The following is a 57,671-nucleotide window of genomic DNA, read 5'->3' as shown; positions in this document are numbered from 1 at the left end:
AGCCTGCTTTTCAGCAATATCACTTTTCTCATTATTAAGAATTACCGTGGCTGCTTCTTTAATTAAATCAATTTGTTTATTGCCGTCAGTTTCTTTTGTTAAACCTGCATTTACATAATTTAATAAATCTTGCATGCTGCCTGATAAAGCTGTAGCTGCATTAAGGAGGTTTGGATTCACTTGTTGCGACTGTGGCATCTGTGTAGTTTGAGTAGGCGTAGGCGTTTCAATAGATGACTGTAATCCTTGATTTAGATTTATTGTAGGTTCGTTTGTTTCTAGTGCCTTACTTTGCCCTTGTCCTATTATAAGATCTTCGGCTTGTGATAAGTCAACGCTCTGCCCTTGGTTTAGTTCTACCTCTTTCACCATTTCTTTATATTTACCGCGTGTTACCGCAAGTGTATAAATTTCTCCACCATGCTCTATATAAGCTATTGCGTCATCTCCGGTTCCAGCAAATTTTAAAGGTTTCGGTGAGCTTATTTCTTTAAGTTGAGGTTTACCGTTTGGTCCTTCTTCGTAGTGGGCAGTGAAATATACGGCTTTATCTTTGGAGGGCTTTGTGCCATCAGCTTTTAATGCTACCATCGATAAATGCATTGACCCATCGGCTTTATCAAGTTTTATAGGAAAATCTATTTCTCTATATGAGCTGATCTGAACCTGAGTACCGTCTTGTTTAGCTACAGTAAAAGGCTTAGTTTTAACAGTTGTTTCATTTAAGGTACAGAGTTCATCACCTGCATCATTTTTAACTACTGTTGCTCTAAGATCGCTTGCACTTACTTGATTTTTCCACTGTACCGGCTTAAATCCACCAGGGTATCCACTAGCGGCACTAAATGTATTATGAACATTTTTATAGCCGGCTATTTCTATTAATTCTAATTTCTTTTTAAGCTCAGGATTTTCTAAAGCCTTATCAATAAATTTTCTATTAGCCGGATTACCGAAAAAAGCATTTAATGTTTTATCTTTTTCTTCTTCTATTTCTTTTCTTTTTTGTTCAGCTAAATCACGGTCTGCAAAGGCTGCCAGGTCCTTTAATATTTGTTCTATTAAATTATCTTTTTGCGGTTGTATAATTGTTTCTCTTACAACCTTGGTTATTGGGTCTGATGTCTGACCGTCAGGAGAGATATTGTCCAATAAAGCACTAATTGAAGGGGTAGATTGAGCAGAAGATGCAGAAGTAACGATAAAACCATCGTCAGCTGCATCTAGTGTAGGTTGAGCGGGAGCAGCTTGTTCTTGTTTTTTTTCATCTATATCGGATTCATATCTTTCATCATTTTCATATCCAGTATTATCTTTACTCATAAAACCTCTAATTTAACCAAAAATTAATTAGCACAAATTTTCCGCTGTCACCCCGTGACTTGACCACGGGGTGACACCAAAAAGACCGATCCATGCAAGTACTACATCTTTTTCACAGTTTGTGTTATACTGTCAAAGATAGTATATAGAGATTTTAGTAATATCAAGAAAAAACTTGATATTATTATTGAGAAAATTTAATAGAATTTTTATATTCTTTATTGAGTTCTTTAGTTGCCCAAAGCCAAGTTAAGCAAGTAATTATAAATATAATCATTAAACAGATGGAAATAGATTGATAACTAGCGGAAGGTAATATTATAAATACCAATGATTGTAAAAATGCACTACCGGATTTACCGAGTTTTGTACCTATCACGTCGGCAGCAGCTTTACCTTTTATTTTTATTTCCGGATCTAAAGGAACATAGGCCATTTCTTTTGTTGAATCAAATAAGGTATATTTGCTTGATTTACTAAGCACATTTTGAATAGCACCTATTGTTATAGCAATTAAAGCAGGATCGGTTAGGATAAAATTTGCTATTATTAAGCCGGCAAATCCTTCAAAATTATTAACGGCAAAAAATAATATACCGGTAATAAAAACTATTAAAGGTGTGATAACAGCTGCCGTAAACCAGCCAAGTCTTCTAACTATATTTGAACCAAGTACGACAAATAAAATAGTAAATACTCCGGTATAGCTCAAATAACTTCCTATAAAAGCTGCATATTCGGTTGGAGTTTTATAAATTTTAGTAGCTGCTGCTTTCCAAGGACCTTCTACTAAATTAATGGCAATGCCATAGCAGATAAGCAAAGTTGCAATTAATCTAATATGTCTTGACGATAGAATCATTTGAAAACTTTCGGCAATAGTCATAGATTTTTTCTTTGCTTTAAACCTGAGTAACGCCATATGCTCTTTGTCTAGTACTTTATGATTAAGCAGCCAAAAAGTTTTAATAGCTATTATACCTAAAATTAATACTATAGTTAGTATAATTTGTATAGAAAGTGTATGAAAAGACGATTGCAATGCAAATTTATTAGTTACGTAATCATTAATATTACTTAGATTTTCTAAAAACTGCCCTGCTAAATAAATACCTGTTTGACTAAGTAAACCGAATAACGGATAAAATCTTTTAGATTCTTCCACTGTAGTAATATTATTAACAAACTGCCAAAAAAGTAATGCAAAAACTACGTTTGGCCATAATTCGGCTATTATATAAAATAGTGAAAAACTCCATTTTGATAAAAGCAGTATAAACCATTTTAAATTAGGTAAACTTGCCGTTAAATTTTGAATGTTTACAGGGCTTAAATGCAGCATTTCATGATTTGGAAAAATAACGTAGGCAAATAAAGCAAAGAATGTTAAAAAAATTGATATAATAAGATAAAATATATTTTCTGCTTTCATCCTATTAACAAGCTTTACATAGATAGCAGTCATTAAGAAAGCTGACGGCATCACTCCCCAAAACTTCAAAAACGAGATAGTCTCGGCGCCTATCATAGTAGTAACAATACTATCTTTTAAAGCTCTAATTAGATTTTGGATAAATAAAATACAGAACATTAATAAGGTGATGAATAAAAATTTAGAAACTTCGTGGCGTTTTATAGGCCAGATATAATCGGTAAGTTTAGAAAGACAGGTATTGATTTTAGAGGAAGAATTTTCTATATTATTGGGGTTAATCGTCATTATTTGGTCTAACCTATCATGTAATTGGAGCTTTGTTGTATGAACTGCATGTCATTCCCGCGAAAGCGGGAATCCAGTACTTTAAAGCTTTTTAAAGGATTTTTTGAAAAGCTCGATTTATCTTGCTTTACCCTAGATCCCCGCCTACGCGGGAATGACATCTAGAGCTTTTCCTGATCTATACAACAATACTAATTGGCTAGAGTTATATATTAAAGATTTTCTAAATTTAAGTCAAATTAAAATGAGTAATTATTGGTTAAATATTTATAAGCCAAGAGGCATAAGTTCTGCTAAACTTGTTAGTATAGTAAAAAAAATACTCGGTAAAGTTAAGATAGGGCATGCAGGTACTCTAGACGTAGAAGCGGAAGGAGTATTACCACTTGCCGTAGGTGAAGCTACAAAACTAATACAGCTACTAATTAATGCTAGAAAAGCCTATATTTTTACCGTAAAATTTGGAACACAAACAGATAGCGGCGATTATGCCGGTAAAGTAATAGCAACGAAAGATTATATCCCTTCTCAAGAAGAGGCTTATGCCGTATGTTCTAAATTTATCGGTAACGTAACACAAATACCGCCGGCTTTTTCAGCTCTTAAAGTTAACGGCGTAAGAGCTTATAAATTGGCAAGAGAGGGGAAAGAAGTAGAATTAAAGCCACGAAATATAACTATTTATGATCTAAAATGTTTAAATTTTGATGAGAAAAATGCTACCGCTATATACTATACGGAATGCTCAAAAGGTACTTATATAAGGACTTTAGCAGAAGATTTGGCATTGTCCTTGCAAAGTTTAGGATTTGTGATAGAATTACGCCGTACTCAGGTTGGAATATTTAAAGAAGAAAATGCTATCCGAATTAAATCGCCTGACGAAATTACCAAAAATTCCCTAGAGGAAAAAAGCATAAAGATAGAAGCAATACTGGACGACATCCTGGTTCTTGATGCAACTGACAGCCAAGCACAGCAAATTAAATACGGACAGAAATGTTTATTTAATTATGAAAAAGACGTTAATCTTTTATGGGTTCGCTATAAAGGTGTTTTGCTTGCAATAGGTAGCTTAAACAAGAGTTGCTTTAATTCTTTACGAGTATTTAATTTAACACAAGACTTCTTTTAAAACTAGAAGTCTATATATTTAAGGAGAAATTATCGATGTCGATTACTACAGAACGTAAACAACAATTAATTAAAGAATATGCTATAACGGAAAATGATACAGGTTCAAGTGCGGTGCAATGTGCTATCTTAACTGAAAGAATCAATAATTTAACCGAGCATTTTAAATCTAACCATAAAGATCATACTTCAAGACGCGGATTATTAATTTTAGTCGGACGTCGCCGCAGATTACTTAACTATATTAAAAAGAATAATGTTAGCGAATATTTAGATTTAATAAGTAAGCTAGGAATTAGAAAGATTAAGTAGTACAAATATCATACCGCAACTTGACCTAGTGTCATACCCGTGGTCAAGCCACGGTATGACAACCTTGAATAAAATATAAATTATGAAATTGAGATAAATAGATGTTTAACGAAATAACTAAGAGTGTTACATGGGACGGGAAAATTCTTGAGCTTAGTACAGGTAAAATAGCAAGGCAAGCTGACGGAGCAGTTACGGTAAAAATGGGTAATTCCGTTTTATTATGTACAGCAGTAGTAGCTAAAAAAGCAAAAGAAGGTATCAGCTTTTTTCCTTTAACGATTAATTATAGAGAAATGGCGTATGCTGCCGGTAAAATCCCCGGAGGATTTTTTAAACGTGAAGGGAAAGCATCAGATAGAGAAGTTTTAGTATCTCGTTTAATAGATAGACCGATTAGACCGTTATTTCATCCGGCTTTTGTGAATGAAACGCATGTAACTTGCAGTGTTCTTTCATATGATCCTGAAACTCCGGTAGATATACTTGCAATTATCGGCGCATCGGCTGCACTTAGCCTATCCCCTGCTCCTTATCTAGAAATAGTTGCTGCAAGTAAAGTCGGTTTAATCAACGGTGAATTTGTTTTAAATCCGGCACTTGAATTATTAAAAACAAGTCAGCTTGATTTAGTAGTTGCAGGAACATCAGATTCAGTAATGATGGTTGAATCGGAAGCTCATTTACTCTCTGAAGAACAAATGTTAGAAGCCGTAAAATTTGGATTTGAAAGCTTCCAGCCGGTAATAAAGATAATTAAAGAACTAGCAGAAGAAGCTAAAAAACCAAAGCTTGAAATGCAAGATTTATATCCTGCCTCATTAAAGAAAGAAATTGAGAAGTTATTTGTAAAAGAAATTGAACAAGCTTTTGCGATTAAATCTAAACAAGAACGTAGCACTAATTTAGATTTAATACCTGAAAAAGTTCTTACACATTTTGTAAGCGACATAGAAAATAAAAAATATAGTAATTATCAAATCGAATCGGCTTTAAAATCTATTGAATCAGATATATTACGTAACGAGATTTTAGAAAAAAATAGACGTATCGATGGAAGAAGTACCACGGATATAAGACAAATTGCTTGTGAAATAGGTTTACTACCTTCCGCACACGGTTCAGCTTTATTTACTAGAGGCGAAACGCAAAGCTTAGTTAGCACTACATTCGGTACTAGTTTAGATGAGCAGATAGTTGACAGTTTAGAGGGTGAGTATAAAGAGCGTTTTATGCTTAATTATATCTTTCCGCCCTACTCTGTAAATGAAGCAATGCCGATGAAAGCACCTAGTCGTCGTGAAGTCGGACACGGTAAACTCGCATGGCGTGCTATCAATCCAATATTACCTAATAAAGTACAATTTCCTTATTCTATTAGAGTAGTTGCCGAAACTACGGAGTCTAACGGTTCTTCTTCAATGGCAACTGTTTGCAGTAGTTCTCTTGCTTTAATGTATGCCGGCGTACCGATAAAAGCACCGGTTGCGGGTATTGCTATGGGACTTATTAAGGAAGGCAAAAAATTTGCCGTATTATCGGATATTCTCGGTGATGAAGATTATTTCGGTGATATGGACTTTAAGGTTGCAGGAACTAGTGAAGGGATTACTGCATTACAAATGGATATCAAAATATCCGGAGTAGATTTTAAAATAATGAAAGTAGCTTTAGAGCAAGCACGACTCGGTCGTTTGCATATACTGGAGCAAATGAATAAAGTTATCAGTAAACCAAATAGCGAACTAAGTAAAAATGCTCCTTCTACTACTACTATAAAAATAGATAAGGATAAAATTAGAGATATTATAGGACCGGGCGGTAAAGTAATAAAGGAAATTTGTGAAACTAGCGGTGCTAAAATAGATATAAGCGATGACGGCAGCGTTTCTGTTTATGCTTCAGATAGAGATAAGTTAAAAGTTGCCTTAGATAAAATTAAAGCTATTGCCGTTGAACCTGAAATCGGTGAAATATTTAACGGTACGGTAATGAAAGTCTTAGATTCCGGTGCTTTTATTAATTATTTAGGTAATAAAGACGGCTTTGTTCATATTAGTGAAATTTCAGAAGAAAGAATAGAAACGGTTAGTAGTGTTTTAAAACAAGGCGATATAGTAAAAGTTAAGCTAATAGGTTTTGATAATAAAGGCAAAGCAAAATTAACTATTAAAAATACCGATAAGGATAAATCTTCAAATAATCCAAAACCAAAAAATAATGTTAATAATGCTAAGGAAAATTCAGAACCTGAGCAGCGACGTGATTCTAGTAAAAAACGAGCTTGGAATGAAGATAATAATACTGAAACGGCTGAAGTAATTACAGAACGTAAGTATTTTAATTGATCTTGTCATACCGTGGACAAGCCACGGTATGACAATGAGTAAATAAATGACCAACACAAATAATTACCGCATTATCGCAAAGAGGGTTATTTCTAGTGAAGCAAGTGCTTTAGAAAAATTATCCGAAAATATCCCTGAAGATTTTAACAGAATTATAGAATTTTTACTATCTTTCAAAGGACGGGTAATTTTAACGGGTATAGGTAAAAGCGGTTATATTGCAAAAAAAATAGCAGCTAGCTTTTCCTCAACCGGTATGCCTGCTTTTTATTTACATCCGGCAGAAGCAAGTCACGGCGATTTAGGTATGGTGACGAGAAATGATCTAGTAATTATGCTATCTAATTCCGGTGAAACTAAAGAGCTATTTAATATAATTGAATATTGCAAGAACTCTTCCATAAAAATTGCTGCGATGACAATGAATAAAAATTCCACTTTAGCTAAAAGAAGCGATTTTTTATTAATAGTACCTGAATACCCGGAAGCTTCTGTAATTGGAGCTCCTACTATATCATCTTTAATAATGTTATCACTCGGTGATGCTTTAATGACTGTTATACATGAAAAACGAGGCTTTACTAAAGATGATTTTAAAATTTATCATCCGGGAGGTACAATCGGTGCTAATTTAACAAAAGTTAAAAACCTAATGCGTAGCGGTGATGAAATACCTTTAGTATATGAAGATACTTCCTTTGCCGAAACTATAATTGTTATGAATAAAAAACGTTTAGGTTGTACACTTGTAACAGATAAAAACCAAAATTTGGTGGGAATTATAACCGATGGGGATTTACGTCGTCATATTAACGATCAAATCTACTTAAAAACAGCATCAAGCATTATGACCAAAAACCCTATTCATATCTCATCGGAAATATTTGCAAAAGAGACTTTAAATTTAATGAAAGCCAAGAATATCACTAATATACCGATTGTTGATGATAATGTTATTATAGGCATTATCCATATTCATGATTTACTACGCATAGGAGTTAGCTAAAATCTATGCCCTCTTCTTATAAACGGCGAAAAAAAATTTGGAAATCTGTATATCTTTTAATAATAGTTGGAATTTTGTATATAGGGTATATATTAATTAAAAGTGGTTATATTAATGAAGAAAACGATATTAACGTTACAAAAAAAAGTTTAAAAGATACTAAAAATTTTGATTTAAAATATAATATTATATTGAAAGATTCAATTTTTGAGGGAGTAAATAAAAATTTAAATGCGTATAAGATTAAAACTGAGCGAGCTACAAAAGAGTCAGATAACAAATATAAACTAGATATAATAAATGCTATTTATAACGTAAATCAAGACCAAACTCTTATTATCAATGCGAAAGAAGGCTTTTTAGATGAAGAATCAAACATATTAGATTTAAAAAACGATGTAAAACTTTTTTTTGATGAGATCATATTTAACACTAACTATGCAAGGATTGATTTAGTAAATAAGAATATAACCGGTCATTCCCCTACTAAGTTACTTTACAAAAACTCTTCAATTACTTCGGATAGTTTTAATACGAAGGATGAAAATAATATTATAATTTTTAAAAGCAATGTCTCTACAATCATCGATTTATCGGATTAGACATCTTTCTAGACCAACTTATAGAGAGGAATTTAAAGGAGACACGGAGCGCAGCACCGCAGCGTATATAGACATACGTGAGGATGCGAGTACCGGATCGACGTCTAAATTACCTCTAGAAGCGAAGTTTAGAAAGATGTCTATTATTAAACTTGTTTTACTTCTTATAATTAGTACCGTAATATATGCTAATGATAAAAATATTTCAAATTTACATATAACATCTGATACTTTAATTATTGATAGAACCAAACAAAAGGCAGAATATCTTGGAAATGTTGTTGTTTACTTCGATAATGCGATACTTAGAACGAAAGAATTATATATTTTTTATAAAACAATAGCTGAAAAGCAAACTATTGATCATGTAGTTGTCCCTACTAAATTGACTGTAGAAAGAAAAATAAATAATGAATTATTACTTGCAGATAGTGCTAAATATTTTTTCGATAATAAACAACTTATTCTACTTGGTAATGTAATATTACAGCGTGACGATAATGTTTTAAAAACTAATAAACTAATCTACTATGTAGATATTATTAAGAAATAGAGCTATTTATCGTTGGTACGTCATTGTGAGCGACTGCAAGGAGTGTTGCAATCCAGAAAATAATTAAAAAAATGCTAAAGATTAGCATTTTTAAACTGGATTGCTTCGTCAATTACTTACGTAATTTTCTCGCAATGACGTTGAAAATTAATCCACGCAACAAAATCTTAACAAATAAAAAAGATGGACAGCTTACAAGTTAAAAATATATCAAAATCCTACAAAAAAAGGAATATATTAACTGATATATCTCTGAATATAAAACAAGGAGAGATAGTTGGTTTATTCGGTCCGAACGGAGCCGGTAAAACAACTTGCTTTAACATTATTATCGGTTTAATGAAACCGGGCTCAGGGCAATTACTTTTAAATGATATAAATATTACCAACTTGCCTATTTATTTACGAGCAAGACTTGGAATCGGTTATCTTCTTCAAGAACCTTCGATATTTCGGGGATTATCAGTTGAGGATAATATTAAAGCTGTAGTTGAGATATCTGAAAATGATAAAGAAGTAATTGAACAAAAAACCCATAATTTGCTAGAGAAATTTTCGATAGTTCATTTAAAAGATTCATCCGCTGCTAACTTATCAGGCGGTGAAAGGCGTAGGCTTGAGATTGCACGTTCACTTGCAATAGAGCCTAAATTTATCATGCTTGATGAACCGCTTGCCGGTATTGACCCGCTTGCTATTTCCGATATCAAAAATCTAATTACTTATTTACGTGAATTTAATATAGGCATATTAATTACCGACCATAACGTACGTGATACTCTAGATATAGTCGACCGTGCTTATGTTATTTTTGAAGGTAAAGTATTATTAGAAGGAAGTGCTAAGGAAATAGCAAATAGCAAGAAAGTTAAGGAAGTGTATTTGGGAGAAAGCTTTAGCTTCTAGATTCCGATGTCATCCCTAGCTAAAAGCGGGGATCCAATCCTTTTCGATGTCATCCCGTGGCTTGACCACGGGATCCAGTAGAATTGACTACTATAAATTGTTTTTATGGCGTGGTCAAGCCACGGCATGACATTGAATACGTTTTCCGAACCATGTAATAACATTCAAAACAGTTTTTTATGCAAATTAACAAAGAAATTTTTAGGGCTTATGACATACGAGGTAATAGCCTTAAGGATTTAACGGAAGAAGTAGCTTATAAAATCGGCTTTTGTTTCGCCGAGATGACTATAACGAAAGATAACGATAAAATCTGTATAGGTTTAGACGGTCGGCTCAGCTCCCCTACCCTTTGTAAAGCTTTAGAACTAGGATTAACTGATGCAGGAGCTAAAATCATAAATATTGGCGTAGTTTCAACGCCGGTTTTATATTTTGCCAATAAACACTTTATGCCTGTCGGTAGTATTATGGTCACGGGATCACATAACCCTCGTGACGATAACGGTTTTAAAATGTTGCAAAACGGCAAATCTTTTTTCGGTCCTCAAATCCAGGATTTACTAGCAAAGATTAATGTCATACCGTGGCTTGACCACGGTATCCATAGTGATATTAACTGGATCCCGCAGTCAAGCCGCGGTATGACAATAACTCCTTACGACATCCAATCTAAATACCTAAAACGTATTTTAGATGGAATAAATATTAATCCAAAATTAAAAGTAGCTTGGGATTGCGGTAACGGAGCAACCAGCAATATTATTGAAGAACTAAAAAAACATTTAGCTAACAAGAATATAATCATAAATAGTAAGATTGACGGGAATTTTCCAAGCCATCACCCCGACCCTACTAACCCTGCTAATTTACAAGAGCTAATTAAATTAGTTAAAGAACAAAATTGTGACCTTGGTATAGCTTTTGACGGTGACGGTGATAGAATCGGTATTATCAGCTCAAGCGGGAAGATATTATTCGGTGATCAAATTTTATGTATATTTGCTGAGGATATCTTAAAGGAAAACCCAAATGCCACTATAATAGTCGATGTAAAAGCCAGCCGGTTCATCGTTGATAAAATAAAATTATTCGGTGGAAATCCTATAATATGGCGAACAGGCCATCCTTTTATTAAAAGCAAAATGCTTGAGACAAAGGCTTTACTCGCCGGTGAAATGAGCGGGCATATATTCTTTGCCGATAAATATTTTGGCTTTGATGATGCAATTTATGCAGCTCTTAGACTTTTAGATTTACTTAGCAAATCGGATAAAACTCTAGATGAGATAATAGACGAGTTACCCAAAAGCTATAGTACACCGGAAATTAAAATATTTGTTTCTTCAGAGTTAAAACTAAAAATTATAGAAGAAATAAAGCAAAAGTTACTTGATGATAAAATAGAATTTAACGATATTGACGGTGTACGGGTAAATACTGAGCATGGTTGGTGGCTCTTGCGTAGCTCTAATACCGAATCTATTATAGTTGCAAGGGCTGAATCAGCTAATAAGGATGGTTTAGAAAAAATAATAACTATAATTAATAAATATCTTGAAAAATACGGGCTATTAATTAATTATTAAAAAATTATTGCTTTCTAAAGTATTATTTTATATATTTTTCTTACATTAAATTAATATACAACAGACCTAATCGATACATCATCTGTTGATGCTAAATTAGTTACAATAACAGCAACAGGTGCAAATACATTAAATATTAACATTACCAACAAGGCACCATTGGTAATAAAAAATAAAGACCTTGAGCCTACTAATAATCCTCTTATTTTTAAACTTAACAGTGATGTAGCAGCATCTAACGGTCTAAATAGTTTAGTTCTTGACTACAATGACGCAGGCTTATTTAGTGGTCCAACTATTAGTTATGACAACAAATTTGGTACAATAACATTTAGTGGACCAGCAGATAGTAATGCTAATACTAAGACTTTAGGAAATACTATTAATACTGATGAAATCGTTTAAGGGTATTAATGTCATTCCTAGCTAAAAGCGGGAATCCAGTACTTTTTGTTGTCATACCGTGGCTTGACCACGGTATCTAGAAAAAATTAAAAACATTAAATTTTCGATTCTAATTCCGTAAGACTGGATACCGTGGTCAGCCACGGTATGACACCGAATACATAAAATAGTTTAAACAAGTGACAAAGAAAGAAATATATTCAAATGATTTGAAGAATTGGAATGTAAAACAAGGAGCGAGCACGCACAGCCTATACTTAATAGGTGAGCATGCGAGTCCTCCGAAGTTTTGCAGAAACAATTCTTCAAATCATTTGAATATAATTATATTATGCGGGCCGACTGCTAGCGGGAAGTCTTATTTAGGGCATGAATTGGCTAAAGCTTATAACGGCGAAATCATTAATATCGACTCAATGCAGGTTTATAAGGAAATTCCTATTATTACCGCCTCCCCTCCGAAAAGCTATAAAACTGAAGTTACTTACTATTTATATAATTTTCTATCAATTACAGAAGATTTCTCGGTAATAAAATATCTAAAACTTGCGACAGAAAAAATAAAAGAAATAACCGGCAGGGGTAAACTACCCATATTAATAGGAGGAACGGGCTTATATATCAATTCTCTAGTTTTTGGCTATAATAATATTCCTGATATAATGGAGGATTTACGCAAAGAAGTTAGAGAATTGCATAGTAAAATAGGCAATATAGAATTATGGAATAAATTAGAGAAGCTTGACCCACTTACTGCTTCTAAAATAAACCAAAATGATACTCAACGTTTAATTAGAGCTTATGAAGTATTCATGCAAACCGGTAAATCTATTTTTTCCTTTCAAACCTTGCTAAAAGAACAAATCTTATCTGATTTTAATTTCAAAATTATCTTCTTAAATCCTGAGCGAAAATTTTTGTATAAAACATGTGATGAGCGTTTAGATAAGATATTTAAAGAAGGGGCAATTGACGAAATTGCTTTAATAAAAAGACAATTCACCCCACAACATTATTCGAATTTAAAAGCAATAGGGATAAAAGAAATTTTAGCTTATTTAAACGGCAATCTCACTTTAGATGAGGCTTTAAATGCAGCTCAAATACGAACCCGTCAGTATACTAAAAGACAAGTTACTTGGTTTAAAAATCAGATACAAGATAAAACCACATTAGAATATTCTAACCAAGAAGAGTTTGCACAAATATTAAGAAATTTTACGTACTATAGCTAGGGTTAAATAAAAATGGTATGCTATTAATTTGTCATCCCGTGGCTTGACCATGGGATCCAAAACTTTTTAAGGTTTTCTGGATACCGGGAACAACCCGGTATGACAGTTTTTATATCTTTTTTATCTCGCTTTAGCCATAATTAATGCGTTATAGCTAGACCATAGTAAATAGGTACAGTTAAATAAACTTTAGTACGTGTTCTACAGCCATACTGATATCTTTGAATTGCCCCGTAACTTTTCTTATTTCGTTCTTAATCTTAAACCAATAATGTTCTATAGGATTTAAGTCTGGGCTATATGTAGGTAAGAATAAAATTCTGCACCCAACCGACTCGATTAATTCTCTTATTATATTATTCTTATGGAAGTTGATATTATCCATAATTACTGTTTGTCCAGGATGTAATTCTTTAGTTAATATAGTCTCTACATAGGTTGTAAATATTTCTTTATTACAATTTCCTTCAAATATTACTGGCGCTATAATTTGATTATTACGAAGCCCCGCTATCATACTGATCCTGGATTTATGTTGATACACTTTGTTTCCATAACATCTAGTACCTTTTATACTCCATCCATATTCTCTACAAGCATTATCTTCTATTCCTGACTCATCAATGAATACTAGAGTTTCTTTAGAAATTTGCTGTATCTTTTCTATAAATTCATTCCTTAAACCAATATCCCTTCTGGGATGAAGATGACTTTTTTTTATAAGTGTACCCTAGTAGTTTTCTATAGTAATTTATTCTAGTTCTTTGTAATCTATTACCTAGTATAATACTTAATTCTTTAGCTGTTTTATCATGATTATTGATAATTAATTCTTCAAATTCTTTGAGATTTATTTTTGCATTATAACCCTTTGCTGGACCATAAGGTTTTGCTTTTATATCTCCTGTTTCCCATTTAAGAGTTTTCCATCTATATATAGTGTTACGACCTATATTGAATATTTTACATGCTTTAACAATTGAGAGCCCATCATCTAGAGCTTTGAATAGTTTCATTCTTAAATCGTAACTGTAACTGCTTGCCATAATTTATTTATTATCATTTATAACATATATATTAGCATAGTATGTACCTATTTACTATGGTCTAGCTATACCAAGCTATTTAACGGCACTTTAAGAGTTATAGGGGTAGCCTCAAGCCTTGACGCTATAGGAACTTCCAAAGCTGATTTATTAGTTCAATCCGATCTTATTATCAATCCAAATTTACCTTTATTTGTAGCTCCGAATGATGAATTTACAGTACCGGTAACAATATTTAATAACCTAAAAGATTCAGGAAACGCTCAGGTTTTTCTAAATATTGAAACAAGCGAAGGACTTAAAATATTAGATTATCCTAAAGAGATACCGATAGACGAAAATAAGGAAGCTACTATTAATGTTAAATTAAAAGCGACTGATAAACTCGGTTCGGCAGATTTAAAGGTTGTGGCTTCTATAAATCACCTAAACCGGGTATAATATCTATGGCAGTAGTACATAGCTCCGAATTAACTAGTACTACGAGCATTCGCCCTGCTAGCCCTAACGTTACAACAGTTGATACAGGCTTCATTACCGGCAATAAAGCTAATTTAAAAATCTTGCGGGATTTATATCCTGAATTTGCTAAACTGCAAATTTCCGCTTCTAAATCGCCGCTTGCTATTATTTCCGGTTTTAAAGATTTCCTAGATAATTATCCTTATGGCTGTACTGAACAATTAATAAGCCAAAATTTTGCCAATATTTTATTATATAATGAACAAGAGCTAGTTCAGATTCTTAAAACTAATCGTAAAAAAATGGATGAATCATTATCGAAAATATTTCAAACTTTATCGGAACGTCAAAATTACGACGGTGGATTTAGATATTGGAACAATTTTAACGACGATTCCGATCCATTTATTTCCGTTTATGCTATGCATTTCTTAAGCGAGGGAGCAACTAGATATTTAGCCGTTCCAAGTGATATATTTAATCAAGGTATTTACTATTTAGAGAATATGGCTAACAGATCAATAAACTCCTTAGATGAAGCAAGAGAAAAGGCATATGCGGTTTATATCCTGACGAAAAATAGTGTTATTACTACAAGCTATATTGCAAATATTTTAAAATATTTAGACGAGTACCATAAAAATACATGACAGGATGATTTGACTAGCGTTTATTTAGCAGCTAGCTATAAAATGCTGCAAATGAATGAAGAAGCGGATAAATTATTAGATAGATTTACTCTAAACAAACCGATATCAAAAACAGATTATCAATACTATAATCCTCTAATAAAATATAGTCAGTATTTATACCTAATTTCTCTGCATTTCCCTGAAAGATTAAAAAACTTTGACCCAAAAATTGTACAGGATATAGCTCTTTTTGCTAAAGACAACTATAATAGTCTATCAGCAAGCTATGCAATTATGGCAAGTCTTGCCTATGCCGATAAAATAAATAATGTAGATGAGGCGAGTATTAAGGTAGATTATACAATAAATAACCAAACCCAAGAAGTTATAAAGCATCAAAAAACATCTTTAGCAGGTAGCAAAATAATGCTGGATGAGATTCCTGCAAACGGTGTTCAAGAAATCAACTTAACTTCCTCAAGTAACGGCTTTTTCTATCAGCTTTTAACTTCAGGCTATGATAAGCAATTAACAGAAAATAAAGAGATAGTTAAAGGCATAGAAATAACCAAAAAATATCTCGATGAAAATAATAAAGAGGTTAGTAAAGTAAAATTAGGTGATAATATTACGGTGGAAATCACCATGCGTTCAGGTAGTAATAAAACCTTGAACAATATGGTAATACTTGACTTATTACCGGCAGGCTTCGAGCTTTTACCGGATAACAACAACGTAAATATATTAGAACGCACGCAGGAAGTAATGATATGGAAACCGATATATATAAATAATCGTGATGATAGAGTTATGATTTTCGGTACTATTTCTGATCAAAAAATGACGTATCAATATAAAATCAAAGCAGTTAATAAGGGCATATTCGCAACTCCTGCTATTTACAGCGAAGCTATGTATGACCCTCAGACTTACTATCGTGGTACTATAGGTAGTATTATTGTGGAGTAGCGTTGTTGCATGGTTCGTTTTATGTCATTCCCGCGAAAGCGGGGATCCACTCCTTTTCTGTGTCATCCCGTGGCTTGACCACGGGATCTTGTATCACAGACTGTATCCTGAGATCCCGCAATCAAATTGCGGGATGACATTAAAGATTACTGGATTCCCGCTTCTGCAGGAATGACATCGATTAATAATCCTTACCTTGATTATATTAAAGGAGATTGTTACGCCTCAAACAGTCTTATACTAAAAGCACAAGAGTCTTATTATACAGCTTTAGACCTCAGCGAAGATTCTGAGTTTAAACTTGGTATATATTACAAAGTGACCAATTTATAAGAGCAGAACCATAACGAATTTGATCTCATTTATATATATAATGCTATTTATGCGTTGTATAACATGAATTATCCTTATCATTATGAATTAGATTATTTTTAGCAATCTCAAACGAAATCTAAATTCGCCTTTAAAAATTCCGGAGCAAAATCTGCACCGTTAGACCAACTAATAGTTTGCAATTCTTCATCTATCGTCACTTTATTTTTTATCTTGAAGCGGCTCAAAAATTGAGCCTTTAAGATGTGGATATAGGTTTATAATACCTTTTGTTCCATCATCAAAAACTAATTCTAAATAATAATCATCAATATAACTTACAGATATTACATGCAACATTTGAATTTTAATCCATTTTTTATATTATTTTAAGATCTCATAACCACAATAAAGAATTCAGAATATCTTAATAATCCTTCACCCCACAATCACTTTCAGCTTCTCTATAGTTTTTGAATCTTTTGCGAGTTCTAAAAATATTTCCCGCTCATAGGCAAGTAGCTCTTCTTCATTCGTTTCATTTCAGTTGCTAAATTTATTTTAGGCAAAGTAATTTTATGAGGAGCAGGCAATATCTTTTTAGGTAGGTTTAATTTTAAAGCTTCATCTAAAATATAATGCTTGTTCATATTTACGTGCATATTCTCTACATCATAATCTGCTTTAAAGTAATCTGCCGAGCTTGTTTTATTCTGCTCTATAATATTTCTGATATTTTTAATTAGTTTAGTTTTATCTCCTCTAGTTCGAGCAAACATTTCGGTAACACCGACCCATCCTGGTATTAAACCGACACCAAGTTCTACAAGTCCTGCGTTAAGTTCTTGATTTCCTATAATAAAGCTTGAGTGTAGTAATAGCTCACATCCACCTCCAAGGGCCACACCAAGACCACAGCTAATAACATGTGTAGAGGAATATTTTAAGTGGAGCATGGTTTGCTGTACAAACTCTTCTAATGCTTTGGTATCTATTTTTGCTTGCCTTTCTTTTTCAAGCAAGTCTTTCTTATTTTCATAATTTCCTATTGATGTTTTTAAACTATTTATTTTATCTTTGTGTCGCTCCATACGCACTAAATTAGTATCTCCTTCACCTATTACATTAGCTCCTCTCTCTCCCCCCTGGCTATCAAACCGCCTATAATACCACCTACAGAGCTTGCTTGTGCTACTAAAGATACCGTCTCTAAGGTAGTATCTCGTATTACTTTTAAAATCTCTTTAGTTCTAGTTGTATTTAATTTTTCAGGTTCAACTTTTTCTTGGTAAATTTTAGGTAATTGAGTATCCAAGAAATTTTTAAGTTCAGGGCTATCTTTTGCTTTATCTATTGAGTAGTAACTACTAACTCTGCTTGCTTCACATAATTAGCTTTAATATTTTCTAAAGTTTTTTTCTTTCTATCTAAACGCTTATCTTCTTTTACTTCTAAAGTTTCTTTTCCAACATTGTAAGCAACAGCTGATAAAGAAAGTGCAGCAAGCCCAACCCCGACGGGAGTGGGATTAAGGACTAACGACACTGCGACGCCGCCAATTCTAGCCGCACGTCTTACTGCTTTACTACCTAATGTTTTATATGTTTTCTCTAGAACATTTGCTGCAGTTTCACCACCGGGTAGTGTCCTGATTTTTAATGCCTTATCGGCTAAACCGGGACTTGGGGAACCTTTTTCTTTAATTTTTGCACCTTGCTGAAGTTTATCAACCGGATCATAAGCTTTTTCTCCGACATTAACTACTCCGTCTGCTATATGAGTAAGATCATGGGTAATGGCAACTTTACTAACTCCCTTTACTACTTCTACAGCTACCCCAACCTACAGCAATTCCGGCACGAGCAACTCTAGCACCGTAAAGTGCCGTATCCTCTTTCAGCGTTCTTTTTCCTGCTGGCTTATTTTGCGATTGCCGTTCCTGTGGAGACTCAGAAGCTTTTGTTTGTGCTGCTTCTAAAGGCTCTACTCTTTCAGGGGTATTTATTGAAGATTTAAGCTTATTATCTTCTGCTACATTTTTTATTCCTTCTTCAGGAGTATTAATAGATGATTTACTACTTAAATTTTCTTTACTCATGAATGCTCTCTAACTTTTTTAGGTATTAACACTCCTATGTAATACAGTGGCTTGACCACGGTATCCAGTAAAAACGTCAAAGAATACACGCTATAAGTTGTTTTTCTAGATACCGTGGTCAAGCCACTGTATGACAACAAAAACTAACATCTTATCGTCTTCCCATCGCATAGCTAGTAATCAAGTTTTTTATAGGTTTAAAATTACTTATCACCTTAAACCCTATTTGTCTTATACATCTTAAATTTTTGGAATAATTTGAGAAAATATTATTTAACTCATCAGTCAACTTATACATAATAAAATTATCGTCTTGCCTTAGCTTTTGATATTCTTGTAATGTACCATTATTACTAACGATTATGCTCAAAGTCTCTATATCTTTTATACCTTGATTAAGCCCTTGTCCGGCGAGCGGATGTACTGTGTGGGCAGTATCTGCAATAAGAACTATACGGTTATGAAAATATCTATTTGCTATACGGGCTTTTAACGGGAAGCTACTAATCTCGCTATCAATAGTAATTTTACCTAAGGAATTACCGGCATTTCTTTGAGTTAAAAACCTGACTTCTTCTATAGGCAAATTAACAATTAAAGCAGCTTGACTAGCAGAAGTTGACCATATTACGGAAGAGCTATATTGATCTTTTAAAGGTAACAAAGCAAAAGGACCAAGCGGCAAAAAATGCTCCATAGCACAATTTTCATGCGGCTTTTCATGCTTAATATTAAATGTAAGAGCTGTTTGATAAGGTTTTTCAATTTCATTAGCGAAATAATGAGATCTTACTTTTGAATTTACTCCGTCACATATAATTAATAAATTACATTTAATTTGTTTATCATCAAATTTTATAATTGAATAATCACTATGACTTATAACTTCTTGATATTCATTATTATCAATTAAGGTTATCAACGGATTATTAGTTACTTTTGACAATAATATTTTTTTAAAATCGCTATTCTTAACCACATATCCAAGTACAGCATCATCATTTCGTAAGTCTAATATCTCTGAAGCCTTATTATCTACTACATATACGTCTTGCATTTCTGCCACAAACTTCTTAAGCTCTTCCCATATATCAATAGAGAATAAGAAATTTTTAGAATGCGGCGTTAAAGCAGTAGTTCTTATATCTTTAAAAAACTCCGGGCTTTTTACCGATTTACTCTCGAATATAGTAGTTTTTATACCCTTTTGTGCAAAAGAAAGTGCCGTTAGCATGCCGCTCAAACCACATCCTAAGATTATCGTATCAATCTGCTTTGTTTTCATTCGATTCATTTATGAAATATTTTAAATAACCGTTTGTGGCTATAAAGCTTAAAAGAAAATAAATAATTGCTATATCTAAATATGAACTATTTCCTGAGTATAAACCTAAACAGCAAATAAATAAACTCGCTAAAGTCGTGAAGCTATTTAAAATCAATAAATTTGTAAAAATATCCGTTTTTCTGATAAATAGGTAGGTTATTAAGCAAATAAATAATGAAATAATAATTAAAAAGATGTTAAGCATAATTTTTTAAATCGGTTTTTCCGTCATTACGAGGAAAAACTGTAAGTTTTGACGAAGCAATCCAGTAAAATGATTTTACTGGATTGCCACGCTCCCTACGGTCGCTCGCAATGACGATTTCGGTATCAACACACCACTCATTATATATAATCATTTATAACACTACAAACTGCAAATAAAATTAATTAAAATTCCTTAAATAATTTTAATATTATGTAATCTTAGCCAACCTTTACACTAAAATAGCTATTGTGACAAAAATGTTATAAAAAAATGTTGCTTTCTTTTACATTCGGCATTAACGTATATATTTAGGTTTTGATTAATATTTTTAAGGTAAATTGTAATGTCACAACTAGATGTTTTAATAGTAGACGATGAAGAGAGTATACGAAATCTCATTGCTGCAAATTTGAAAGATGAAGGTTTTAACCCTAAGGTTGCCGCTAATAGTACTCAAGCCCTTAAAATACTTTCCGAAAAACCGGTCTCTGCAGTTATACTTGATATTTGGCTTCAAGGAAGCGAAATTGATGGGCTTGGGATTTTAGAGATAATTAAAAAACGCTATCCTTTAATGCCGGTAATAATTATTAGCGGTCATGGCACTATAGAAACAGCTGTAAATGCTATAAAAATGGGGGCTTACGATTATATAGAAAAACCGTTTAATAATGATAAATTAGTTATTTTACTTAAAAGAGCTTGTGAAGTAACGAAATTAAAACGTGAAAATATAGATTTAAAATCAAAGGTTATAGATAAAACTGAATTAGTAGGCGGCTGTTCGGTAACTTTAAAATATAAAATGGAAATAGAAAAGGCAGCTAGCTCTAGCAGTCGTATAATGATTCACGGTAAAGTCGGTAGCGGTAAAGAACTTGCCGCAAGGTTAATTCATAAACAATCTAAAAGGGTTAATAATCCGTTCATTATTTTCAGCCCTACCTGTATGACTACAGAAAAAATTAATCAAGAATTATTCGGCGAATCGGAAAAGCAGGAAAATAATAATAAACGCCCTACTATCTTAGAATTCGCCAATAACGGTACTTTATATATAGATGAGGTCAGTAATATTCCTATTCCTATCCAGGTAAAATTATTAAAATTCCTTAAAGATCAAACTATTACAAAACCTTGCGGAAAAAATATTAAAGTTGATATAAAAATTATTACCGGCACTTCTAAAAATATCCAAGATGAAGTTAATAACGGCAAATTCCTAGAAGATCTATATTATCGTCTTAATGTATCCTCTCTAAAAGTACCTTCATTATATGAAAGGAAAGAAGACATACCGCTACTCGTTAAATATTTTGTTAAGCAACTTTCAAAATTTTCAGGTTTAAAAGAGCGTAGCTTTGCAGATGAAACTATTGCAGCTCTTCAATCCTATGAATGGCCAGGCAATATTAGACAATTACGTAACGTTGTTGAATGGACTTTAATTATGAATCCGTTAACTACAAGCAATAATGAAATTATCAAACCTTATATGATACCTTCGGAAATATTAGCCAATAGTGCTAATCTCACAAAACTTGAAGATAGCTTTGATATGTTATCTATGCCACTTAGAGAAGCTAGGGAAGTTTTTGAACGTCAATATCTATCGGCACAAATGAGTCGTTTTAATAATAATATTTCAAAAACATCCTCATTTGTCGGTATGGAAAGATCGGCTTTGCATCGTAAATTAAAATTATTAAGCTTACATATACCTCCTACAAATAGAATAAATGAAGAAGAATATGAGGAAGCAAATGCTTAAAGTCGTATCGATAATTACTATTTATTTGTTATTAAGCAGCTGTTCCGAATCTACTCGTGATGCAAATGGATTACTTACAGATAGCCAAAGCACGGTAATTCGAAATTATATAATATCGCAAAATTCTAAAAACCTTAAAGTGAACCTTAAAGAGAAGTTCGGTTCAAATTTAAAAGGAGTAAAATTAATAGGAATAAAGCTAATAAATGAAGATTTATCAGGAATAGATTTAACTTCCTGCGAAATATTACGTGCTGATTTTGCGGGTAGTAATTTAGAAAAAGCTATACTTACAAATGCTATAATTCAAGAAAGTAATTTTGCAGATTCGGTAATAAAAAATATTTCCGGATATAATTCCGACTTTCAAGGTTCAATTTTTAACAATATAACATTACAAAATACAAATTTCGTTCAATCAAATTTTAGTGATACTGCTTTTAATAAAACTACTATAATAAATGTCAACTTTGAAAATTCTAAATTTAGTCATGTATTATGGAGCAATAATACTATCGACGGTGTTAATTTTCAAAAAGCTAACCTAAAGAATAATAGCTTTAAAAATACTAATATAACAAATTCAATATTTTACGGTACGGACTTAGAAAAAAGTGTAATAAATAATACCAATTTTACTAATAATTATTTTGAATCTAGCGACCTAAGTCAAACTAAATTAACAGCAGTAATAATTAAGGATTCCAACTTCACACAAAGTATTTTTAATGAAGTAAACTTTAATAACGTACAAAGTAATAACTCTTTCTTTTCATACGCTTCCTTTAAAGATTCAACATTACAAAATATTAGCCTTACTAAATGTGATTTACAAAATAGCACAATTAGTAGTTCAGTTTTAAATCATTTTAAAATCGATAATGCTATATTAAATAATATGAGTCTAAACGATAATAAATTTAATAATTTATCAATAAAAAATAGTAATGCTAATTTTGTAAGGATTAATAAAACTAAAGGCTCAAATATTACTTTAGATAATATTAGTTATACTAATATTATTTTTAGCAATAATGATTTTAAACAATTTATAGTGATTAATACTGACTTAAACAGCAGTGAAATAATAAACTCAAATATAACTAATGGGCAATTTAATAATGTAAATTTTTCTAAATCTTTAATACAAAACGTAAATTTTTCAGATGTTAAAATTACTTTAGGTAATTTAAACCAAGTAGCTCTAATAAATTCTAATCTAACAAATACTACGGTTATTAACTCCGTCCTTTCTAATTCACAAATAAATAATATTAACTACCAAGCATATTCCGGTTTTATTAATACTAACGTTTTTAATAATATTATTTTAAATAGCGATAATTCGAGTAAAATTCCACCAAATAATATAGTAATAAGTTCGGTAAAAGATTTGCAAAAAATAACTAACTTAACAAATATAAATTTAACAAATCTTGACTTAAGTAGTTTAGTATTTAATGGAGTAGATTTTTCAAATAATATCTTTAAAAATACTAATTTAACAAATACGGTAATAAAAAACTCTATTCTAAAAGAAGCTAATTTTTCTTCTGCAATACTTACTAAAACAGATTTCTCAAACTCAATATTAACAGATAGCATATTTAAATCAGCTAAAATTGATCAGGCGGGCTTTAGTAACTCTGACCTAACAAATGCCGATTTTACCGAAGCAACAATTAAAGATACTTCATTTGATAAAGCTAAGACAAGCGGAATGAAAGGGGTGGATATCTTTAAATACCTTGATCCCTATACGAACATTCAGTATGTCATTCCCGCATGGATCAATTCCACCGCTGTTCATTCCGCGACTTGATCGCAGAATCCAGTTAAAAATACTAATAATTTTAGTATTTTTTATTGTTTTTGGATACCGTGGTCAAGCCACGGTATGACACCGAATCCATTTTTTGATCCACACGAACAATACCCCGCAGGAATGACATAGAATTTACCTTTGGTTGCTCTTTGAAGATTTTTCTTTATTAGTAGGTGTATTAGAGGGTGTAAATGAATTATTATTTATAAAAGCAGTAGGACTTTGCTTCTTCATTCTATTGATAATTTGTTGTTGTTTAAGATTATTTATCTTTTGTTTTCCGGCTATCCTTATAGATTTAGTAATTTTGGCAGTTTCTACAAATATTTCCTTAGGAGTTTGTAGCTGATCAATTCGCTCATAATGTTTTTTAAGAAACTCTTCTTTTATCTTTGGCTTTACTCCTTTCAAATCAACATATGTTTTATATAACTTCTTTAATTTTATTTTAGATTCTTTTATTTGTTGTTTGGAAGATTTTTGAGGAAATGATTTAATCGAATTAACAAGACTGCTAACTATTTCTTTTATAATATTAACTGCAGGCGAAGCTATTTTCTTTATTCCTTCATAAATTTTACCTAACCCACTAGCGATAACATCTAATATTTTAGGCTCATATTCTTTAGATATAGAGGGTATATCCCTAATAATATCTCTAGCTTCAGTTAGATTATTAGCTAAATGAAGTAATGCTTTTTTCTCTTCTAGCTCGGTAGATCGATTAGCATATAAACTAGCTATATCTGCCTGAGCATCTATAGTATCGGTAATTATTGATTTAGTATCATTAAAAGAAAGATCTATAGGTGTCTTTTTTTGCGTTATAGGGCTGTCTTCTCTTAATTTATCTAGCCTATCACGTATTGCTTGGTCTTTTTGATCATTGAGGCTTTTACTTTTTTGTTCTAGTTTAAGCTCAGATTGCATCTGCTCAATTAGATCGTCTACTTCATTACCGAATTTTTTTGTGGGGGTATAAGGTCTATCTTGGAGCTTTGCAAACCTTTCTTCTAATTCTTCAAGTGTTGGAGGAGTGCCTTTAAGTTTTGCTAGTCTTTCTTCTAATTCTTTTATTATTTGATCGTCCTGCTTTTTCTTAGACATATATACCTCTATAATAATTCCTAGGTTTTGTGAAGAAAATTAATAAGATTCTTGAGAGGATAGTTGTTCCTATTTCAAAAAAATCTTATGATTTACAGCAAAAAATAGCAAAAATAGACTAATTTAATTTTCTTTCACAGAGCCTAGTTATTAATAACACAAACTACTAAATAAAATAAGGTATTTTTTAATATGAGTTAAGATATAATTACATAAAGATAGTATTGTTGCGTGGATACCAAATCGTCATTGCAAGCAGGCATTGTTGTGTGGATCAATTTCACCTCTGGGTCATCCCGTGGCTTGACCACGGGATGACACAGTGGGTTTTACCGGTCCACGCAACAATGCCTTGCGAACGACTAAAGGCGTTATTGTATAGCTTGTTTATGTCATTCCCTAACTTCATCAGTAGTATAAGTTTTAAAATCAGGGGCGTTAATTCTTTGTAAAGCAATTTTAGCGTCTTCTATATCTTCTTGCATTTCCTGTAGATAATATTCAATTGCTTTACGTACTATATTACCCTTTTGATCTGTCTAAGTTTTTTGCTGACCATGCTAAACTATTATTTAGTTCGTCCGGAATACTTAAATTAAGTCTTGCCATCTTTTGACCTATATTTAATTGATAACACATCACGACACATAATACTGAAAAAAGCTATAAATACTTATCCAGCACATCCGACATGATTTTTCTAGCTATTGGAGCGGCGGCTTTACTACCCCCTCCACCATGATCAACAAAGACGGTGACGGAATAACGAGGATCGTGATAAGGAGCAAAGCCTAAGAACAAGGCATGATTACGTCTTCCCCAAGCTATAGAATCACGGCTTAAATCATCTTTAGCATTTAGTTTACCTTGTACTTGGGAAGTACCAGTTTTACCGGCGAGCTGCCTATTTTCGCCTAAAATTCTATTATAATACGCCGTACCTCCCGCAACATTAACGGTATTATACAAGCTTTCTTGTATTATTTTGATATTTTCGGGCTTAATATTGACATTATAAAATTCCGGATCATTTTTTAATATTCTAGGAGTATATAGCTTGCCGTTACTTGCAATAGCCGTAATAAACCTTGCAAGCTGCATTGGTGTCACCCCTAGAAATCCCTGTCCGATTGCTAGATTAAAACTATCCCCTATTGACCAAGGAAGCTTTAATTTTTTCTTTTTCCACTCTTTTGACGGTACAAACCCGCTACTTTCAGGAGCTAAATCAATACCGGTTTTTGAGCCGAGGCCAAATTCTCTTGCAACTTCAAGAATTTTATCTGGACCTACTATTCTTGCTAATTCATACATATAAATATTACAAGAATGCTTTAAAGCAGACATCATATCTACCGTCCCGTGTCCGCTATGATTCCAACATCTAAAGCTATTAGTACCAAGAGCAGAGCTACCGTCACAAAAAACGGTTTTATTAGGATTAATGCCTACTTCAAGGGCTGCAAGTACGGTAATTATTTTAAAAACCGAACCTGGGGGATACGAGCTTTGTATTACCTTATTAATTAAAGGCTTATAAGGATCGCTCATTAAACTTTGCCAATAATTTTCCGATAATTTACTGAAATTATTTGATTCAAAACCCGGTGTGGAAGCACAAATTAGTATGTTTCCAGTTCTAGTATCCATAACTATTGCCGAAGAACCTTTAGGATTTAAATATTGCTGTATATTTTCCTGAAGAGACGCATCGATATTTAAATACATATCTTCGCCTGATTTAGTAGGGGTTCCTGCTATTTCTCTTACCTGCTTACCGTAAGCATTTACTTCAACTTTTTTATAACCGAATTCTCCTCGTAACTTGTTATCGTAATATTTTTCAATACCGGATTTACCGATATTAAAATCACTTAAACTATGTATATTTAACTCTTGCTTCTCTTGCTCATTTATCTGACCGAGATAACCGATTAAATGAGAAGTAGTGCTTGAAAAAGGATAAAACCTTAAATATCCTATATCAATAAATATCGAAGCCAGTTTATGCTTTTGTTCTTCAATCATCGATACTTGCTGCCAATCAAGCTGATCAAGTATTATTAAAGGAGTGTGGCGACTAGATTTTTTAATTTTTTGCTTAATATAATTATATTTTTCCGGAGATAAATTTAAAATATTACTAATTATTTCTAATTCGTCCCTATAATTATTATTAATGCTCCTATCTATTACTAGCTGATAACATGGGTTATTAGTAGCTAAAATATTGCCGTCTAAATCGTAAATTCTTCCTCTACTAGGAGAAAGTACAACAAAATTAATACGATTCTTATCTGATAAAGTCTTATATTCTTCACTTTTAATAAGCTGTAAATAAAACATTCTTATTCCAAGCAGTGATAAAAATCCGAGTTTACCTAATCCTATTATAAAGGCCCTTCGTGAAATTAACTCACCATGTAGTATTTTTTTATTTAGCATACTTTTTAAAGTAATTCATAGGAGAGTCAAGTATAAGACGAATTATATTATAAGAAAATATAGTTGTTAAAAATTGAAAGAAAATTATTAAATATCCGTCTGCTTCTAGCTTCTTGATTGTTACTAGTAAATATTTAAAATTCAATATAAATAAACAATAAACACAAAAAACAACAAAATTTATCAAATAGTTTTTAGCTATAAAAAATTTTGAAGAGAGTTTATATATTATATATGCCGACAAAAAAACTAACGAATTTGTACCGATAGGCATACCGCTTACTTGATCTATTAATAGACCGAGGGAAAATATGCTAAAAATATTTAAGGAATATAACGACATAAAATAATAAATAAATATAATTTCCATCGCTGGGAAAATTCTGCTTTGAATATTTATTTTATAACTCACCAACGGAAATAATATTATAAAAAAACATAATAAAGCAAACAGCAATTTCAATATTATTTGTAAGCTATTTTTATATATTTCCTGTTTTATCTTTAACATAAATAGTTTTTTGTTATGTGTTTTGTTTGTAGTTGTTATATGGATCAGTTTTTTCGTCATTGCGAGGAACTTACAAAGTAATTGACGAAGCAATCTCAGGAGTTTGTTATTATTTCATGAGATTGCTGCGTCGCCTACGGCTCCTCGCAAGGCATTGTTGCGTGGACCGGTAAAACCCACTGTGTCACCTAGTTCGCTTGACCACGGGGTCCATAAAAACAATAAAAAATACTAATAATTTTAGTATTTTTAACTGGATCCCGTGGTCAAGCCACGGGATGACAGAGGTAAAATTGATCCACGCAACAATACTTTCTCGCAATGACGATTTGGTATCCACCCAATAACCATATCAACCGTATACAAAATATAAATTAATTTTCTATTTTGTACAGTTTTAAAAAATGAATATGGACTCTACAATAACTCACAACAACTAGGATTACATACTTGTGGTGGAGAAAAATGGCTGTTTTGATATAATATTATTTCTTGTTATCGTAGGATCAAAAGACTTAAGCCGTGGGATTAGGTATATTAGGTTTATCTGTTATATTTTTATTTTTTGACATAAAAACCTCCTTTTTAGCTTATATACTTATCATTGCGAGGAAAATTAGGCTTTGTTGTACAGACCGTTTTATGTCATTCCCGCGAAAGCGGGGATCCAGTTAAAAATACTAATGATTTTAGTATTTTTTATTGTTTTTTGGATACCGTGGCTTGACCACGGTATGACACCGAATGCGTTTTTCGATCCACGCAACAATGCCTGCTCGCAATGACGAAATCTATAGTTATTAAGTAATATTTTTAATTTTCCTCTTCACTTTGTTCTATCGGCTCTAAACCATATAAAGATATCATACGTTCAAACACTCTACCGGCAGTAGGGGCAGCCGTCCAGCTCGCCGTTGCAAAGCCAAAGCTTTCTTTAGTGGGCTTTGGTTCATCAAATCTAATAAAAATAACATATTGCGGGTTAGATGCAGGTAGCACTCCTAAAAACGATGAAGCTCTACTATTTTTTAGATATTTCTTTTTACCCCCTGCACCTTGTGAAAGTTTTTCTGCCGTACCGGTCTTACCACCGATAAGATAGCCTTTGACCTCTGCTCTTTTACCGTTACCTTCTTTTACTACCGATCTAAATAATTTCTTCATTTGGGTAGAGGTATTTTCACTAAAAACTTTTGTACCTATTACTTTTTCATCTTTTCTTTTTAATAAAGTAAGATCATATAAAGTACCGCCGTTAACAACCGGTAACATTGCTCTAACAAAATGCAAAGGACTAATCGAAATGCCGTAGCCGTACGACATAGTAACACTAGTTAACTCATTCCATCTTTTCTCGGAAGGAAATAACGGAGTACCTCGTTCAGGTAATTCTATTTGTAACTGATCTAATAAACCTAATTTTTTTAGATATTTTTTAAAATTGCTTTTACCGATTTCAAGCATAATTTGACTTGTGCCAATATTTGAAGAATATAGAAAAATCTCAGGTACACTATGCCACCCTTGCCTTGGCGTATAATCCTTAAGCTGGAATCCTCCTACTTTCATATAGCTTATATCATAAGCATCATTCATATTTATTGCTCCGGTATCAAAACCGACTGCCATAGTTAATGCCTTAAATACCGAACCCATTTCGTAAATGCCGAGACTTGCTATATTAAACAACTCTTCCGGTTTTGCTAAACTCGGATGATGAGGATCGAAATCAGGCTTATTTACTAATGCTAAAATCTCGCCGTTATTTGGATCGGCAATAATACCTACTGCTCCTATAGCCTTAAATTGCTTTAAAGTTTTATCAATCTCTTCACTTAAAATACTTTGTAATCTGATATCAATAGATAATTGAAGTGGTTCTTTCCGATTCTTTGGTTCGTTTAATTCATAATCAGAATTAGTTAAATATTTATCGTAAGCGAGTTCTAAGCCACTAAGCCCTACCGAATCTCTACCTACATAACCGACAACATGCGACAATAAATTAGAAAATGTATAAATTCGTTTCTGCTCTTCTTCAAATTCAAAACCAAGTAACCCAAGGCTAGTTATCTTTTCTTGCTGACTAGGTAATAAATCTCTTTTTACCCATATAAAGCTTTTATTTGACTTAAGTTCTGCAAGTAATTTAGCCTTATTAATATCAGGTAGAATTTCTGCTAGCTTTTTTACGGAAGTTTCAGGATCAAGTACTATTTGTGGATTAGCAAATAATGATGCTGAAGGTAGGTTAACGGCTAATAAATTACCGTTTCGATCAACTATTTCTTTTCTAAATTGATGATTTTTTTTAAAAGAATTTTGGTTTTTATCGTAAACATTTGTAGCAACGATTATTAACCGGTAAGATAAAGTACAAAAAAGAAAAGAAAAGCCACAAATAACCATTAATAATCGGATTTTTGTATTTTTACTACAAACATTCCAAATTATCAGACTTTTAATTGCAGGTTTCCATTTTTCCAAAATTTGTTTCATATGTTATTTATGGTGTTTTAAGTGGGTAGCGATCCCGTCATGATAGGAGGCATTGTTGCGTGGATCAATTTTACCTCTGTCATCCCGTGGCTTGACCACGGGATCCAGTTAAAAATACTAAAATTATTAGTATTTTTTATTGTTTTTATGGCCCCCGTGGTCAAGACACGAGGTGACACAGTGGGTTTTACCGGTCCACGCAACAATGTCCGCTCGCAATGACGTTTAAGGCTTCGTCCTACTCGAAACAGTCTGTATATACTTATTATTCGTAATTCTTTTGTAACGCCATTTACTACTCTTTGAAATACTAATATTATGATTAAATTTAATATTTTGATTGATATTTGGCCCTAACGGATCTTTTATCATTTGATAAGATTTAACTGTTTCTAATTTTAAATAAGCTGCCACAAGTTTTTCCAATCTAGCCGGCAAAAGTAGATAAGCTTGCTCTGCTTTTAAAATATGAATATTATTATTCTCACTATTTATCTGTTTTACAACGCTACTTAATTGATAATCAAGAGTTGAGACTCGCTCCTTTATGCTGAACAAACTACATATTGCTATAATTGTTATCAATAATGTTAAATAGTGAAACTTTCTTATACTCATAATTAATTACTCATATATCGCTTTTGCTGCTCGAAGTTTTGCCGATCTCGCTCTAATATTTAGCCCTACTTCTTTATCTGACGGTGCTAGAGCTTTGTTAGTAATAATCTTAAGCCATTTATCTGGATCAATTGCCATATCGTCTTTAGCATATTTTGACCTTGCTACCGGCTTTTCTGAATTTTCTTTAAAGAAATTCTTAACTATCCTGTCTTCTAAAGAGTGAAAAGACACCACAACTAAACGTCCGTCTTTCTTTAATATATTTTTTACATTCGCTAAAAACCGCTCTAACTCCCCAAGCTCATCGTTTATATAAATCCTAATGGCTTGAAAGGTTTTAGTGGCAGGATCAATTTTGCCTTTTCTAAATCCTATACTATTTCTAACAATCTCGGCTAACTTGTCCGTGCTATCAATTCTCGCCGTTTTTCTATATTCTACGATTCTCCTAGCAATTCTTCGTGAAAAGCTCTCATCTCCGTATTTGTAAATTACGTCAGCTAGCTCTTTTTCCTCTGCCGTATTTACAAACTCCTCGGCATTAAGTCCCTGCCCACTCATACGCATATCAAGCGGTCCGTCATGCAAAAACGAAAATCCTCTATCTGCTATATCTAACTGCATTGATGAAACGCCTAAATCCAGCACTATCCCATCAAAATTTTTTTTCTTAAGTTTTGTAAAGCTATCCGCAAAATTCGTTTCTATAAAATCAAACCTCTCACCGTAATTTTGCTTAATTTCTTCGGCTCTTTTAATCACGTTCGGATCACGATCCAAAGCTGTGATATAACAGTCACAGCTTTCTAATATTGCTTTGCTATATCCTCCTGCTCCAAACGTACAATCTAAATAAGACTCACCGTCTTTTGGGCTTAAGGCCTCTAACATTTCATTTAGCATTACAGACACATGAGATTGTATCATTAATGAGCATTCCTTAGAGTTAAACGCTTTTCATGAGCAATTTTTTGAGCGGAATTTAAATATTTCTCAAAATTCTGCGGCTGCCAAATCTCAAAAATCACCCCTTTACCTACAAAACATGCTTGCTCTTCGATTCCTGCATGCTTCATTAAAGATTGCGGCAATATAACTCTTCCCTCACCATCAAAGGAAAGCTGCACTGCTTCCCCGAATATCATAGTCTCAAAGGCATCACGCTCCTCGGAATAAGGATCAAGCGTCTCTATCATCTGCCTTAATTTCTCGATATGCGAAATACCGCATGCTTCAATACAATTATTCCTAATCGACGGATAAGCAATCACACCATTAAATAATTCTTTCCCTAGTACCGCACGGTAATTCGCCGGCACCGACACCCTACTCTTTTTATCAACACCATTTACATACTTAGATAAAAATACATTCATTGGTATAATTTGGGTTAATTTGGGATTTAATGGAAAATTATAGGATATTATAGGAATATAACGTAGTCAAGCGTTTTTAACAGGTAGGAGTTAAATTATTAACTTGTGTCTTTATTGTCATTGCGAACTGGCATTGTTGCATGGATCGGTTTTTCCGTCATTGCGAGGAAATTGCATAGCAATTGACGAAGCAATCTCGTGCCAAAATCCTGAGATTGCCACGCTCCTTTCAGTCGCTCGCAATGACGATATCATTCTTTATTTTACAATGCCCTAATAACTTAACATTTAAAATCTTGACATATATTTTAAACTGAACTAAACTAAGCTAGTTTAAATCAATTAAAAATTTAAAGGTTTAAAATGCAAATAGTTAACATTCACAATGCAAAAACTCATTTATCCGAATTAATAAAATTAGCTGCAAACGGCGAAGAAATAATTATATGTAAATCAGGCAAGCCTACCGTCAAACTTATACAATATAATCCTAAGAAACAACGGCGTAAACCCGGCTATTGGGAAGGTAAAGTTGTTGTAAAAGAGGATTTTGATGATTTACCCGATGATTTTATGGATTTTTTTAAGTAATTGTCTCAGATGAAATACCTATTAGATACACATATTTTATTGCAGTGGCTAAATAATGATAAAACCTTGCCGCATAAAATAGCAGAAATTATAGCTAATCCTAATAATATAATTTTCGTAAGCAGTGTAAATACATGGGAGATTACTATTAAAAAATCTTTAGGAAAACTAGAAGCTCCAAATGACCTAGAAAAAGCCATTGAGGCTAATGAATTTCAAAAATTACCGATTTCTATAGCACATAGCACTTATATTGAAAATTTATCTTTATATCATAAAAACCCGTTTGATAGACTATTGATAGCCCAAGCAATAGTAGAAGGTTTAACCTTATTAACTTGCGATACTTACATATCTAAATATTCTGTACATACAATTAAAGCTTAATATACAAAAAAATATTGATTTATTAATTTTTATTAATAATTACTCTGTTTTGAACATAAATAAAGGTTAATTATGCCGCAATTTGAATGTATAGCCACGATACTTAGATAACTCGGAAGTTATCAACCAAACTTTCCTTTACCTTATTTGTTTAATATTGGCGACAAGCTATTTACTTCCGTACCCTATCATGCATTTATGAAAGATAATACTACTAATACCCTTATAGATTTTGAAGAATGTGAAGACAACTCAAATTATAGAATTCATAACTGGGCAAGAATTTTAATGAGAAAATGTCCGAAAGAAGCTAAACATACTATTAACTCTATAATAAAAGCCGGATACAAAATAAGCTTTATATTTAATGATAGTTTTGAAATATTCTCAAATAATACGATTTCTATTTTCGGCGAGCTATACGATGTTATCGGAAATATAATAAAAGATTCAAATATACCGGCTTTTATAGGCTTTAATACTACTGAAGATTGTATTATTAATGCTAACTTTGAAGCTAATTTAAGAAACTTTACTTCATATGCTTTAGGACCAACAATACATACTGCCGGGTTTATGATGTTCGATAAAGAAGATTCAAACATGCCGTCCGGTAATTCTTCAATTACTTCAACATTTTTATCATTCACTAAAGACGGAGTAGTAACAATTTGTTGTGTAATTTTTGCTATATTAGCTATTTTAAAAATACAAGAATATTGTAAAAATAGTAAAAAAACTTTAGACCAAGATAATGATAACACTTATACGCCAATGGAGCTATTAAGTAAAAAAGAAAATAAGTTTATAGAGCATCAAGATAATATATATAAATCCTGATAAAGATATTTATGAAAAATATAGTACTACCATTTTAGGTTCTGCATCTGAAGTTTAAATTAATTATAGTACATTAAAAAATAATAACCTATAGTGAATGTCATTTAAAAACTTAACCTAATTTATGCTTAAAATACCTATAGATAATGTTATTGTATTCATATATCTAATATCTATTCTACTCATTGGTATATATTACCGAGCTAAACATAGTAGTTTTAAGAACTATGCAAATGTCGAAAGTAAAGCGAAAAATAGTAAGCTGTTATTAATAGCTACGATATTTGCAAGCTCTGTCGGAGGAGCTACCACTTTCGGCATTATGGAAAAGGCTTTTTTGGGGCATGAATATTATGCTTACGCTCTTATACTTACAATACCTATAGATATATTAATTGCGATCTATATAGTGCCTTTAATTGCCAAACATTACGGAGCTGAAAGTATCGGCGACATTATGAGTACATATTACGGTAATATCGGTCGTTTTATCGGCGGTGTTAGCTCAGTCATTGTTTCAGTGGGGTTTTTGGCTGCTCAAATAAGCGTAAGCGGCTATATTTTTCAATATATCTTAGAAATAAATTATGTAAATGGGGTAATTTTAAGTTATAGTATAGTACTTATATATACTACAATAGGCGGTTTACAATCTATTGTTTTTACTAATTTACTACAATTTTTGGCGATGATAATCGCTATACCAACCATAACTTTTATCAGTTTAAATAAAGTTAATTTTGTAGATTTTATCGGTAGCTTATCAAGCACGAATTTTGATCAGAGCAACCTACTTTCTTATACAATTGCAGCAGCTTTAAGCTTTAGCGTCATGAATCTATATCCTACATTTATCCAAAGAGCTTTAATTAATAAAAATCCTACGCAAACAACTAAAGCAATATATGCAAAATCTGCTATATATTTTTTCTTCTTGATTTGCATTACTTTAAACGGTTTAATTGCTTATAAGCTTTATCCAAACCAACCGTCAAATTTAGTATTACCTTATTTAATCAACCAAATCATCCCGACTTTAATTCAAGGGATAGTAATGAGCGGCCTCTTAGCTGCCGTTATGTCTACTGCCGATTCTGATTTAAACGTTACTTCTATAGCTCTCGTTAAGGACATAATTAACCCTACACTTAAAGTAAAAAATCAGCAAAAATTATTATTAATTGCTCGAATTATTAACGTTATAATAGGAAGTTTTGCAATAATTGTAGCTTTAAAATTTAGTAATGTAATTGACTTAGTAGTGTTCTTTACCGGTTTTTGGGGACCGGTAATATTAGTACCGTTAATAACAACACTTTTTGGTATCAGAACATCTAAAACCGCAATGGCTTTATCATCACTCGGCGGAGCAGCTACTTTTTTAACGTGGGAATATTATTCTTTATACCTAAAATATTTTAACCTGAAAGGAGTATTTATAGGGACAATGACAAGTCTGATAATATTTATTTTAGGACGAAACGTCATTGCGAGCAGCCATAGGCTGCGTGGCAATCCAGAAAAATAATAAAAAAATGCATAGCATTTTTTTTCTTCCTTGCTTAGTCAATTACTTACGTAATTTCCTCGCAATCTAATACTACCTGCATAGTCTCTGCGTTAGTACGATATTTTCCTATAGCACCCAAATCTCTTCTACCGTTAGTTAATATTTCATGCCAACGAAACAAACAATCATGACTTAAGAGCTGCTTATACGAATAATACATATCGGCTAGCAATTCGGAAATGCCGGTTTCTGCAGGTGAGGCTTTCCTATTATCCGTTGCTATATTAAAGTAACGCTTTATAGAAGATTGTACGCTAGCTCTATTTAGATATTCACCTTCAATTTCAGAACTATTCAATGCTTCGTCACTTGCAAGCATAACAATTAAGTTATTTTGATCTGCTTCTGAAAGATATTTAGTTGCTCCTAAAAGAATACCGCTATTTTTAACAAAATTTTTCTCTAAATCTAATATATGTTTCTGATCATATTCAAAGTTAGGCCAATCCTTATTCTACCAGTTCCATATCATGAGTTATATATACTTTTTTCTATATAAAGCTGATACCCAAAACAGTTATTGCAATTATTGCTATTACGTACATAATATGGTACACTTGAGTATACAACTTTTTTAGAGATAATATTGTGGCTATTTATACAAGCTCGCAAGCACGAGCTAAATTATTCACTCTTATTGATGAGACAAATAAAACTCATGAACCTATTTATATAAAGGGAAAACGTAATAATGCGGTAATCATATCAGAACAAGATTACGAAGGGTTGCAAGAGACTTTATATTTGTACTCTAAACCAGGCTTAGTAGAAAGTAATTCTCGAAGCTAGTAAAGAACCGTTAGAAGAATGTATTAGTCATGAAGAAGCATGGAAATGATATATACTATACTGTACACAAAAAAAGCAATTGAATATATACAAAATTTAAAAGCAGCTAAATTAGCCGATAAAGCAGAAAATTTATATAAATCCTTAACAATAAATTCAATGCCATTAAATAGTAAAAAACTTTATCGTAATTTAGTTGGTAAACGTTCTATAAGAATTAATTTACAACATAGATTAGTTTATGAAATATTAGAAGATAAAAAAATTATAAAAATACTTAGCATGTGGGGACATTATGAGTAATTATTCATCAATCCTTATGCAACGCTCTAAAAATCATCTCGGCAAGTGACCTACTAATGCCGTTTACTTTAGCAAGCTCATCTATGGTTGCATCACATACTGCTTTGTATGAACCGAAATAATGCAGCAATGCTTTTTTACGAGTTTCACCTACGCCCTCTATATCGTCAAGGCTTGATATTTTTATAGCACGTGATCTACCTAATCTATGATTCTTTATGGCAAAATTATGAGCTTCATCTCGTAAGATTTGTAAATATTTCATAATCGGCAAATTTTTATCCAAAGTAAATACTTCTTTACCTGTCATATGGAATTGTTCAAGACCGGCATTTCTATCTACTCCTTTCGACATACAAACAAAAGGAATATTCATTTCAAATTTATCCATTACCTCTTTAACAATGCCTAAATGCCCTCTGTCGCCGTCTATAATCATTAAGTTTGGCAATTTATGCGGCTCATTCTTAAGTCTAGTTAATCTTCGTGTTAAAACTTGCCGAAGCATTTCATAATCGTCACCTTTAGTCATGTCATCCCCGCAAGGCATTGTTGCGTGGATCAATTTTACCTCTGTCATCCCGTGGTCAAGCCACGGGATCCAGTTAAAAATACTAAAATTATTAGTATTTTTTATTGTTTTTATGGACCCCGTGGTCAAGCCACAGGGTGACACAGTGGATTTTACCGGTCTACGCAACAATGCCTCCCCGCGAAGGCGGGGATCCAGATTGTTTATTAATGTACTGGATCCCGCTACAAGCTCGCGGGATGACAGTGGGAAAGTGCGGGAGGACAATGAGAAAACCCGATATTCCTTTTTATCAAAACCGGCTTTACCGGCAACTACCATAACACCAACCGCAAACTTACCTTGAATATGGCTATTATCATAAATCTCAATTCTTTCAGGAATTTCAGAAAGACCAAATAGCTCTTTGATTTCAAGCATAATCTCTTGATTTTTTGCAAATTTCTTCAAATATTGCTCTAGAGAGAATAAAGCATTTATTGCGGCGTTCTGAACTAGATTGGCCTTACCTCCACTAATAGGTATTATAATATTGAGTTTAGTAATATTATTGATTTTCTTAATCGCCTCTATCACATTCTCTTTATCATTGATTTCATGATTAATTATAATTTCCGCAGGCACTTGTTGTTTTTGATAAAATTGTAATAAAAAATATTCTAATACTTCTTCTTTAGTACTATTTTCGGTAGAAGTAGGAAAATAAGGAATATTACCGCATGCTTGCCCTGCCCTATATAAAAACACTTCTACACAATAATGTCCGTTCTTTTCTACAATAGCGATTATATCTGCGTCTTTAACAATATCTGAAACACCTGCCTTAAGCTGCACATAACTAAGTGCCTTAATACGGTCTCTGATTTCTGCCGCCTCTTCAAAACGCATCTGACTACTTAGCTCTTCCATCTTTTTAGATAAGTTCTCTTGGAGTTCTTTAGTACGACCTTGTAAGAAATCTTTTACCTGCGTTACTAAGTCTCTATAGTCTTCCTTGTTTATTTTACCGACGCAAGGAGCATAACAACGTTTTATTTCATATTGTAAGCAAGGGCGAGTGCGTGAATTAAAGCAATTATCCGTGCAGGAACGTAATTTAAAAATTTTTTGTAGTTCGGTCAAAGTAGTATTAACTTCCGTAGGTGAGGCAAAAGGACCGAAAAATTTTCCGTCATTTAGAGTTTTACCTCGATATTTTAGCAATTGCGGAAAATCATGATCTAAACGTAACTTGATGAAAGGAAAAGACTTGTCGTCCTTAAGAAGAATATTAAATTTCGGCTGAAATTTTTTGATTAGCTGTGCTTCTAAAAGTAGTGCTTCAACTTCGGAATTAGTGATGCTGTACTCTAAAAAACAAGTATTTGCAATCATCCGAAGCGTCTTATTATCTAAATCGCTTTTAATGTAATTAGTAAGGCGTTTCTTTAAATTTTTAGCTTTACCGACATAGATAACTTGCTTGTTAACGTCAAACATTCGATAAACCCCTGAACGTTCAGGAGCATCTATAAGTTTAGATTTAATTAACTCACTTCCGGTAATTTCTAGGGTCATGTGTATAGTTTCCTATGTCATTCCCGCGAAGGCGGGAATCCAGTAAAACCTATAAAAAACTTGTTTTTTTAGGTTTAATTTTTTATATCAATATTAAGATTATTTTTTCTGGATTCCCGCCTTCGCGGGAATGACATAGAAGAGTGAACCATGCAACAATAACCTTCAATTCCCCGTTGTATTATACGGATTGTCATTTGCTACTTTAACATCCACTGTTTTTCGTGTATTGTCATCAAAGAAAAAGGTTATTTTAAACTCATCTCCTACATTTAAATCTACTTTTGGGTCATAAAGCATAATATGCATGCCACCAGGCTTAAAATCAACATTAATATTACCGGCGATTGAAAATGGATAATCCACTTTTACCATTTTACTAACCCCTTGATCATTAATTGTTTGATGAATTTCTATTCCACTTATCTTATCTGAAGATATATTCACTAAATTATAACTCTTACTTCTACTATTTATTAATGTAAAATACATAGCAGAATTGCTAACTTTACCTTGCACATTTGTTGTAGGTCTTGCCCAAGGCTGTGCAAAGTTAACGGCTGCCTCTGCAGGTAATAGATCATCGAGCTGATCAGAAGAAGAATTTGTAGAATTAGGATTTTGAGCTGTTTGGTTATCAGCATAGCTTACTGCACAAATTAAAGTTATAAAACCAACTAATAAAGTTTTTAGCATAATAGTACCTATGATAAATTAAAATAGGATATTAGCATAAGTTATTTTTTTGCAAAATATTCTTACGCACCTCTTCAGGAAATTTCTCTATTGCATAACGTAGCATAGTTCTTGGCATTTGTAATAATATAACGCTCCAAAAAATCTATTAACTGCTTTTCATCTTTTTTGCCTGCTTCACGTAGCATCCAACCTATTGCTTTATGCATTAAATCATGTTTATCGTTTAAGAGTAATTTTGCTATTTCAAAAGTCGTATCTAACTCATTATTTTTAATAAAATACCAAGTAGCAACTATAGCTATTCGTCTTTCCCAAAGAATTTCCGATTTTGTTAATGTAAAAAGATAATCCTTTTCTTTATCCCATAAATAAGCTCCAATTATATGATGGGCTGAAGCATCCACTAAATTCCAATTATTTACGTGTTTTATATTGTTTAAATAAAAATTATAAAAAAACTCTTTATCTTGTGCTTTCTGATATTGCATAATCAAAATAGCTAACGCTAAAAATCTCTCTTCATTAAATTCTGAAGTAATAAGGCGGCTTAAATCCCCCACATCTAAATTATAATAACTTTTAGCTATTTTACGTAAAGTCGGTACGGTAACCCCAATAAACCGGTCATGCTCTCCATACTCTCCTTTCCTAGTTTTAAAGAACAGCGTTCTACGTTCTAAAGGAATAGTAGCGTTCTCAAGTAAAATATTTCTAATTTGTTGTAAATTTTCTCTCATGTTCAATAAGCCATTTTTTACGATGTAATCCCCCGCCATATCCTCCAAGTTCGCCATTGCTATTAATAATACGATGACAAGGAACAATTATTGCTAACTGATTCATACCGTTAGCATTTGCAACAGCTCTATAAGAAGTAGGTTTGCCCAAAGCTTTAGCCTGATTTAAATAACTTCGTGTTTCACCGTAAGGTATATTAATTAATTCTTGCCAAGCCATTTTTTGAAATTCGCTTCCTAAAAGATATATAGGCGTATTAAATTTTTGTAAAGTACCGGTAAAGTAAAATTTAAGCTCCTCTTCAATCATTAAAATTGGTTCAGTACTTCCAGGAATAATAGCAGATTTCGTCTTAATTCTTAGCCTTTCAATTTCCAGCTCTAGACCTCTTCTATCAACAAATTCTAATAAATAAAGTAATTTTTCATCGCTAATTGCAATCATAGCACCAAGAGGCGTATCTAACCAAGCTGCTTTTAAAATATTTAAATGCAGGTTAAATTTTGTCGGCGGTCCTCCCATTATTTTAGAGAAAGCATCTCGAAAACCGCTACTTGATTCATAACCCATATCAATTTGTGTATTAATTACCGATTCACCCATGCGAATTTGCTTCATCGCAATACCCATACGCCTTGCTCTTGCATATTCTACAAACGTCATACCGAAACGTTTTTTAAATTGGCGACGTGCTGTAGAAGCATCTACTGATAACTCATCAAAATCACTATCTTTCCATCGTTTAGCAGGATTAAGCTCAATAGCATTAACAAGAGTACAAACTAAATCCGAAACTTCGCAAGGATGTGAAAGAGGCTTGCAACGCTGACAAGGTCTATATGAAGCATGCAAAGCTTCCTTAGCAGTTTTATAAAATTCACAATTTTCAAATTTAGGTTTCCGTGCAGGACAAGTCGGTCTACAAAATACTCCTGTTGTTTTAACCGCTACAAAAAAGATATTTTCATACCTGTCATCTTTATTAATTAATGCCTGATAATATTCTTGTCTTTGAAGCTCATTAAACATATTAATTTATCCTATAATATAAATTTATAATTATATTATATGAACTTTTTAAAACCCCTGTAACCGAAATTCAGGTATTGATTTTTTATTTAATAATTCTGTCTCTCATGCTCAATGAGCCATTTTTTACGATCTAGCCCTGAACCGTAAACGCCAAGCTCACCGTTATTATTGATGATGCGGTGACACGGAATAATTATAGCAAATTTATTTGCTCCGTTAGCATTTGCAACAGCTCTATAAGATCTTTCCATACCTATTAATTTAGCTTGAGTGAAGTAACTTCTTGTTTCACCGTAAGGTACGTTTGTTAGCTCTTGCCATACTAATTTTTGAAATTCGCTTCCTGAAAGATATATCGAAGTATTAAATTTTTTAAAGTACCGTTAAAGTACAATTTTAGCTCCTCTTCAATTGATAGAATCGGTCTAGTGCGATCTTCAGTAATAGCCGATTTTGCGTTAATTTTAAGTCTTTTAATTTAATCCTTTACTTTCAGCAAAATCGAGCAAATAAAGCCTCTCTTCATCACTAATTGCCAGCATTGAACCAAGAGGAGTATTAAGCCAAGCGGATTTTAAACTCATTTTTTACCCTAAATATAGCTTCTTAATATTATAGTATTTAATTACAATTCAGCTATTGATTTTTTTATTTAACAATTTTAATATTTTAATACAACAATTTATAGGCTCTTAATTATGACAAAAGCTCATGTTTTTAAATATTCTCAAGTAATTTTAACTAAGAGAGAACTCGCTATAATAAAATTTAGCGAAGATAGCGGACTAAGTATACCGGATATTGCTACTATGGCAAAAGAAGAAGAAAAACCTAATGGAGTAATAGATCAGTATAAAACCGGTAAAATCACTACCGAAGAATTTCGTACAGAAATGAATAAATTAATTGAAAACGCAGGCGGCACTCCTATTACCAATCTTGAAACATTTGATAAATGCTGGAATGCTATGTGCATAGTAGAACCTGAAAAGCTAACAGAGCTATATAATTTACAACAGACGCATAAATTTCATATCCACATTATAGGCAATACAAACGAATTACAGCATAATTATATTCAGCAAGAAATACAAAAAGCTCCGATTAAACCTAATATTTCTTATACACTTTCATATGAACGCGGTACATTAGATAATAATTTATTAGCAGAAAACACAACAGCTTATCTAAAAGATCAAAATTATGAACCGGTATGGCACACTGCTAATCAAAATGACTATGACCAAAACGCTTTAGACATATTAGGAAAATATTACGATACGACTACAGATATTATATAAATATTGATAGCTTAAAAATTCTACAATAGCGAATTATGCAATAATTCGCTATTTGCGTTATTTAAATCAAATCATTTAGCTTCATGATCTTTAGCAAAATCAATTAAGCTTTCCACAACATCACTTAAATTTTCGGTATTAAAATTAATCCCCATTTCTTTTTTAACGACATCAAAAAAAATAATCATCAAGTGAATTTCTCATTTTATTTAAAATTTTAGTGTTTTTTGTTCAATGAACAATTATTTTTTCTTAATGATCTCATAGGTATCAAGAGCAATTTTAACACTTGCTTCATGCTGATTTTGATCTGTTTAATTTTGTAAGAAACTAAGTGATTTTCTATAAAAAGCTATTACTGTTTTGTTGTTGCATAATTCACTCGGCACATCATTTTTAAATTCAGCACTTATTTTTTTAACTCTATTTAAAAAATCATTATACGATAAGCGTTTATTATGATACTGTGCTATTGCGTTATTTATAAGTGTAGAGAATTTTGGTAAAAGGCATGATCGATATTAACATAATCCTTAATAGTATCTGAGCATTAATTTGATGAGCCTTATCTCCATCTGTAACGTTTGTTCTAGCAATAAATTGTTCAAATATTTTATTGTCAAAAATGCTGACAATATTGGTCTTAGTAAGATTACCGACAATAACATGCTCATCAAGCAGTTTCATAATTTGACGGGTATATATTTTTTTGTCAGATTTTTCTTCATAACGCTGTTGTACTATTCTTTTGAGTTTATTCAATCTTTTTAACTCATGTTGTAATTCATTAGCTTCTTCTTTTTTTCATAAAATTTATAAGAATTAGAGGCTACAGACATCAAACGGTTAAATTTTTCTAACAATAAATAAAACTTACTGCGTATAACTTCATCAACTAAATATTGCTCAAGTTGCTCAAAATCTGAATTGTTAGGTACATTTATAAAAATATTTTTAATTTCTTGCAGTAACGGAAAAAATTCTTCTATTTTATCGGCTACGGAGAATATAGCGTCTTTTAAATCTTCTTTATCTAACTTCTTCAAATTAATTATATTATTTTCATTTTCATAAACTTTACGTGCTTGTTCTAATTCTTGTGATAATCCCTCATAGTCAATTATATAGCTAGACCATAGTAAATAGGTACAGTTAAATAAACTTTAGTACGTGTTCTACAGCCATACTGATATCTTTGAATTGCCCCGTAACTTTTCTTATTTCGTTCTTAATCTTAAACCAATAATGTTCTATAGGATTTAAGTCTGGGCTATATGTAGGTAAGAATAAAATTCTGCACCCAACCGACTCGATTAATTCTCTTATTATATTATTCTTATGGAAGTTGATATTATCCATAATTACTGTTTGTCCAGGATGTAATTCTTTAGTTAATATAGTCTCTACATAGGTTGTAAATATTTCTTTATTACAATTTCCTTCAAATATTACTGGCGCTATAATTTGATTATTACGAAGCCCCGCTATCATACTGATCCTGGATTTATGTTGATACACTTTGTTTCCATAACATCTAGTACCTTTTATACTCCATCCATATTCTCTACAAGCATTATCTTCTATTCCTGACTCATCAATGAATACTAGAGTTTCTTTAGAAATTTGCTGTATCTTTTCTATAAATTCATTCCTTAAACCAATATCCCTTCTGGGATGAAGATGACTTTTTTTTATAAGTGTACCCTAGTAGTTTTCTATAGTAATTTATTCTAGTTCTTTGTAATCTATTACCTAGTATAATACTTAATTCTTTAGCTGTTTTATCATGATTATTGATAATTAATTCTTCAAATTCTTTGAGATTTATTTTTGCATTATAACCCTTTGCTGGACCATAAGGTTTTGCTTTTATATCTCCTGTTTCCCATTTAAGAGTTTTCCATCTATATATAGTGTTACGACCTATATTGAATATTTTACATGCTTTAACAATTGAGAGCCCATCATCTAGAGCTTTGAATAGTTTCATTCTTAAATCGTAACTGTAACTGCTTGCCATAATTTATTTATTATCATTTATAACATATATATTAGCATAGTATGTACCTATTTACTATGGTCTAGCTATATCTAGAAAAAAATTAAAAAAGGACTGGATCCCGCGATCAAGTCGCGGGATGACAGCAGTGGAATTGATCAACACAACAATACCTTGCGGGAATGACATCTTAATTTATTACAACTTCACTTTCAACTTCACAAAACCTTGATGGCTTTGATATTTCTTTTGTAAATGACAGTTATATTCAAGTAATATGCTTACATTACCTTTTTCAGTTAAAACGCTAGCACCAATATTATAACCGACTTTAGGTTGCTTTGGTAATGCAACAGTTTCATTAACTTCTCTATCTTTCCATTTTACTTTAGTATTAAGTTTTTTACTCTTATTGTTAAAGTAATTTTCTACAGAAGCTTGAGGTGCAGGCGTAATACTTAAGCCTTCAGCTATTTTTTGTGGGGCTAAAGCTACCTTAGTGCCTAAAATACCGCTCCATAAATGCTGCTTTTTAGAAGCAATACTTAAATCTGGATACCTACATCGCTTTCTTGGTACCGTCTTTAGAGTGGCCGTCTTATACCAAGATTTGGAGTAAGAGTAATACCACCATTCATAAGATGATTATAACTTAATAAGGTTTCAAAGTTATAATTATTATTCTTATATTTACTGGTTGCAATAGTACCTAAACGGTTGATTTTACTCTTTACTATATTATGATTATAAGCAAACATAGCTTAGATCATAAAGTTTTTCGGTAATTCTTTTTGTCCGTATAAAGTTACGATATGGCTATCGATATTAGTATTTGACCTGCTACCACTAGATTTAAATTTTGAATCTAGTTTAGTATAAGTGTAAAACTCTACACGGGCTGTTGAAAAAGTTATAAAAAGAAGTAGAAAAGAGTTAATCTAAGGAATAAGCTGTATTTTTATGCTTAAATGAAGGTGTAAAGATGCAGGGTTATAAGCTTGATCAAAGTGTGAGATGTAATAGCCTTAGCTTAAGGCACATGATACCTAATGATCATTTATTAGTGAGGATTCATGAAGCTAAAGAATTAGAGTTTTCTTTTATCTATGAAATAACTAAGAATCGTTATTGTGCTAATTACGGACGTCCATCAATTGATCCTGTATTATTTTTTAGGATGCAAATAATAAGTTACTTATATGGTATAAAGTCAAATAGACGATTATGTAAAGAAATTCAGTTAAATATAGCATATAGGTGGTTTTGTGGTTTAAGTTTAGAGGATAAAGTACCGGATCATTCATCATTAAGTAGGATAAGAGATAGATTTGGGGTAGAACTATTTCAAGAAATATTTATAAGCTTGATTAAGCAATGGTATGAACTAGATATTATAAAAGGAGAAACAATTATTTCAGATGCCTCTTTAGTTGAATCTAATGCCTCTATGAATAGCCTAATATTAAGAAAAGATCAAGGTGATTCACAAAAGAGAGAATTAAAAAAATATGAACGTCGTTATCATGATTTCCGAGAAGGGAAAAAAGTAAGGAAAATATCTAATCAAACTCATGTCAGTAGGACAGATCCTGATTGTAGTCTTGTATCAAGAACTAATGGTTATAAAAAGCTATGTTATAAGACCCACTACTCAATTGATTCAGATTCACGTATTATAATAGATTGTTATGTAAGTACAGGATCACAACATGAGTGTATTGTACTTCCAAGTAGAGTTTGGAATATATTAAATAATTTTTCTTTTAGAGTAAAAGAATGGATAGCAGACAAAGGTTATGGTAGAGGTCCAACCTATGGATATTTTAAATTACTTGGAATTACAACTTATATACCTTTACATGTAGATAATCTTGGTGAAGGAAAAATAAGTAGGGGGGAATTTCAATATGATAGAGAACAGGATAGATATAAGTGTCCACAGGGACATTATCTTTATCCGTATGATAAATTAGATAAAAAACAAATAAAACGTTATCGTATTACAGGAGGGCATTGTAAAAATTGCTCTCTAAAATCAGGTTGTATTTCTGATAATTATAGTAATAGAGGACGATTTATTTATCGTAATCCTTATCAGGATGAAATAGATGAGGTAAAGGTCAGACAGAATAGAATTGATTTTAAGAAAAAACTAATTGAGAGAAAGTGGAAAATAGAAGGTCTATTTGGTGAAGCTAAGGAGAATCATGGTTTACGAGGAGCAAAATTTAGAAGTGTACAGAAAACACAGATTCAAATACTGATGATTGCGATAGTACAAAATTTTAAACGGATACTTAAAATTATTTTTTGGTTTTTTTATCTACTACTATTAAAGATAAAAAAATATTAAAGTATTTGCAACCTTGTTGATTTTTTCAACAGCCCGTACACTTGATCTGACAGGTAGAGATTGATTAAGCAGCAAAAGTGCTGTCAGATAAGTAAGAATTAATAGACTTATCTTGAGCAATTTTAATGCTATCCTTGAAAGTTTGCATAGGAGTTTTTCCATAACAGAACTTTCCAGAATGCGGTCTAGTATTGTTATATTTGTTTAAATATTGATCTAAGTCAATCTGTAAATCCTCTAATGAGCTATAAATCTTTTTACGGAAAGCTATATCATAAAATTCATCTTTTAAAGTTCTATGTAATCTTTCGCATATTCCATTAGTTTGAGGAGAACGTGCCTTAGTTTTAGTATGATCAATATTTTCTATAGCCAAATATAACTCAAAAGCATGATGTTCTACCTTACCACAATATTCCGTTCCTCTATCTGTAAGGATTCTCAGTAGTGGTACATCATGATTATTAAAGAAAGGTATTACCTTATCATTTAAAATATCAGCGGATGTTATTGCAGATTTATCAGTATAGAGTTTGCAAATAGCCACTCTAGAATAAGTGTCAATAAAGGTTTGTTGGTATATTCTACCTACTCCTTTCATATTACCGACATAATAGGTGTCTTGTGCACCAAGATAACCGGGATGCTGAGTATCAATTTCTCCATGAGCCTCTTTAATTTGTTTTGCTTTTTTTAAAGCAGATATCTGCTCTTCTGTCAGTAAGATACCGTCCTGTGCAGATTTAGCTTCTAAAGCTTTGAGTCGTTTCTTTAGAGTTTCAAGATCGTTGCGTAGCCAGATAGAACGTACACCACTGGATGACACTATAATACCTTGCTTTATTAGTGCTTGGCTCGCACGAAGCTGACCAAGAGCAGGATTCTCTATAGCAAGATTTATTACTGCTTGTTCTATATGTTCTGATACACGATTCTTTACTATAGGTTTCTTACGACTCATATCCACAAGAGCCGCTTCTCCGCCCATCTCATATAGTTCCTTGAAACGGTAAAAGCTATCTCTTGAATAGCCCATTACTTTACACGCAGTACTAACACTACCTAGTTGTTTTGCAAGTTCTAATAATCCTAATTTAGGTTTGATTATTTTTTGATCATAATTTGACATATTGTTCCTATTAATTGAGTTTTATATTTAGTTCGTGGATATGATAGATAACTCCTTAGTTATCTACATACCCACAAACTCGTCTAATTTCAATCTTAATATGTCAGATCAAATCTGAAGGTTTACATATACTGAAAGATATAGGTAGAGCACATAGTCCTTTTTATAAACAACCGGAACAAATAACTACTCATAAAAGCGTGTTAACAAAAGCAGTTGAAAATGCAAATACTAACGATCATAAGAAATATAAAACAATACAGTTACAAAAGAAATTAGAACTAAGCGGCACAGAAAATATAGTAAATAGAATCGGGAAACAATTAATTAATAACAATACTATTTCTAATAAAAATACAGGTACGCCAAATAATTATATAAAAAGAATTGCAAAAAAAGATTTAGGTGTAAACCTTCAGATTTGATCTGACATATTAAGATTGAAATTAGACGAGTTTGTGGGTATGTAGATAACTAAGGAGTTATCTATCATATCCACGAACTAAATATAAAACTCAATTAATAGGAACAATATGTCAAATTATGATCAAAAAATAATCAAACCTAAATTAGGATTATTAGAACTTGCAAAACAACTAGGTAGTGTTAGTACTGCGTGTAAAGTAATGGGCTATTCAAGAGATAGCTTTTACCGTTTCAAGGAACTATATGAGATGGGCGGAGAAGCGGCTCTTGTGGATATGAGTCGTAAGAAACCTATAGTAAAGAATCGTGTATCAGAACATATAGAACAAGCAGTAATAAATCTTGCTATAGAGAATCCTGCTCTTGGTCAGCTTCGTGCGAGCCAAGCACTAATAAAGCAAGGTATTATAGTGTCATCCAGTGGTGTACGTTCTATCTGGCTACGCAACGATCTTGAAACTCTAAAGAAACGACTCAAAGCTTTAGAAGCTAAATCTGCACAGGACGGTATCTTACTGACAGAAGAGCAGATATCTGCTTTAAAAAAAGCAAAACAAATTAAAGAGGCTCATGGAGAAATTGATACTCAGCATCCCGGTTATCTTGGTGCACAAGACACCTATTATGTCGGTAATATGAAAGGAGTAGGTAGAATATACCAACAAACCTTTATTGACACTTATTCTAGAGTGGCTATTTGCAAACTCTATACTGATAAATCTGCAATAACATCCGCTGATATTTTAAATGATAAGGTAATACCTTTCTTTAATAATCATGATGTACCACTACTGAGAATCCTTACAGATAGAGGAACGGAATATTGTGGTAAGGTAGAACATCATGCTTTTGAGTTATATTTGGCTATAGAAAATATTGATCATACTAAAACTAAGGCACGTTCTCCTCAAACTAATGGAATATGCGAAAGATTACATAGAACTTTAAAAGATGAATTTTATGATATAGCTTTCCGTAAAAAGATTTATAGCTCATTAGAGGATTTACAGATTGACTTAGATCAATATTTAAACAAATATAACAATACTAGACCGCATTCTGGAAAGTTCTGTTATGGAAAAACTCCTATGCAAACTTTCAAGGATAGCATTAAAATTGCTCAAGATAAGTCTATTAATTCTTACTTATCTGACAGCACTTTTGCTGCTTAATCAATCTCTACCTGTCAGATCAAGTGTACGGGCTGTTGAAAAAATCAACAAGGTTGCAAATACTTTAATATTTTTTTATCTTTAATAGCAGTAGATAAAAAAACCAAAAAATAATTTTAAGTATCCGTTTAAAATTTTGTACTATCGCAATCATCAGTATTTGAATCTGTGTTTTCTGTACACTTCTAAATTTTGCTCCTCGTAAACCATGATTCTCCTTAGCTTCACCAAATAGACCTTCTATTTTCCACTTTCTCTCAATTAGTTTTTTCTTAAAATCAATTCTATTCTGTCTGACCTTTACCTCATCTATTTCATCCTGATAAGGATTACGATAAATAAATCGTCCTCTATTACTATAATTATCAGAAATACAACCTGATTTTAGAGAGCAATTTTTACAATGCCCTCCTGTAATACGATAACGTTTTATTTGTTTTTTATCTAATTTATCATACGGATAAAGATAATGTCCCTGTGGACACTTATATCTATCCTGTTCTCTATCATATTGAAATTCCCCCCTACTTATTTTTCCTTCACCAAGATTATCTACATGTAAAGGTATATAAGTTGTAATTCCAAGTAATTTAAAATATCCATAGGTTGGACCTCTACCATAACCTTTGTCTGCTATCCATTCTTTTACTCTAAAAGAAAAATTATTTAATATATTCCAAACTCTACTTGGAAGTACAATACACTCATGTTGTGATCCTGTACTTACATAACAATCTATTATAATACGTGAATCTGAATCAATTGAGTAGTGGGTCTTATAACATAGCTTTTTATAACCATTAGTTCTTGATACAAGACTACAATCAGGATCTGTCCTACTGACATGAGTTTGATTAGATATTTTCCTTACTTTTTTCCCTTCTCGGAAATCATGATAACGACGTTCATATTTTTTTAATTCTCTCTTTTGTGAATCACCTTGATCTTTTCTTAATATTAGGCTATTCATAGAGGCATTAGATTCAACTAAAGAGGCATCTGAAATAATTGTTTCTCCTTTTATAATATCTAGTTCATACCATTGCTTAATCAAGCTTATAAATATTTCTTGAAATAGTTCTACCCCAAATCTATCTCTTATCCTACTTAATGATGAATGATCCGGTACTTTATCCTCTAAACTTAAACCACAAAACCACCTATATGCTATATTTAACTGAATTTCTTTACATAATCGTCTATTTGACTTTATACCATATAAGTAACTTATTATTTGCATCCTAAAAAATAATACAGGATCAATTGATGGACGTCCGTAATTAGCACAATAACGATTCTTAGTTATTTCATAGATAAAAGAAAACTCTAATTCTTTAGCTTCATGAATCCTCACTAATAAATGATCATTAGGTATCATGTGCCTTAAGCTAAGGCTATTACATCTCACACTTTGATCAAGCTTATAACCCTGCATCTTTACACCTTCATTTAAGCATAAAAATACAGCTTATTCCTTAGATTAACTCTTTTCTACTTCTTTTTATAACTTTTTCAACAGCCCGTGTAGAGTTTTACACATGACCTTTATAACCGCCTAAACCTTTTTGCGTATTAACGTAAGTACCTGCGATCCACCCCTTATCTAACACTCTTTCATCTTCATCACCCGCAGCAACCGCAGCACTAGATAACATTCTATGCTATATAAATATTACGGCTCATTTGAGTGATATCATGAATCGGATTATATATTGCTCCAATCATTTCTTCGTCTTGTTTTACTGCATTTTGCGTTTCTGCAACTTTAGCAGCTTCAACTCTTACAGCTTCAGCAATTCTTGCTTCTTCTGCCTCCTTTATAGAAGCAGCTACTTTTGCCTCCTCTTCTTTTTTTGCTTTCTCTTGTTTCAAGTTTTCAAAGCTATCTTCAGAATCCTTAGATTCTAATTTATTTACAATTACTGCAGTGCTACTAGATACTTCTACGTTTGTTTGCTCCTGTATTATATTATCATCATCTTCAAAATCATCATCATCATCAAAGTCTTCAATATTGCCATCTACAGGAACAATCCTCTCTATACGTCGAACAATCATAATTTCTGTATTAGTATGCGGAGTTTCTTTTCCATCGGAGGCGGGACTACCTCTACATCTTCCATATTAATAACCACCGGAGCCGGAGCTACAGGAGCAGCAGCAGGGGCTACTACAACTACTCCCCCATAACTTACGTCTCCATTTGCTACTGCTTGTGCTGCTGCTAACTCTGGAAGTCTTTTAGCAACTTCTTCTTCATTTACGGCTGCTGCTTCTATAATTGCAGCTAACCTAGGATTATTCGCTTTAAGTTGCTGCATTAATCCCGCATCTTGATTTATTCTAACACATAGATTTCTTGTTTCCTGATCTATACCGCTTGCTACTTCTCTTTTAGGAGCTATGAACTCAATATCGGTTCCTTCTTTTATAGCTTGAACTAATTGATTTATATTACCATCAAGTGCATCTGCATTTTTAGCTGTATATTTCTCAAAAACTTCTTCTACAATTAATGCTTTTAGCTTTTCCTTTCCTTAAGTCTTTATTGCTAACTCTCTTTTTAAATCCGTATCAACTGAAGCTGCTATAGCTTAAACAGCGATTTCGTATTTTCTCCCTATTTCAGAAGTAGGAGCAATATAAACTACTGCATCTGCATCGGGTTTTTTAGGAAAAAGATTTTCGATAGGCTTTAGACTGTTCATCTTTCTGACTAAACCATCCATACCAAGCCCATTATATCCTACCGTCGTAGGTGGTGGCGGTCCACCTGCTACCACTATTACCGGTGCAGCAACAGGGGTACTAGCAGCTTTCGCTGTTTTTACTCCTTTTAATACCGCTTCTATTTTCTTATCACTTATTACATTAAGAAATTTTACAATTTCTTCTTTTGAGAAATTTTTAGTATCAGGTGTTAAAGCTTTCATTTTTGCATTGAAATCATTTTGTACGGCGTCTGTTATATTTTTCTCCGTAATATGCTTAGAAGCTTTAGATAAATCAACTGCATTATCGGCTAAAACTTTTTTTAGTAATTTAGCTTTAGTATCAACTCCTATTTCATAAATTTTTGATAATGTTGCCGGGGCAGCTTTATTTTGTAAAAACATTAAATCTCCGCTATCTATATCGCTCCCTACTGTTAAATTAACAATATTGTTATTAATCCAATTATTGACTTCAATATCTACTTCGTTGGCTTTAGTAGTAATGGCTATATTATCGCGTACATCTTCCTTTATTAAGAGCAAGATCTAATGCATCGGAAAATTTTAAAGTATTAGTATTAAAATTATTAACAATTCTCTCTATTTCATTATTTAAAGAATCTGCTCCTAAAACATTTTTATTTTTAGCAATATAATCTATTCTTGATATAATTGTTTTCTGACCTTGCAACTCATCTTTTATTTTTATTTCATTACTTCTTGCCGTAATATGATCTTGTAAGTTCTGCGGTAATTTATCAAAAATATAATTTAAACGGTTTATTGCATTATGCTCTTCTTCGTTGAACAACTCTTCAAAAAATGTACCATTGGCTATTTTATTATTTAAAGTTAAAGCTTGTCTTGAAATTTGCTTTATTAAATCATCACCTTTTAGTCTATTCCAAATATTCTCAGCTTTTATCATTAATTGTGCTTTATCAGGGTTTGCTTCTGAAAATAATGCTAAAGACTTAAACGGAGTTTTTCCTTCTTCTAAAGTTAAAAGCGTTTTTATTGTAATTCCTAAATCATTTTCTGCTCCTAATGTTCTTACTTCTAGCTCTTCAGGATTTTTCTTATTTTTAGCTAAATACATCTCGTTATGAAATATGCCGTCTAAAGTATTCGGAGCTACAAGAACTTCTTTAACTGCTTCGCCTATAACCGGTGCAGGTGCTCTTACTACTACAGCTGCATCTTCTTTCGCTTTTAGATCATGACCTGCTAATTTTAATTCAGGACTAAGATCAGCTATCGCATCTAGATTATTTAAATTTCTAACCGTTCTACCTGTTGTCGAAGCGGTGACATTGTATTATTAAGCCCTACTAAACGCTCATTATCTGTTTTTATTTCACCTACCGTCTTGTTTAAAATAAGTGCTAGATCACTCATTGTGAAAGCATTGAAATTATCTATCAATGCTTGCATTTTCTTACCATCCAAATCTTTAGTTATTAAACCGGCATCTTTTAAAAGCTTGTTATAATTCTTTAAACCTGCTTCATCAATTACCTTACCCTCTTCATTAACTACCTTATTCCTACCGTTATTAATATACGCCGTCTTTAATTCAGCCATTTTCTCTAAATAAGTTACTAATCTTGCAGGATCAGCTAGTTTTATTATAGCCTGTCTTGTAGTAATATTAGATTTGTTAGCTTCAAGTTCAACTAAGTTTTGAGTAACATAATTTTCAAATTGATTTAATAATTTACGCTTTGTTTCTGGGGCTGCTACGCTTTTAAACTTTTGTAATAAATTACTTTGTCCTGATTGATAATAGTTAACACTAACATCTTTGCCTCTTATTAGGATCAGTAATATTAGTGCCAAAAAATACATGTTCAAAAGCTTCTTTTGTTAAAGGAACATCAACATAATTATTTACAACTTTTAAATCATCATTAACATCTACACCTCCTGTCATAGCTATATATTTTACTGCTCCAAAGGTGTATTTAAATTTTCTATGTTATTAAAATGTATAGCTTTTTTGATTTTATCATTGACACTTACAGCATTTGCCCCTTCAGCTTTAGCAAGGATTTCCAATACTTGAAGTCTATTTTCTAGAGCCATCTCTTGCTCGTTACGTCCTGTTTCTAAGGCTATATTACCGGCTGTTAAATCGACAATTGCAGCACCGGCTGCCCGTGCTTCTCTTCTTTCTCTAGCACCGTTAAGTACAGGTGCAGCTGCTTGAAGTTTAGTGACTTCTATTATTTCGTTATTGAATAATCTTCTTTCCTCCGGCATAAGACTGTCAAAAAGGTCACCAAAATCCGCATGGCCTTGAATTCCTTTTATAACATTAAGCTTTTTAGCAGGAGTTAATGCTTGGTAGTCAGCAGTATGATTCAATATATCATAGATTTCTATATCTGCTCTTGCTTCTCCAACCATAGCAGTCATGATTGCCGCATTAGCACAGCTAAGTAAGAATAATTTTGTAAGTTTAGAATTTATAGATTTAATATTTTTTCCATAATATCTAATTCCCCTTTAATAAATATTAATTATTACTTAAAATATTAATGTTTAATTTGTTATTAAAGATGATTATACACGAAAAAAATATTATGTCAAGAAATTTATATTGATGGGCTATAAGGCAGGGTAGTAACGTAGATTTTATATAATAATTTAATATTTATAATAATCGTAATGTTTTTATTAATAATTAGTTAATTTATTAATACCTTGTGGTGCATTATACGATATTACTTCTATACATGCAAGCTATATTATTAAAATTTTCATTATTTTTAAAATGCTTTATAATAATGGTGTCATACCGTGGCTTGACCACGGTATCCATAAAAAATTAAAAAAGACTGAATCCCGCGATCAAGTCGCGGGATGACAGAGGTGGAAGTGAGCCATGCAACAATGACATTAAACTATAAGGTACATAAATTGTCTCTCAAAACCAAATTACTTTTTATTACAATCACCGGCATTATAATATTATATTTTGCTATTCCTCCTGCTCTATTACTTAACAATGTAAGTTTCTCACAAAGAGTATTTGACCGAAACGGCGAGTTAATGCGTATTTCGCTTTCTAAAGACGATAAATATAGGATATTCACTCCTATAAGTGAAATACCGGCAAGTTTTATAGAAGCAGTACTGTTATATGAAGATAGACATTTTTACAAACATTTTGGCATTAACCCCGTTTCTTTAGCCAAAGCTTTTTATTCTACTTATTTACAGAATAATCGTAAAATAGGCGGCTCTACTATAATAATGCAAGTAGCACGTTTAAGATACGGGATAAACTCTTCTACTATTCTTGGTAAAATCCATCAAATCATTAAAGCTATTCATGTAGAGCTACATTATTCAAAAAATGAAATCCTAGAAGCTTATCTAAATCTAGTGCCTTACGGTAGTAATATTGAAGGAGTAGCAGCCGGCAGTTATATTTACTTCAATCGTGACTTAAGAGATTTAAATTTAATCGATATTCTAAGTCTTGCAGTAATCCCGCAAAATCCGCATTTACCGAGTGGCTAACGACTCATCCACAAGATATTATTTATAATAAGTTAATTAGTTTGCCGATTAAATTTAATCAAAATAAAAATCTTCCTTTTATCGCACCGCATTTTACTTTAGATATACTAACCGGTAATGATAGCCCTATTATATATACTACTATCGATAAAAATCTACAAACTACTATAGAGAATATTAATGATCGGAAAAAATACGGCATTAATAATGCCTCCGTAATTCTTATTGATTTTACTACTATGGAAGTGCTTGCAAGTATTGGCTCCGGAGAGTTTTTTAATAACGATATTTATGGCACCAAAAGTCGAAGATCTCCAGGCTCAGCTTTAAAACCGTTTGTCTATGCACTTAGTTTTGATCAATCACTAATACATCCGTTAACTTTACTAAAGGATACACCTACTTACTATGATCATTATAAACCGGAAAATTTTGATAGCAGATTTACAGACGGGTTAAGTGCTAGAGAATCGTTAATAAAGAGCCGTAACGTACCTGTAATATTTCTAGCGTCTAAGTTAAAAAACCCGAATTTTTATGAGTTCTTACAACAAGCAAAAATTAGCGGCTTACGAAAACTTGAAAATTATGGCTTATCTATAGTACTCGGCACAGCAGAAATTACTCTTGAAGAGTTAACTACTCTTTATGCTATGCTTGCTAATTTCGGTACTTATAAACCGCTTAAGAAAAACTTGATGTCATCCCGTGGCTTGACCACGGGATGACACGGACACCGTACTACTATCCCCCGAGGCAAGTTATCTAACACTTGATATTATAAAAGATACGACCCGTCCTATTACCTATAATAATACAAAGCATAACTTACCGATTTATTGGAAAACAGATACTTCCAGCTCATTTAGAGATGCACTTAGCGTCGGCATATTCGGGAAATACGTACTTGCCGTTTGGGTTGGGGATTTCAAAGGGCAAACTCACGGAACATTTACGGGTAATATCTCTGCAGCCCCTTTATTCTTTAATATTATCGAATCAATAGCCCATCCAAATAAAGATGAGGATTTAATCCTTTCAAAAATTAATGAACTAAATATTACTAAAGTAAAAGTTTGTGCAGATACGGGAGATATCGATAACGATATGTGTCCGGTTAAAGCAGAAGCCTTATTCATTAAAGGCAAATCACCGATAAAACAATCAGGCATTTATAGAAAAATGTTGATAGATTTAAAAACCGGTATGCCTGCTTGCAACTTTATTAAAGGACAAACAGAATATAAAACAGTAAATTTATGGCCGACAGATATGCTTTCGGTTTATCAAAAAGCTGGAATACATATATTACCGAAACCGATACCTACAAACCATTGCAATAGGTTGATAAATTGGCATCATCAAAAACCTAAAATTATATACCCGTTAAAAAATTCCGTACATTCAATTAAAAATAGTGATAATATTACTTTTAGTGCGATTAGCGATAATAAAACCAATAACATTTTTTGGTTTGTGGAGAATGAATTAATAGCAACCGCAAAACCAAACGAAGCAGTAATATGGCAAGCAAAAGCCGGTGAATTTATTATTAGAGCTATCAGTGATAGTGGCGAAAGCGACAGTATAAAAATTTATATTAAAGAATAAATTAGTGGTTACATATGAAATTTAAAATTACTACAGAAGTTGATATTAACTCTTTAAC

General features: G+C 32.3%; 54 protein-coding genes and 13 pseudogenes (2 of these 67 cut by a window edge). 29 read left to right on the top strand and 38 right to left on the bottom strand.

Features of this window, described 5'->3' with window-relative positions:
* Both REIP_RS04945 and tlc4 read right to left on the bottom strand, forming a co-directional pair.
* On the bottom strand, positions 1 to 1,323 hold the 5' portion of the coding sequence (locus tag REIP_RS04945) for a Sca4 family spreading effector (RefSeq protein ID WP_045803970.1). The gene continues 1,692 nt to the left of window position 1, outside the view; only the first 1,323 of its 3,015 coding nucleotides appear in the window; its start codon is at positions 1,321 to 1,323; its stop codon lies beyond the left edge, outside the window.
* A 184-nt stretch (positions 1,324 to 1,507) separates the two neighbouring features.
* The gene (tlc4, locus tag REIP_RS04940) at positions 1,508 to 3,043 is read right to left on the bottom strand and encodes an NTP/NDP exchange transporter Tlc4 (RefSeq protein ID WP_045803969.1); all 1,536 of its coding nucleotides are present in this window, start codon (positions 3,041 to 3,043) and stop codon (positions 1,508 to 1,510) included.
* A gap of 244 nt (positions 3,044 to 3,287) precedes the next feature.
* Here tlc4 and truB point away from each other — a divergent pair, with 244 nt between their 5' ends.
* From truB to lptB, 7 genes are all read left to right on the top strand, one after another.
* Positions 3,288 to 4,178 carry a tRNA pseudouridine(55) synthase TruB gene (truB, locus tag REIP_RS04935; RefSeq protein WP_045804332.1) on the top strand — a complete coding sequence of 297 codons (891 nt, stop codon included), beginning with the start codon at positions 3,288 to 3,290 and terminating at the stop codon, positions 4,176 to 4,178.
* Positions 4,179 to 4,213: 35 nt separating this feature from the next.
* On the top strand, positions 4,214 to 4,489 hold the full coding sequence (gene rpsO / locus REIP_RS04930) for a 30S ribosomal protein S15 (protein WP_008580203.1): 276 nt from the start codon (positions 4,214 to 4,216) through the stop codon (positions 4,487 to 4,489).
* Positions 4,490 to 4,590: 101 nt separating this feature from the next.
* Positions 4,591 to 6,837 (top strand): polyribonucleotide nucleotidyltransferase, encoded by a 2,247-nt coding sequence (gene pnp, locus REIP_RS04925; RefSeq protein WP_045803968.1) that lies wholly within the window; start codon positions 4,591 to 4,593, stop codon positions 6,835 to 6,837.
* 46 nt (positions 6,838 to 6,883) lie between these two features.
* Complete coding sequence (locus REIP_RS04920) at positions 6,884 to 7,843, top strand: SIS domain-containing protein (protein ID WP_045803967.1); 960 nt, start codon at positions 6,884 to 6,886, stop codon at positions 7,841 to 7,843.
* Positions 7,844 to 7,848: 5 nt separating this feature from the next.
* Entirely contained in the window at positions 7,849 to 8,445 is a 597-nt protein-coding gene (gene lptC / locus REIP_RS04915; protein WP_045803966.1) for an LPS export ABC transporter periplasmic protein LptC, read from the top strand.
* Between the two features lie 136 nt (positions 8,446 to 8,581).
* Positions 8,582 to 8,998: an LptA/OstA family protein gene (locus REIP_RS04910; protein ID WP_081819166.1), complete on the top strand. Its 417-nt coding sequence runs from the start codon at positions 8,582 to 8,584 to the stop codon at positions 8,996 to 8,998.
* A gap of 183 nt (positions 8,999 to 9,181) precedes the next feature.
* Complete coding sequence (gene lptB / locus REIP_RS04905; protein WP_045803965.1) at positions 9,182 to 9,904, top strand: LPS export ABC transporter ATP-binding protein; 723 nt, start codon at positions 9,182 to 9,184, stop codon at positions 9,902 to 9,904.
* On the opposite strand, the gene REIP_RS12510 is transcribed toward lptB, so the two are convergent.
* Entirely contained in the window at positions 9,901 to 10,068 is a 168-nt protein-coding gene (locus REIP_RS12510) for a hypothetical protein (RefSeq protein ID WP_231569242.1), read from the bottom strand. The genes lptB and REIP_RS12510 overlap by 4 nt on opposite strands.
* A gap of 15 nt (positions 10,069 to 10,083) precedes the next feature.
* Here REIP_RS12510 and REIP_RS13675 point away from each other — a divergent pair.
* From REIP_RS13675 to miaA, 4 genes and pseudogenes are all read left to right on the top strand, one after another.
* Positions 10,084 to 10,479: pseudogene (locus REIP_RS13675) on the top strand (phosphomannomutase/phosphoglucomutase); the annotation flags it as partial.
* Positions 10,480 to 10,566: 87 nt separating this feature from the next.
* Positions 10,567 to 11,493 (top strand): annotated as a pseudogene (locus REIP_RS04900) (phosphomannomutase/phosphoglucomutase); the annotation flags it as partial.
* Between the two features lie 159 nt (positions 11,494 to 11,652).
* The gene (locus tag REIP_RS04895) at positions 11,653 to 11,898 is read left to right on the top strand and encodes a hypothetical protein (RefSeq protein WP_231569241.1); all 246 of its coding nucleotides are present in this window, start codon (positions 11,653 to 11,655) and stop codon (positions 11,896 to 11,898) included.
* 179 nt (positions 11,899 to 12,077) lie between these two features.
* Complete coding sequence (gene miaA, locus REIP_RS04890; RefSeq protein WP_045803962.1) at positions 12,078 to 13,133, top strand: tRNA (adenosine(37)-N6)-dimethylallyltransferase MiaA; 1,056 nt, start codon at positions 12,078 to 12,080, stop codon at positions 13,131 to 13,133.
* A gap of 178 nt (positions 13,134 to 13,311) precedes the next feature.
* On the opposite strand, the gene REIP_RS09600 is transcribed toward miaA, so the two are convergent.
* Positions 13,312 to 14,179 (bottom strand): IS630 family transposase gene (locus tag REIP_RS09600; protein WP_156147374.1). Its coding sequence is split into 2 segments (ribosomal slippage): positions 13,312 to 13,851 and positions 13,853 to 14,179, totalling 867 coding nucleotides; the frame shifts between segments, so codons are not numbered across the junction.
* 78 nt (positions 14,180 to 14,257) lie between these two features.
* Between REIP_RS09600 and REIP_RS04875 the strand changes: the two are divergent.
* Positions 14,258 to 16,242, top strand: a pseudogene (locus tag REIP_RS04875) (alpha-2-macroglobulin family protein); the annotation flags it as partial.
* A 534-nt stretch (positions 16,243 to 16,776) separates the two neighbouring features.
* Here REIP_RS04875 and REIP_RS11725 read toward each other — a convergent pair.
* The 7 genes and pseudogenes from REIP_RS11725 to REIP_RS04835 all read right to left on the bottom strand — a co-directional run bounded on the left by REIP_RS11725 (position 16,777) and on the right by REIP_RS04835 (position 20,184).
* Entirely contained in the window at positions 16,777 to 16,914 is a 138-nt protein-coding gene (locus tag REIP_RS11725; protein ID WP_197069205.1) for a DUF2442 domain-containing protein, read from the bottom strand.
* Between the two features lie 78 nt (positions 16,915 to 16,992).
* Positions 16,993 to 17,600: pseudogene (locus REIP_RS11000) on the bottom strand (enoyl-CoA hydratase-related protein); the annotation flags it as partial.
* A 74-nt stretch (positions 17,601 to 17,674) separates the two neighbouring features.
* Positions 17,675 to 17,869 (bottom strand): hypothetical protein, encoded by a 195-nt coding sequence (locus tag REIP_RS04855; protein WP_231569239.1) that lies wholly within the window; start codon positions 17,867 to 17,869, stop codon positions 17,675 to 17,677.
* Between the two features lie 98 nt (positions 17,870 to 17,967).
* Positions 17,968 to 18,258, bottom strand: a pseudogene (locus REIP_RS13440) (hypothetical protein); the annotation flags it as partial.
* Positions 18,259 to 18,450: 192 nt separating this feature from the next.
* A pseudogene (locus REIP_RS09595) lies at positions 18,451 to 18,652 on the bottom strand (2-octaprenyl-6-methoxyphenyl hydroxylase).
* A 151-nt stretch (positions 18,653 to 18,803) separates the two neighbouring features.
* A complete protein-coding gene (ubiH, locus tag REIP_RS04840; RefSeq protein WP_045803961.1) occupies positions 18,804 to 19,946 on the bottom strand; it encodes a 2-octaprenyl-6-methoxyphenyl hydroxylase in 1,143 nt (380 codons plus the stop codon).
* On the bottom strand, positions 19,918 to 20,184 hold the full coding sequence (locus tag REIP_RS04835) for a monovalent cation/H+ antiporter complex subunit F (RefSeq protein WP_008580390.1): 267 nt from the start codon (positions 20,182 to 20,184) through the stop codon (positions 19,918 to 19,920). Before REIP_RS04835 ends, ubiH begins: the two co-directional genes overlap by 29 nt.
* 346 nt (positions 20,185 to 20,530) lie before the next feature.
* Between REIP_RS04835 and REIP_RS04830 the strand changes: the two genes are divergently transcribed.
* Together REIP_RS04830 and REIP_RS04825 are read left to right on the top strand one after the other, a co-directional pair.
* Entirely contained in the window at positions 20,531 to 21,958 is a 1,428-nt protein-coding gene (locus REIP_RS04830; protein WP_045803960.1) for a sigma-54-dependent transcriptional regulator, read from the top strand.
* Positions 21,951 to 23,693: pseudogene (locus REIP_RS04825) on the top strand (pentapeptide repeat-containing protein); the annotation flags it as partial. The gene REIP_RS04830 and the pseudogene REIP_RS04825, both read left to right, overlap by 8 nt.
* A gap of 222 nt (positions 23,694 to 23,915) precedes the next feature.
* Here REIP_RS04825 and REIP_RS04820 read toward each other — a convergent pair.
* A complete protein-coding gene (locus REIP_RS04820) occupies positions 23,916 to 24,890 on the bottom strand; it encodes a hypothetical protein (RefSeq protein ID WP_045803959.1) in 975 nt (324 codons plus the stop codon).
* Between the two features lie 269 nt (positions 24,891 to 25,159).
* On the opposite strand from REIP_RS04820, the gene REIP_RS10990 reads away from it, so the two are divergent.
* Positions 25,160 to 25,342 carry a hypothetical protein gene (locus tag REIP_RS10990; protein ID WP_156147427.1) on the top strand — a complete coding sequence of 61 codons (183 nt, stop codon included), beginning with the start codon at positions 25,160 to 25,162 and terminating at the stop codon, positions 25,340 to 25,342.
* A gap of 211 nt (positions 25,343 to 25,553) precedes the next feature.
* Here the strand turns inward: REIP_RS10990 and mrdA are convergent, their stop codons facing one another.
* Both mrdA and REIP_RS04810 read right to left on the bottom strand, forming a co-directional pair.
* Complete coding sequence (gene mrdA, locus REIP_RS04815) at positions 25,554 to 27,335, bottom strand: penicillin-binding protein 2 (protein WP_045803958.1); 1,782 nt, start codon at positions 27,333 to 27,335, stop codon at positions 25,554 to 25,556.
* Positions 27,325 to 27,846, bottom strand: a complete 522-nt coding sequence (locus tag REIP_RS04810) for a hypothetical protein (protein ID WP_037213615.1) — start codon at positions 27,844 to 27,846, stop codon at positions 27,325 to 27,327. Before REIP_RS04810 ends, mrdA begins: the two co-directional genes overlap by 11 nt.
* Positions 27,847 to 27,949: 103 nt before the next feature.
* Here REIP_RS04810 and REIP_RS13205 point away from each other — a divergent pair, with 103 nt between their 5' ends.
* Positions 27,950 to 28,081, top strand: a complete 132-nt coding sequence (locus REIP_RS13205) for a hypothetical protein (RefSeq protein ID WP_269429010.1) — start codon at positions 27,950 to 27,952, stop codon at positions 28,079 to 28,081.
* 388 nt (positions 28,082 to 28,469) lie between these two features.
* A complete protein-coding gene (locus tag REIP_RS10980) occupies positions 28,470 to 28,631 on the top strand; it encodes a hypothetical protein (RefSeq protein WP_156147426.1) in 162 nt (53 codons plus the stop codon).
* Positions 28,632 to 28,659: 28 nt separating this feature from the next.
* Here the strand turns inward: REIP_RS10980 and REIP_RS04805 are convergent, their stop codons facing one another.
* From REIP_RS04805 to mraZ, 5 genes and pseudogenes are all read right to left on the bottom strand, one after another.
* Complete coding sequence (locus REIP_RS04805) at positions 28,660 to 30,345, bottom strand: peptidoglycan D,D-transpeptidase FtsI family protein (protein WP_045803957.1); 1,686 nt, start codon at positions 30,343 to 30,345, stop codon at positions 28,660 to 28,662.
* 47 nt (positions 30,346 to 30,392) lie between these two features.
* Positions 30,393 to 30,560: pseudogene (locus REIP_RS10975) on the bottom strand (tRNA(Ile)-lysidine synthetase); the annotation flags it as partial.
* A gap of 10 nt (positions 30,561 to 30,570) precedes the next feature.
* Positions 30,571 to 30,963 (bottom strand): hypothetical protein, encoded by a 393-nt coding sequence (locus tag REIP_RS04800; protein ID WP_045803956.1) that lies wholly within the window; start codon positions 30,961 to 30,963, stop codon positions 30,571 to 30,573.
* A 6-nt stretch (positions 30,964 to 30,969) separates the two neighbouring features.
* Entirely contained in the window at positions 30,970 to 31,893 is a 924-nt protein-coding gene (rsmH, locus tag REIP_RS04795) for a 16S rRNA (cytosine(1402)-N(4))-methyltransferase RsmH (protein ID WP_023508282.1), read from the bottom strand.
* The gene (gene mraZ, locus REIP_RS04790) at positions 31,893 to 32,342 is read right to left on the bottom strand and encodes a division/cell wall cluster transcriptional repressor MraZ (protein ID WP_008580119.1); all 450 of its coding nucleotides are present in this window, start codon (positions 32,340 to 32,342) and stop codon (positions 31,893 to 31,895) included. Before mraZ ends, rsmH begins: the two co-directional genes overlap by 1 nt.
* A gap of 363 nt (positions 32,343 to 32,705) precedes the next feature.
* Here mraZ and REIP_RS04785 point away from each other — a divergent pair, with 363 nt between their 5' ends.
* The 4 genes from REIP_RS04785 (at position 32,706) to REIP_RS04770 (ending at position 35,688) form a co-directional block, all read left to right on the top strand.
* Positions 32,706 to 32,933, top strand: a complete 228-nt coding sequence (locus tag REIP_RS04785) for a type II toxin-antitoxin system Phd/YefM family antitoxin (RefSeq protein ID WP_023508283.1) — start codon at positions 32,706 to 32,708, stop codon at positions 32,931 to 32,933.
* Between the two features lie 9 nt (positions 32,934 to 32,942).
* A complete protein-coding gene (locus tag REIP_RS04780) occupies positions 32,943 to 33,320 on the top strand; it encodes a type II toxin-antitoxin system VapC family toxin (RefSeq protein WP_045803955.1) in 378 nt (125 codons plus the stop codon).
* 198 nt (positions 33,321 to 33,518) lie between these two features.
* The gene (locus REIP_RS04775) at positions 33,519 to 34,160 is read left to right on the top strand and encodes a hypothetical protein (RefSeq protein WP_045803954.1); all 642 of its coding nucleotides are present in this window, start codon (positions 33,519 to 33,521) and stop codon (positions 34,158 to 34,160) included.
* 124 nt (positions 34,161 to 34,284) lie between these two features.
* Positions 34,285 to 35,688, top strand: coding sequence for a sodium:solute symporter (locus tag REIP_RS04770; RefSeq protein WP_045803953.1), 1,404 nt, complete (start codon positions 34,285 to 34,287; stop codon positions 35,686 to 35,688).
* Positions 35,689 to 35,734: 46 nt separating this feature from the next.
* Here REIP_RS04770 and REIP_RS04765 read toward each other — a convergent pair.
* Positions 35,735 to 36,169: pseudogene (locus REIP_RS04765) on the bottom strand (DUF4172 domain-containing protein); the annotation flags it as partial.
* A gap of 149 nt (positions 36,170 to 36,318) precedes the next feature.
* Here REIP_RS04765 and REIP_RS04760 point away from each other — a divergent pair.
* Positions 36,319 to 36,568 (top strand): annotated as a pseudogene (locus REIP_RS04760) (type II toxin-antitoxin system Phd/YefM family antitoxin).
* Entirely contained in the window at positions 36,565 to 36,822 is a 258-nt protein-coding gene (locus tag REIP_RS04755) for a type II toxin-antitoxin system RelE/ParE family toxin (protein WP_045804327.1), read from the top strand. Before REIP_RS04760 ends, REIP_RS04755 begins: the two are co-directional and overlap by 4 nt.
* A 7-nt stretch (positions 36,823 to 36,829) precedes the next feature.
* Here the strand turns inward: REIP_RS04755 and uvrC are convergent, their stop codons facing one another.
* The 6 genes and pseudogenes from uvrC to REIP_RS04730 all read right to left on the bottom strand — a co-directional run bounded on the left by uvrC (position 36,830) and on the right by REIP_RS04730 (position 41,964).
* Entirely contained in the window at positions 36,830 to 38,911 is a 2,082-nt protein-coding gene (gene uvrC / locus REIP_RS13670) for an excinuclease ABC subunit UvrC (RefSeq protein ID WP_045803952.1), read from the bottom strand.
* 165 nt (positions 38,912 to 39,076) lie between these two features.
* Positions 39,077 to 39,607 carry a copper chaperone PCu(A)C gene (locus REIP_RS04745; protein ID WP_037213583.1) on the bottom strand — a complete coding sequence of 177 codons (531 nt, stop codon included), beginning with the start codon at positions 39,605 to 39,607 and terminating at the stop codon, positions 39,077 to 39,079.
* A gap of 74 nt (positions 39,608 to 39,681) precedes the next feature.
* Positions 39,682 to 40,347 carry a DNA alkylation repair protein gene (locus REIP_RS04740; protein ID WP_231569236.1) on the bottom strand — a complete coding sequence of 222 codons (666 nt, stop codon included), beginning with the start codon at positions 40,345 to 40,347 and terminating at the stop codon, positions 39,682 to 39,684.
* Positions 40,322 to 40,870 carry a methylated-DNA--[protein]-cysteine S-methyltransferase gene (locus REIP_RS12500; RefSeq protein WP_231569334.1) on the bottom strand — a complete coding sequence of 183 codons (549 nt, stop codon included), beginning with the start codon at positions 40,868 to 40,870 and terminating at the stop codon, positions 40,322 to 40,324. The genes REIP_RS04740 and REIP_RS12500 overlap by 26 nt, the downstream gene beginning before the upstream one ends.
* Positions 40,871 to 40,906: 36 nt before the next feature.
* Positions 40,907 to 41,377 (bottom strand): annotated as a pseudogene (locus REIP_RS12495) (bifunctional transcriptional activator/DNA repair enzyme AdaA); the annotation flags it as partial.
* An 89-nt stretch (positions 41,378 to 41,466) separates the two neighbouring features.
* A pseudogene (locus tag REIP_RS04730) lies at positions 41,467 to 41,964 on the bottom strand (methylated-DNA--[protein]-cysteine S-methyltransferase).
* A gap of 114 nt (positions 41,965 to 42,078) precedes the next feature.
* On the opposite strand from REIP_RS04730, the gene REIP_RS12490 reads away from it, so the two are divergent.
* The gene (locus tag REIP_RS12490; protein ID WP_231569353.1) at positions 42,079 to 42,681 is read left to right on the top strand and encodes a hypothetical protein; all 603 of its coding nucleotides are present in this window, start codon (positions 42,079 to 42,081) and stop codon (positions 42,679 to 42,681) included.
* A gap of 477 nt (positions 42,682 to 43,158) precedes the next feature.
* On the opposite strand, the gene REIP_RS12485 is transcribed toward REIP_RS12490, so the two are convergent.
* From REIP_RS12485 to REIP_RS09570, 3 genes are all read right to left on the bottom strand, one after another.
* Positions 43,159 to 43,443, bottom strand: a complete 285-nt coding sequence (locus tag REIP_RS12485) for a hypothetical protein (RefSeq protein ID WP_231569235.1) — start codon at positions 43,441 to 43,443, stop codon at positions 43,159 to 43,161.
* Between the two features lie 5 nt (positions 43,444 to 43,448).
* A complete protein-coding gene (locus tag REIP_RS04710; protein ID WP_231569234.1) occupies positions 43,449 to 43,727 on the bottom strand; it encodes a hypothetical protein in 279 nt (92 codons plus the stop codon).
* Positions 43,728 to 43,833: 106 nt separating this feature from the next.
* Positions 43,834 to 44,701 (bottom strand): IS630 family transposase gene (locus tag REIP_RS09570; RefSeq protein ID WP_156147374.1). Its coding sequence is split into 2 segments (ribosomal slippage): positions 43,834 to 44,373 and positions 44,375 to 44,701, totalling 867 coding nucleotides; the frame shifts between segments, so codons are not numbered across the junction.
* Positions 44,702 to 45,719: 1,018 nt separating this feature from the next.
* Here REIP_RS09570 and REIP_RS04690 point away from each other — a divergent pair.
* On the top strand, positions 45,720 to 47,033 hold the full coding sequence (locus tag REIP_RS04690) for a transposase (protein ID WP_172686766.1): 1,314 nt from the start codon (positions 45,720 to 45,722) through the stop codon (positions 47,031 to 47,033).
* A gap of 64 nt (positions 47,034 to 47,097) precedes the next feature.
* On the opposite strand, the gene REIP_RS04685 is transcribed toward REIP_RS04690, so the two are convergent.
* Positions 47,098 to 48,162, bottom strand: coding sequence for an IS481 family transposase (locus REIP_RS04685; protein ID WP_045803566.1), 1,065 nt, complete (start codon positions 48,160 to 48,162; stop codon positions 47,098 to 47,100).
* Between the two features lie 200 nt (positions 48,163 to 48,362).
* On the opposite strand from REIP_RS04685, the gene REIP_RS04680 reads away from it, so the two are divergent.
* The gene (locus REIP_RS04680) at positions 48,363 to 48,587 is read left to right on the top strand and encodes a hypothetical protein (RefSeq protein WP_045803950.1); all 225 of its coding nucleotides are present in this window, start codon (positions 48,363 to 48,365) and stop codon (positions 48,585 to 48,587) included.
* Between the two features lie 108 nt (positions 48,588 to 48,695).
* A complete protein-coding gene (locus REIP_RS04675) occupies positions 48,696 to 49,760 on the top strand; it encodes an IS481 family transposase (protein ID WP_045803566.1) in 1,065 nt (354 codons plus the stop codon).
* A 64-nt stretch (positions 49,761 to 49,824) separates the two neighbouring features.
* Here REIP_RS04675 and REIP_RS04670 read toward each other — a convergent pair whose 3' ends face one another.
* The 8 genes from REIP_RS04670 to REIP_RS04635 form a co-directional block, all read right to left on the bottom strand.
* On the bottom strand, positions 49,825 to 51,138 hold the full coding sequence (locus tag REIP_RS04670) for a transposase (protein ID WP_172686766.1): 1,314 nt from the start codon (positions 51,136 to 51,138) through the stop codon (positions 49,825 to 49,827).
* A gap of 278 nt (positions 51,139 to 51,416) precedes the next feature.
* Positions 51,417 to 51,818, bottom strand: a complete 402-nt coding sequence (locus REIP_RS12480) for a hypothetical protein (RefSeq protein ID WP_231569233.1) — start codon at positions 51,816 to 51,818, stop codon at positions 51,417 to 51,419.
* Positions 51,815 to 52,081, bottom strand: coding sequence for a hypothetical protein (locus REIP_RS04660; protein WP_231569232.1), 267 nt, complete (start codon positions 52,079 to 52,081; stop codon positions 51,815 to 51,817). Before REIP_RS04660 ends, REIP_RS12480 begins: the two co-directional genes overlap by 4 nt.
* 273 nt (positions 52,082 to 52,354) lie before the next feature.
* On the bottom strand, positions 52,355 to 53,017 hold the full coding sequence (locus REIP_RS12475) for a hypothetical protein (protein ID WP_231569231.1): 663 nt from the start codon (positions 53,015 to 53,017) through the stop codon (positions 52,355 to 52,357).
* Positions 52,986 to 53,573, bottom strand: a complete 588-nt coding sequence (locus tag REIP_RS12470; protein ID WP_231569230.1) for a hypothetical protein — start codon at positions 53,571 to 53,573, stop codon at positions 52,986 to 52,988. The genes REIP_RS12475 and REIP_RS12470 overlap by 32 nt, the downstream gene beginning before the upstream one ends.
* 173 nt (positions 53,574 to 53,746) lie before the next feature.
* On the bottom strand, positions 53,747 to 54,313 hold the full coding sequence (locus tag REIP_RS12465; protein WP_231569229.1) for a hypothetical protein: 567 nt from the start codon (positions 54,311 to 54,313) through the stop codon (positions 53,747 to 53,749).
* Positions 54,270 to 54,407, bottom strand: coding sequence for a hypothetical protein (locus REIP_RS10970; protein WP_156147424.1), 138 nt, complete (start codon positions 54,405 to 54,407; stop codon positions 54,270 to 54,272). Before REIP_RS10970 ends, REIP_RS12465 begins: the two co-directional genes overlap by 44 nt.
* 11 nt (positions 54,408 to 54,418) lie before the next feature.
* Positions 54,419 to 54,883 (bottom strand): hypothetical protein, encoded by a 465-nt coding sequence (locus REIP_RS04635; RefSeq protein ID WP_045804321.1) that lies wholly within the window; start codon positions 54,881 to 54,883, stop codon positions 54,419 to 54,421.
* A 513-nt stretch (positions 54,884 to 55,396) separates the two neighbouring features.
* On the opposite strand from REIP_RS04635, the pseudogene pbpC reads away from it, so the two are divergent.
* Positions 55,397 to 57,613 (top strand): annotated as a pseudogene (gene pbpC, locus REIP_RS04630) (penicillin-binding protein 1C).
* Positions 57,614 to 57,627: 14 nt separating this feature from the next.
* On the top strand, positions 57,628 to 57,671 hold the start of the coding sequence (locus tag REIP_RS04625) for a hypothetical protein (RefSeq protein ID WP_045803949.1). 145 nt of this gene lie beyond the right edge of the window; 44 of the gene's 189 nt are visible here — the first part of the coding sequence; it begins with the start codon at positions 57,628 to 57,630; its stop codon lies off the right edge, out of view.

The organism is Rickettsia endosymbiont of Ixodes pacificus, assembly GCF_000965155.1.
In the GTDB taxonomy this organism is placed as follows: Bacteria; Pseudomonadota; Alphaproteobacteria; order Rickettsiales; family Rickettsiaceae; genus Rickettsia; species Rickettsia tamurae.
Note: the sequence above shows the minus strand (reverse complement) of the source record. Positions and strands in the feature narration are given on the sequence as shown.

What these genes read in the sequence shown, in the direction of transcription:
- REIP_RS04755 (WP_045804327.1), top strand. Translation starts at nt 36,565, where the DNA reads ATGATATATACTATACTGTACACAAAAAAAGCAATTGAATATATACAA.
- REIP_RS04660 (WP_231569232.1), bottom strand. Translation starts at nt 52,081, where the DNA reads ATGCAGCAACTTAAAGCGAATAATCCTAGGTTAGCTGCAATTATAGAA.
- mraZ (WP_008580119.1), bottom strand. Translation starts at nt 32,342, where the DNA reads ATGAATGTATTTTTATCTAAGTATGTAAATGGTGTTGATAAAAAGAGT.
- REIP_RS04780 (WP_045803955.1), top strand. Translation starts at nt 32,943, where the DNA reads ATGAAATACCTATTAGATACACATATTTTATTGCAGTGGCTAAATAAT.
- REIP_RS04820 (WP_045803959.1), bottom strand. Translation starts at nt 24,890, where the DNA reads ATGTCTAAGAAAAAGCAGGACGATCAAATAATAAAAGAATTAGAAGAA.
- REIP_RS12490 (WP_231569353.1), top strand. Translation starts at nt 42,079, where the DNA reads ATGACAAAAGCTCATGTTTTTAAATATTCTCAAGTAATTTTAACTAAG.
- REIP_RS04690 (WP_172686766.1), top strand. Translation starts at nt 45,720, where the DNA reads ATGATACCTAATGATCATTTATTAGTGAGGATTCATGAAGCTAAAGAA.
- lptC (WP_045803966.1), top strand. Translation starts at nt 7,849, where the DNA reads ATGCCCTCTTCTTATAAACGGCGAAAAAAAATTTGGAAATCTGTATAT.
- pnp (WP_045803968.1), top strand. Translation starts at nt 4,591, where the DNA reads ATGTTTAACGAAATAACTAAGAGTGTTACATGGGACGGGAAAATTCTT.
- rpsO (WP_008580203.1), top strand. Translation starts at nt 4,214, where the DNA reads ATGTCGATTACTACAGAACGTAAACAACAATTAATTAAAGAATATGCT.
- lptB (WP_045803965.1), top strand. Translation starts at nt 9,182, where the DNA reads ATGGACAGCTTACAAGTTAAAAATATATCAAAATCCTACAAAAAAAGG.
- mrdA (WP_045803958.1), bottom strand. Translation starts at nt 27,335, where the DNA reads ATGCTAAATAAAAAAATACTACATGGTGAGTTAATTTCACGAAGGGCC.
- REIP_RS04910 (WP_081819166.1), top strand. Translation starts at nt 8,582, where the DNA reads ATGTCTATTATTAAACTTGTTTTACTTCTTATAATTAGTACCGTAATA.
- REIP_RS04635 (WP_045804321.1), bottom strand. Translation starts at nt 54,883, where the DNA reads ATGGTTGGAGAAGCAAGAGCAGATATAGAAATCTATGATATATTGAAT.
- tlc4 (WP_045803969.1), bottom strand. Translation starts at nt 3,043, where the DNA reads ATGACGATTAACCCCAATAATATAGAAAATTCTTCCTCTAAAATCAAT.
- REIP_RS04805 (WP_045803957.1), bottom strand. Translation starts at nt 30,345, where the DNA reads ATGAAACAAATTTTGGAAAAATGGAAACCTGCAATTAAAAGTCTGATA.
- REIP_RS04670 (WP_172686766.1), bottom strand. Translation starts at nt 51,138, where the DNA reads ATGATACCTAATGATCATTTATTAGTGAGGATTCATGAAGCTAAAGAA.
- REIP_RS04830 (WP_045803960.1), top strand. Translation starts at nt 20,531, where the DNA reads ATGTCACAACTAGATGTTTTAATAGTAGACGATGAAGAGAGTATACGA.
- ubiH (WP_045803961.1), bottom strand. Translation starts at nt 19,946, where the DNA reads ATGAATCGAATGAAAACAAAGCAGATTGATACGATAATCTTAGGATGT.
- REIP_RS04685 (WP_045803566.1), bottom strand. Translation starts at nt 48,162, where the DNA reads ATGTCAAATTATGATCAAAAAATAATCAAACCTAAATTAGGATTATTA.
- REIP_RS04770 (WP_045803953.1), top strand. Translation starts at nt 34,285, where the DNA reads ATGCTTAAAATACCTATAGATAATGTTATTGTATTCATATATCTAATA.
- truB (WP_045804332.1), top strand. Translation starts at nt 3,288, where the DNA reads ATGAGTAATTATTGGTTAAATATTTATAAGCCAAGAGGCATAAGTTCT.
- REIP_RS04920 (WP_045803967.1), top strand. Translation starts at nt 6,884, where the DNA reads ATGACCAACACAAATAATTACCGCATTATCGCAAAGAGGGTTATTTCT.
- REIP_RS04745 (WP_037213583.1), bottom strand. Translation starts at nt 39,607, where the DNA reads ATGCTAAAAACTTTATTAGTTGGTTTTATAACTTTAATTTGTGCAGTA.
- uvrC (WP_045803952.1), bottom strand. Translation starts at nt 38,911, where the DNA reads ATGACCCTAGAAATTACCGGAAGTGAGTTAATTAAATCTAAACTTATA.
- REIP_RS04800 (WP_045803956.1), bottom strand. Translation starts at nt 30,963, where the DNA reads ATGAGTATAAGAAAGTTTCACTATTTAACATTATTGATAACAATTATA.
- REIP_RS12470 (WP_231569230.1), bottom strand. Translation starts at nt 53,573, where the DNA reads ATGTATTTAGCTAAAAATAAGAAAAATCCTGAAGAGCTAGAAGTAAGA.
- REIP_RS04775 (WP_045803954.1), top strand. Translation starts at nt 33,519, where the DNA reads ATGAAAGATAATACTACTAATACCCTTATAGATTTTGAAGAATGTGAA.
- REIP_RS12510 (WP_231569242.1), bottom strand. Translation starts at nt 10,068, where the DNA reads ATGTTATTACATGGTTCGGAAAACGTATTCAATGTCATGCCGTGGCTT.
- REIP_RS12480 (WP_231569233.1), bottom strand. Translation starts at nt 51,818, where the DNA reads ATGATTGTTCGACGTATAGAGAGGATTGTTCCTGTAGATGGCAATATT.
- REIP_RS04785 (WP_023508283.1), top strand. Translation starts at nt 32,706, where the DNA reads ATGCAAATAGTTAACATTCACAATGCAAAAACTCATTTATCCGAATTA.
- REIP_RS04740 (WP_231569236.1), bottom strand. Translation starts at nt 40,347, where the DNA reads ATGAGAGAAAATTTACAACAAATTAGAAATATTTTACTTGAGAACGCT.
- REIP_RS04675 (WP_045803566.1), top strand. Translation starts at nt 48,696, where the DNA reads ATGTCAAATTATGATCAAAAAATAATCAAACCTAAATTAGGATTATTA.
- REIP_RS10970 (WP_156147424.1), bottom strand. Translation starts at nt 54,407, where the DNA reads ATGACAGGAGGTGTAGATGTTAATGATGATTTAAAAGTTGTAAATAAT.
- REIP_RS11725 (WP_197069205.1), bottom strand. Translation starts at nt 16,914, where the DNA reads ATGTTGCATGTAATATCTGTAAGTTATATTGATGATTATTATTTAGAA.
- rsmH (WP_023508282.1), bottom strand. Translation starts at nt 31,893, where the DNA reads ATGATACAATCTCATGTGTCTGTAATGCTAAATGAAATGTTAGAGGCC.
- REIP_RS04810 (WP_037213615.1), bottom strand. Translation starts at nt 27,846, where the DNA reads ATGTTAAAGATAAAACAGGAAATATATAAAAATAGCTTACAAATAATA.
- REIP_RS12500 (WP_231569334.1), bottom strand. Translation starts at nt 40,870, where the DNA reads ATGGGAGGACCGCCGACAAAATTTAACCTGCATTTAAATATTTTAAAA.
- REIP_RS04835 (WP_008580390.1), bottom strand. Translation starts at nt 20,184, where the DNA reads ATGCTTAACATCTTTTTAATTATTATTTCATTATTTATTTGCTTAATA.